A 57,671-nucleotide genomic window follows, 5' to 3' on the forward strand; every position below is an offset into this window, starting at 1 on the left:
AAGGAGACATTCAAAATGCCAAAATTTAATCGTATGCATTTAGTTGTATTGGATTCAGTAGGGATCGGAGCAGCTCCAGATGCTAATAACTTTGTCAATGCCGGTGTACCTGATGGCGCATCTGACACACTTGGACACATCTCAAAAGCAGTTGGTTTGAATGTACCAAACATGGCAAAGCTAGGTCTTGGAAATATTCCGCGTGAACAACCCTTAAAGACTGTTCCAGCTGAGAGCAATCCAACTGGTTACGCAACGAAGTTAGAAGAAGTCTCTCTTGGAAAAGATACCATGACAGGTCACTGGGAAATCATGGGTCTTAATATTACAGAACCCTTTGATACTTTCTGGAATGGATTCCCAGAAGAAATTATTACAAAGATTGAAGAATTCTCAGGTCGTAAGGTCATCCGCGAAGCTAACAAACCTTATTCTGGTACAGCGGTCATCGATGACTTCGGACCACGCCAAATGGAAACCGGCGAGTTGATCATCTATACATCAGCTGACCCAGTTCTTCAAATTGCAGCCCACGAAGACATCATTCCTTTGGATGAACTCTACCGTATCTGTGAATACGCTCGTTCTATTACGTTGGAACGTCCAGCCCTTCTTGGACGGATCATTGCTCGTCCTTATGTTGGGGAACCAGGAAACTTCACTCGTACAGCCAACCGTCGTGACTTGGCCGTTTCACCATTTGCGCCAACTGTTTTGGACAAATTGAACGAAGCTGGTATCGATACTTACTCAGTTGGTAAGATCAGCGATATCTTCAACGGCGCTGGTATCAACCATGATATGGGCCACAACAAATCAAACAGCCACGGTATTGACAACTTGATCAAGGCTATGAAATCAGAAGACTTTAAACATGGCTTCTCGTTCACTAACTTGGTAGACTTCGATGCCCTTTATGGACACCGTCGTGATCCACACGGTTACCGTGATTGCTTGCATGAGTTTGACGAGCGCTTGCCAGAAATCATCGCTGCCATGAAAGAAGATGATCTCTTGATGATCACAGCTGATCATGGAAATGACCCAACTTATGCTGGTACAGACCATACGCGTGAATACATCCCATTCTTGGCTTACAGCCCATCCTTCAAAGGTAGTGGCTTGATCCCAGTTGGACACTTTGCGGATATCTCAGCGACAGTGGCGGACAACTTCGGTGTGGAGAAAGCCATGATCGGTGAAAGCTTCTTAGATAAATTGGTCTAAGATGACGCGTTTTGCCTTACTCGTAAGAGGAATCAATGTTGGCGGCAAGCATAAGGTGGTCATGGCGGATCTGCGTCAGCAATTGACCGAGCTGGGCCTCAGCCAGGTGGAAACTTACATCAACAGTGGCAATATCTTCTTTACGACGGATCTTCCGCGGACTCAATTAGTGGAGGGTCTGTCGACCTTCTTTGAGAACCATTATCCCTTTATTGAGCGTTTTTCTCTGCTGAGTCGAGAAGACTATGAAGCAGAATGTGCGAACTTACCGGAATGGTGGACAGAAGAGATGGCTCGTAAGGATGTCCTGTTTTACACCGAGGGTTTGGGTAGGGAATCCGTAGAAGAGAAGCTGCTGGCTTTAGATTTGGGAGAAGAAGTGCTCCACTTTGGCAAGGTAGCGGTTTTCTGGGGGAAATTCTCGGAAGAAAGCTATGCTAAAACGGCCTACCACAAACATCTGATGAAGATGCCTTTCTATCGCCAGATGACTATTCGCAACGCCAACACCTTTGACAAAATCGGTGCATTACTTAAGAAATAATAGGAGGAACATAATGACATTATTAGCAAAAATCAATGAAACAGCAGCATTTTTGAAGGGCAAAGGAATCGAAGCTCCTGAGTTTGGTTTGATCCTTGGATCAGGTCTTGGAGAATTGGCTGAAGAAATCGAAAATGCCGTCGTAGTAGACTACTCCGAAATTCCAAACTGGGGTCAATCAACAGTAGTCGGACATGCTGGTAAATTGGTTTATGGTGATCTAGCTGGACGTAAAGTCTTGGCCCTTCAAGGACGTTTCCACTTCTACGAAGGAAACCCACTAGAAGTGGTGACTTTCCCAGTTCGTGTCATGAAAGTTTTGGGATGTGAAGGGGTTCTTGTAACCAACGCTGCTGGAGGTATCGGCTTCGGTCCTGGTACCTTGATGGCTATTACTGACCACATCAATATGACAGGTCAAAACCCATTGATCGGTGAAAACTTGGATGACTTTGGTCCACGTTTCCCTGATATGTCCAAAGCTTACACTCCAGAATACCGCGAGACTGCTCATCGAGTAGCGGACAAATTGGGAATTAAACTGGATGATGGGGTTTATATTGGTGTGACAGGTCCTACCTATGAAACTCCAGCTGAAATCCGTGCATATAAGACTCTTGGAGCAGACGCTGTCGGTATGTCAACTGTTCCTGAAGTCATCGTTGCTGCTCACTCTGGTTTGAAAGTTCTTGGTATTTCATGCATTACTAACTTTGCGGCTGGTTTCCAAGAAGAGCTCAACCACGAAGAAGTAGTGGAAGTGACAGAACGTGTCAAAGGCGACTTCAAAGGATTGCTAAAAGCGATTCTTGCTGAATTGTAAGAACCTTGGAAAGAATTGTGAGATCTCTTCAAACAATTCCTTATAAACGAAGACTAGTCCTAGCAGCTTGTCTGCTAGGGCTTGTTTCGGGTTTAGCGGGTATCTTTCTTCATTACCTTTTAGAGTTAGTGGAAGGATTGGCTTTTGGTCGTTCAGAGCACCAGTCTAGCTTCTTGACGGATGGAGTGACGTCTTCACGGATTTGGCTCAGCCTGTTTCTTGTTGGTGCCAGCTCAGCCTTGGTCTGGTATCTCCTACAGCGAAAGGGAAACATTCTTTCTATCAAGGGCCAGATGAAGGAGGAACCTTCACGTACTCGCCTTCATTTCTTGAAGCAGATGCTCCATTCCACCTGGCAAATCATTGCCGTAGGAGCTGGTGCACCAGTAGGAAAAGAAGGAGCCCCCCGGGAGATTGGGGCCTTGTTGGCGACTCCGCTTGGACGAGCACTAGACTTATCGTTTAAGGACCGCATGTTTCTGATTGCTTGTGGGGCTGGCGCCGGCTTGGCAGCGGTCTACCAAGTACCACTAACCAGTGTCTTTTTTATCTTTGAAACCTTGGGGCTGGCATTTTCGATAAAACGCTTTGTCTTGGCCGGGATTACTACTTATGTGGCTGCTTATACAGCAGGCTGGGTCATCTCAGATCGGGCCCTCTACCAAGTGTCTGAAATAACTTGGTCACCTACTGTCTTATGGCAGATGCTTATTGGAATAGTCATCCTTACTCCAGTCGCCTGGCTCTTTTCCCGTTTCACAAAGAAGGCATCCATTTATCGAATTAAGGACAAACGAATGCTCATCACTTTGCCATTAGCATTTGTTTTCCTAGCTGGTCTAGCAAGCTTTCAGCCCCACCTGCTTGGAAATGGGCGGATGATGGCTCAGGAGATTCTCAATGGGGCCACATGGCAGACGATTCTACTCCTATTTACCCTAAAAGCTCTAGTCGTTCTGCTTACCTTTTGGGCAGGTGCCTATGGAGGGACTCTGACGCCTTCCTTTGCACTGGGAATGGCAGGAGCAGCCCTCATCTCTTTGGTACTTGGTATTGGAAATACTCCAGCTTTCTTTCTCCTAGGTTCGGTTTGCTTTTTGACAGTGACCTTAAAAGCTCCCTTATCTGCAACTGGCTTGGTCCTTGGGTTTACGGGACAAGGTTTAACAGCTCTACCCTATCTCTTGCTGACAGCTTTTCTAACTGTTGGTTTCTCCAAAGGATTGGATCATCTCATGGGGAAAAAAATCAAGGAGTCTCCAGTAGATAAGATTCAGTAGTTTTTATGTAGGGGATTTAACCTATAAGCTAGATGAAACCTATCTTCTTATGGTATAATTTAACTAAGCATATAAGGAACCAGGGTTGTTGGGGCTGGAATAAACCCCACTTTTGATGCCTGGCCTCTATGATGAATTCGGAAAGCTAGAGTTTGTGTTGCGATTTGAACATGAGCAGAAAGCTTTCTAAAAAATACACACAGAAAGGTAGAGCATGTGTTCTGATTTGAACACGAGCGGAAAGCTTTTCAAAACAAAAAATGAAAGGAAGGGTAGTTCGGGTTTGAATTGAACCTGGGCTAGAGGCTGTGTAAAAAAGATAAATCCTTCTAGATGCGTAGCATCTTTGTCGGATTTCCTATTTTTACTTTGCCTCTTTAACGCCCTTGGTATCTTAATTATGTCTATCCATATTGCTGCTAAGCAAGGTGAAATTGCTGATAAAATTCTCCTTCCTGGAGATCCTCTTCGTGCGAAATTTATTGCTGAGAATTTCCTTGAGGATGCTGTATGCTTCAACGAAGTTCGGAACATGTTTGGTTACACGGGTACTTACAAGGGTCATCGTGTGTCTGTCATGGGTACTGGAATGGGGATGCCATCCATCTCTATCTATGCGCGTGAGTTGATCGTGGACTACGGCGTGAAGAAATTGATCCGTGTGGGGACAGCTGGTTCTTTGAATGGCGATGTCCACGTCCGTGAATTGGTCTTGGCGCAAGCTGCCGCAACCAACTCAAACATCATCCGCAACGACTGGCCTCAATACGATTTCCCACAAATTGCCAGCTTTGATTTGCTAGATAAGGCCTACCACATTGCTAAAGACCTTGGCATGACCACTCACGTTGGTAATGTCTTGTCTTCTGATGTCTTCTATTCAAACTACTTTGAAAAGAACTTAGAGCTTGGTAAATGGGGCGTGAAAGCTGTGGAAATGGAAGCAGCGGCTCTTTACTATCTTGCTGCCCAACACCATGTGGATGCCCTCGCCATCATGACCATTTCTGATAGTTTGGTTAATCCAGATGAGGATACGACTGCAGAAGAACGTCAAAATACTTTCACAGACATGATGAAAGTTGGTCTAGAAACCTTGATCGCAGACTAATGGCAGAATACCTTCATGATGAGTGGCTCTACGATCTTCAGACCTACCAGTATAGTCGGGCCCTTCGCTCTGCTAAGAAGCAGAAGAGCGTGCCAGAGCTGGTCTTGACCTTATTGCAGTTAATGGCCGAGCGTCGAGAGCTCAATATCCAACCAATCATGAACCAAAAGTTGAGAACCGAGTTGCTAGATGCAACTGGTTTTCAGCTTTTTTGGCATGAGGACCCAGAAGAGGAACAGTTGGCTAACTACCTGTATGATTTAGAGGCCAAGCTCCGCAATGAGCAGATCATCGACTTTATTCGTGCGGTGAGTCCTGCCATTTACCGGATCTTTATGCGCTTGATTAAGTTGCAGATCCCTGATATTGCTGACTACATTCACAACTCCAAAGAGTCCAGCTATGACCATTGGAAGTTTGACAAGATCCGAACCTCTGACAATCCAGACTTGCAACAATTCCATAGTGAAAGTGCGGTCAATTCGTCCAGTTTGACGGAGTTGATCTTACTTTTGGATTTACCAGACTCCACCAAGGATGCGGCCAAGCAACTGCGGGAGTTGGAAAAATCTGTTCGCAATCCTCTGGCCCACTTGATCAAACCCTTTGATGAAGAGGAACTCCACCGGACGACAGGTTTCTCCTCCCAGCATTTTATGGAACTCTTGGTGAGTTTGGCTCAGGAGACGGGGATTGTTTACCAGCGAGAACCCTTTTACTTCGACCAGGCCAATGCTGTTATCGAGGCACTCTTGTAAGGAGGAAGACATGGATAAACTGGAAGAATTGCAAGAAATCATTGATCAGAGTCAACGGATCGTCTTTTTCGGTGGGGCAGGCGTCTCAACAGAGTCCAATATCCCTGATTTCCGGAGCTCTGATGGTGTCTATAGTGTCACCTTGGGGCGCCATTTTTCGGCTGAGCAACTGGTCTCTCATACCATGTTTGAGTGCTATCCAGAGGACTTTTTCGACTTCTATAAGAAATACTTGCTCTACCCAGATGCCAAACCTAATGCAGCCCATCGCTATCTGGCTTGGCTGGAAGAGACCGGTAAGCTCAAGGCAGTGGTGACGCAAAATATTGATAGTCTCCATGAAATGGCAGGGTCTAAAAAAGTCTTGAAACTCCATGGTAGTGCCGACCGTAATTACTGTACCGGTTGCCAGCGCTTTTATGATTTAGAGTCCTTTCTAGCTTTGGAAGGGCCTGTTCCACACTGTCTCGATTGTGGTAAGGTGGTCAAGCCAGATGTAACCCTCTACGAGGAACCTCTCGATATGGATGTCTTTAGCCAAGCAGCCAAAGCCATCCAAGAGGCTGATCTACTGATTATCGGTGGTACCTCCCTCGTCGTCTACCCAGCAGCCAGCCTGATCCAGTATTTCCAAGGGGAGAAGCTGGTCGTCATCAATAAGACCAGTATCCCACAGGACAAGCAAGTAGACCTGGTCATCGAAGGGAAGATTGGCCAAGTGTTTTCGAAATTAAGACAATAAAAGAACACCTGAGTGAAGTGGAAATCCACTGATTTCAGGTGTTTTTTTGATTGAATGTGCTTTCATTAGAAAGTCTATAATAATGATGGTGATTATGATATAATGAAATTAATTTCGTAGGAGGTGAGGAGTTGAAAAAGGTAAAAAAAGTGAAGCGTAAAATTCCACGTGCTATCAAAATTTTAGTTTGTTTTGCTATTGGACTTTATATTTTGCTTCGATATTATATTGCTCCTGGTTTATTTGATAGCAAAAATCAATACATCAAAGTATATAATTATCAAACTAGTTCGATAAAAGATAGACAGTCAACCATAAAGGAAATAAATCTAGAATTTATTTATTTGAAAGAGGCTGAAGTTCCTAAGGGACTAACTTGGTCAGAAATGACTTGGACAAATGCAAATCGCTATTATAAAAGTGATGTCATTTTGAATGCTAAATTGGATGATGGGACAAGTGTTTGGATTCCGCTAAAAAGATTTTATGAAACTGGTCCAGCTTTTAGCGATAAATTTTACATTGATGATAAACTTTTTCTAGACATGACCCAAAGATTTCCAGGCTTAAATAAGGCGTATATGTCTGGTTATAGGCTCGTCTTTCTCTCTGGGATGCTATACACTGGTGATACATTATACCAAATTCCAAGAGCATCTGATGTAACTCGGTTTGACCTCAAAAATCCTAGAACAGGTAAGTTACAGACCTATTATGAGTATGGAAATCCTCCAGGAAAAACAATATTTCCGATTTATTTAAAAGTTGATAGAAGAGATCAGGACAGATTGCAAGAATTTTATGATGATTATAACACCAGTAGTCTTGGTTATTGGAATAGGGGCGATAAAAAACCTAGAATAGAGCTAAGTCATGATTATACTTTTCTATATGACAAATGGTATTATTCCGATTCTTTAACCAATCTTCCTGTGAGTGTCAAACTGACGGGTTCAAAATTTAAAATCTCTGTTACCAGGACTCAATTACTGGATTATGATTATGATAATGGTAAAGTAAAAGTGAGAAAGGCGACTAAGTTATATTCAGAAGAAAATAAAGATGAATATATCAAAGAAGTTCTAGGCGATCTTGATACTTTTGTAAAATCCAATGATGACGCGTTAACAAAAAGATATAAAAATAAAAAATAAGCTATCATTTTATGAAATTTATTTCCTAGGAGGTGAGGAGTGAAAAAGAAATTACTGTTCATTATTGTGATGTTAGGACTCATTCTCCTTGCTCTTTCTCAATATCTGAAGAAGGATGTTGATCCTGGCTTGTTTGATAAGGATTATCAATATATCAAAGTCTATAACTACAAGGCAGAGAAGATAAAGCCCAAGAAGGCAAAAGTTAAAGAAATCAATCTCGAGTTTATATACGAAGACAATGCAGAAGTTCCTGAGGGGCTAGACTGGAAGGAAGATCTTCGCTCTGATCTTGGCCCTTATGACGGTGGAGATATGATTTTACACGCTGTCTTGGACGATGGTTCAAAGATCAGGATCCCGCTTCAGGAGGCGCTTCGTTTCGGTCCAACTTTCAGTCGTGATTTGGAATACAATGATAATTTGGAGAAGGAAATGGTTCCTAGATTCCCGAATATTAGCTCAGAGTACAATCGCAATCTTAGTTTTGCTTATTTTTCTGGAATGATGTATGTGGGAGACACGCTTTATCAAGCTCCAGAAACGGAAGCTGTCACGCGCTTTGATCTAAAGAATCCTACAACCGGCCACATGCAAACCTACTACGAGTACGGAAATTTGCCGGAGAAAACCGATAGTCCGGTGTTTGTGAAAATTAGCAAAGACGTGACGGAAGCAGATTTGCAACCTTTTTATGATGATTATCATAAAAGTTGGAAGGGGTACTGGAACAGGGGAGTCGACCCTATTGCCAAAGAGTTGACTCATACCTATCAATATAAATTTTATTACTATAAATGGTACTATTCAGATTCCCTATCGAATCTGCCGCTGAAAATAGATCTGACAGGCTCTGAATTTAAAACAACCGTCATCCGTACACAGCTGATCAGGACCGATCGAGAAGACTTGATGAGGGTACGGACAGCCACAAAAACTTATACAGAGAAAAACAAAGAGGAATATGTGCAGGAAGTCCTCAATAAGCTGATAGATTTCAGCACGATTAATGATTTAGCAAGGCATGAAAAGCAACATAAGTAAGATTCAGGTGAAATCTATTTTGCTAGGAGAATGAATTTTTGGAGTTAGTATGAAGAAGGTAAAACATAAAAAGAATAAGATTGAGAGAAAATTTATTCATCTGGCTTTAGTTGGTTTGTTTATTGGCTATATCGGTCTTCGTTATTACATCAAGCCTGAGTGGTTTGATTCAGAACATATCTACCATAGAATAAAAAATTATAAGCTGAAAGAACTCAAAAAACAAAAAAAGATCATTCAGTCTATCAATATTGAATTTTTCTATCGGAAGGATATTTCAATCCCATGGGAAGCCAACTGGGTTGAGTCAACAAGAAAGGATTTTGATAAATACTTAACGCCCATCATGCATGTGACTTTTACCGATGATACCAAGGCAGATATACCAATTGATACTTCTTATGAAGGGCCAGCATTTAGTGATAATCTATTGGATGATAAATTGTATAATCAACTGCGGTATCGATTTCCTAAATTTGAAAGTGACGATGACACAAGCTTATTAGACTATGTTTTACTGATCTATTCAAATGACACACTTTACCAGGATACGGATCTAAAAGAGATAGTCAGTTTTCAGTTTAAAGATCCCATCATTCAGACCGATCAAACTTATTATAAATATGTCACAGAAACACAAAAAAGTATTTTTCCAGTTTACTTTATGCAACAGAAGGATGAGTATGCAACCTCAAATATGATAGAATTTTTGGAGGACGCCGAGAAAAGAGAAAATAGAAATTATGTCGATACCTGGCCAAACTATGGAAATGTTACATTGGATGCTCATATTTCAAGTTACGGTAGACGATACTATTATTCGGATGAATTCTCAAATTTACCATTAAATTTACTGCCAACAGGGAACCAGTTAAACATGACAATCACGTACAGCCTAGTTGTCTCTAAAGAAGATGATGGTGAGTACAAGCTCAAGTCCACTTCAAAAACTTACACCGAATCGAATAAAGATGAATATATTACTGAAATTTTAATACCAAATCAAAACAAGAGAGTGGGACAGAAATCGGTAATTCGTTAGAATTCGATTTCGTCGTCCCACCTCCGCACAGTTGAGTAGGGCTGTAAAAGCTGATGAAATCAGCGTAGTAGAGCCCACTCAACCACTGCGTCTTGCTCAACAATCCAAAAATAATTGAGAGGCTAGGACTTTTGTCCCAGCCTCTTGTTTTTACAGTAGGATGTTTAAGATAGGATCCGCAAAGTCATCGTCAAACAGATTGATGTTAGAAAAATTATAACTCTTCTCGATGGCTTTTGGGGCGATTCTTCCGATATTGAAAGTTTTTTTATTTTCCTTTATCGTGGCTATTTTGGGCGTTTGTTTGATCAAATCCGGTAGTTCGCTAATGATTCGTTTGTATAATTGGCGAAAATCGTGACCAACCTCTTGTTTTAATTGGCTCTCCCGCTCATTAATCCTGCGATTGAGATCCTCTATATCGGGTTCAGACCAGTTAGAAGTAACCGTAAAAGAATACCCTGTAGAAGTAGCTGTATCCATATGTACTTTATAACCAGATGAATGGGTTATAAAAGTATCTGTGTAAGCTTGTTGAATAGCTTCTAGTTCTTTTTTAGTAGGGGTGTAATAGACTTCAATAGACTTAGTCATTTCCTTTGACTTATCACTTATACTATCTTTTATATTCGTATCGTATTCACCCTTTATTTTCTTCTCTACAATTTGATAAACATCTTCTAAATTGAATGGTTTATCAGCAGTGGAAAAAGTCTCTTGAAGAACAGCTTTATCTGTATCATTTTTCTTTTGAATGTGATAAACCAATTTATAGTTGGCATGAGGTTTTCCGTAAAACCATAAGACGGTTTTGCCTTGAGAAGAAATTTCTTTTCTCTCAATCTCTACTTCCTTGTTCTGTTCATCTACAAGCCTTATTTTTTCGGTAGAGTAGTTTTCAAGATTCTTTTCTGAAATAGTCACGAAATACATCTCGTTTGATTTTTGAAAATTTGAAGTGTTTTGGTCCGTATCAAACACTCCATTGTCAACAGTTTCAACGCTGATGGAAGGACTTAAAAAGTAAATCAGTAACAACATCGAAATAAGAATGGAGAAAATCCATATCAGTCTTTTTTTAATCTTTTTGCTCATACATACTCCGGTTACAGTGTGAGTTTTTAAAAAATAGCGGTTGTTAAAAGCATCGTTTCAATGATATCAGTCAAACATAGTGCCTCTATTTTAACATAGGTGATCAATATTATCTAGATTCGTCATGGGAAGCAGATGTAAGGAAAAGTCTTATTTTTGAAAAAAGAAATGGTTGCTTTTCGATTTAAGGAATTTTTGTTTCTGAATTTACTCTACATTTTGAAAATTGTTACTGATTATGGTTTAATGAAAAGAGATACTGTTTTAATGAAATAGATTTTCCTTGGAGGTGAGTATGAAGAAGGTGAAGATTAAGAGGAAATATGTCCTTCTTACTTTAGTTAGTCTGTTTATTTGCTATATCGGTCTGCGCTATTACATCAAGCCAGAGTGGTTTGATTCAAAACATATCTATCATAAGGTATATGATTATAAGGTCAGTGACGTCAAACCTCAAAAAAAGGTCATCCAAGATATCAACATCGAATTTATCTATGATAAAGATGTTGAGAAACCTTCTGATGGTCAGTGGGAAGAGTCCACAAGAACAGATGTAAGATTATATGATAATGATTCTGTATTACATGTAACCTTTACTGATAAAAGTAAGGCAACTATTCCTATCTTTACCTCTAGAAGCGGCCCGGCTTTTAGTAAGGAAAGTATAGATTCACGACTATTAAAAAAACTATCTTATCGCTTTCCTGAATTGCAAGTGAATGAGAAAAGAAGTACGATTGAACTTGGCTCTGTCTTGATGCTCTATCAAGGCGATACCTTGTTTCAAATTCCTGAAGCAAGTACAGAGATTCAGTTTCAATTGAAGAATCCGAAGACAGGGAAATTGCAAACCTATTATCAGTATGGCGGTGCACCAGATTTTAATTATTTCCGCCCGGTATTTTTTCTACAGTATCAATCAAACTCAACAGCAGAGAATCAAGCATTCTTTGATGATTATGATCCTTCAAAAGAATTAAATTATTGGGATACACGCTATGATTTGGGTTCCAATACGCTAGATGTGAAGCAAGATTATTCTTTCTATAATTTATTTTATTCAAATCAATTCTCCAATCTTCCAGTCGGTATTAGTACAACCGGTGATACCTTTAAAACAACGATTACTGAAACATATGTTATAGAGGATGTTGATGGAGGAGATAAGGCGGTCAAAGTTGTATCAAGGTCAAAAACCTATACAGACAAGATGACCTATACCACTGAAGTTCTTGATAAAAAACTAAACAACTCCAGGTAGCCAATTGAGCTATCTGGAGTTGTTGTGCGTTTAAGGATATATTTCTTCAATTGTATTAAGAATATCTTCCAACCCAATGATCCTTAGTCTATCAGAAGTCTTGTCTAATGATGGAGAATCACGATTAAAGCTTAAGGAAGCTGTCTGCTCTTCTGTTTCTTTCCGAGGTGTCTCCTTGATCATTTCTGGCAGTTCTGAAACAACTGTTTTGAATACTTTTTTTGGATCATTCTTGAATTCTTTTTTTAGTTGGTCTTCACGATCATTTATTTTTTTGTTCAGCTCGTCCATATCTGGCGGTGACCATTTATAACGGATAAGAAAACGGAAATCAGAAGCATCAGCTTCATAGAATTCCAGAGTATAGGTCATGGATGAGTCCCAATAGGCATCAGCAATGGCCTTTTTCTCCTCATCAGTTGGAGTATAATAAGGGGAAATATTGGTCCAGTTAGAATTTAGTTTACTGTATATTTCTGTTTGGATGTTGTTTTTCAGATAGTTAGCAAGTAGATTCTCTCCTTCTTTTCGAACTTCCTTAAATTTAGTTCTATTTGAAGGTGTGGTGAAAGAGGATTCTGCTTTGGTATCTGAAAAACGATCTTCATAACTGAGTTTGTACTTGGTATTTGGTTTTCCCGCGAACCAGAGGGTGTTCTCTCCTTCTGAGTCGTTTTCAAATGTCAAAATACTTTGTTCCTTGTTATCTTGATCCAGGATTTTGACATCATCTAAAGATACGCGGTTGATGCCTTCGATACTAAATGTTAATGAATACCTATTTTCGGCTTCTTTATCTTCCTTTAATGGATACTCAGAATCAAAATAGCCATTAAAATCGGAACTCAAGGTAACTTGAGGGGGGATTTCGAATAGAGTCGGTATAGGATGAACATTAAAAAAAGCAATCAAACCAATAACAAGAGCTATACTGATAACAATAAGGGTTTTCTTTACCTTCATAGTCCCTCCTTATTTATCAAATTGGACTTCCTCAAGTAAGTATTCGATAAATTTTTCACCCATCTTAGAGAGGCTAGCTTTCTCGTGTTGGATGTAGACCAGCTCGATTGGGTCATCAATATCTAGTGGGATGGAAACGATATTGTCTCCGTTGAGGTTGCTGTTAAGGATACCGGTCGCAATGGTGTAGCCGTCCAGACCAATCAAGAGATTGAAGAGGGTGGCACGGTCACTGACAACGATGGACTTCTTGTGATGCTCTTGGGAGAGGATCTCTTCTGAGAAGTAGAAGGAGTTGTGGGTCCCTTGGTCGTAGCTGAGATAAGGGAAGTCTTCTAGATCTTCTAATTTCACCACCTCTTTGTTAGCTAGAGGGTTAGTCTTGCTGACGAAGATATGAGGTTGGGCAGTGAAGAGATGGGTTGCCTTGAGGTGGCTGTCATCCAGCATTTTGGAAAGGACATCCCGGTTATAGCCATTAAGGAAGAGGACACCGATCTCACTACGGAAGTTCTTGACGTCATCGATGATTTCCCAGGTTCTGGTCTCCCGTAGGAAGAGCTCGTATTTCTCCATATCGCTTTTCTTGAGGAGAGAGACGAAGGCTTCGACCACGAAGGCATAGTGCTGAGAGGATACGCTAAAGAGTTCTCGATTGGCCACTGGATTTTTATAGCGTTCTTCTAAGAGTTGGGTCTGCTCCACGACTTGACGGGCATAAGAAAGGAACTCCATCCCATCCTTGGTCAAAGTGATTCCTTTGGGATTACGGATGAAGATATCAATTCCCATTTCTTTTTCCAAGTCTCGCACAGCATTGGACAAACTTGGCTGGGTGATGAAGAGTTGCTTGGACGCCTCATTCATAGAGCCTGTTTCGACGATTTTGATAATGTAATGTAATTGTTGGATTCTCATGCTTATATTTTAACATACTTTTGACAGAAAATCCCAGCTAGTATCAGTCTCTAGAAGGATTTTTCCCTATAAAACAGGTTTAGAATTGAAGGATTGATTGTAGCTTGATAGAATGATGACAAAGAGTGCTTAGGAGGCCTTATGAAAAGAATTGCTCAATGGTACAAAAAATGGAATCAGGAACTGGAGACCAAATTTTTATCCAGTTTAGTAAAGATAAACTTTATGACCAATTTACTGATCTTTCTTGCTTTGTACGTCTTTCTAATTCTAGGGAGCTTGCCAGGAAATATCCAATCTTTGGGTTTCTGGAATGCTATTTTTGGAGTCGCAATATACAGTGTTACAATTCTTGTTCATGCCCTAGTAGTTAGTTATTTTGTTCCCAATATCTTTGTGATTTTGTATGTTATTTCTCGCTGGTCTACGATACAGGCCCAGACCTTGGAAAAGGAACTGGTCGGTGTCTATGAAGAGAAAGAAGAGGAAAAAATTAAACGAAGGGTCAACAATCGCAAGTACTTTGTGATACTTTGGATAGGAGTCTTTGGCTGTATTCTGGAATCCTTCGTCATCTATTTAGTAAAGGATTTGACAAATTATGATTGGACGAAACAGCTCATCAATGAGCAGAAGCATACCATGATTTGGTCGGAGGCTCTCCCGACGATTCTTACTTTGGCACTGATTTCTTTCCTAGCGCTGGTCATCTATTCTTACCGAGATGCCAATTCCTTATCTCCACTTTTAAATATCTTTTGTATAAGTGGGATATTGATGGGATTGGTATTGTTAGCGGTATTTGACATCCAGGTGCAAGTCATCGGTTGTCACACGGTCTTCTTGTTTGTTTATTCCATTAGCCTCCTGAGAACCAGGATGAAGGAGTGGGAGGGTGCTGATCCCATTAGGGCCTATGACAATCCAATTCTCCAGCGCTTTCACCTGATCCTCCACCAATCCAAACACTGGCCTTGGTTGGCAGTCGTCTTTGCCCTCCCCTTGTTAGCGGTATTGGTCATGGTCCTCATGCTCTTTGGTCAACGTCCTGATAGCTTGGTCAAGGCCTGGGCCAATACGGCAGATTGGACCTTCTCGGAAAAGATCTCTCCTCAGAATCTCATCATGGATGAGCACTATCTCTGTACAGTAGCGGCTGGTGGCCATAAAAAGGTGGTCAAGCCCCAACGGATGGGTGTTCGGCACGGTCATCCTGTTGTGGTGAATCGCCAGCTCTGTATTGCTAATGCCTTTGAGCAGGTCTTAGAAGAAAAGACGCCACGTTTCCATCGTTTCCTACGTCGTAATTATGACCGCTATGGCTACCCCTTTGCTAATCACATCAAGAAGAAATGGGCCATGGATGTCATTTACTATCTGATGAAGCCCCTGGAATGGCTCTTCTTGTTGGTTCTCTACTTGGTTGATCGCAAGCCAGAAAATCGCATCGCTCTACAGTATATCCCACCGGTACCAGAAGGGTTTTCTCCTGAGACAGATGGGAAATGAGCGGAGCCATCGAGCTTCTACTTGACAAGGGACAAGTAGAGCGATATAATGAGACAAATTTAACCTTTAAGGGGTCCAGAGAGGCCTGCAAGGAAAGACAGAAAAAAGATCAGCAGACCGAGTCTAGCTGATCATTTGTAGGACCTTGCTTTTGCGAGGTCTTTTTTGCTGGAAGAAAGAAGAGGAAACCAATGGTCAGTGATAGCTGTAAAAAACGGTTTGGAAAAATCATGATGGAAGACATGGAGTTAATCGCTCGAGAAGAGATTGCGCCACGGATTTTTTCAATGGTCTTGAAGGGGGAAATGGTGGAGCAGATGCTACCGGGGCAGTTTCTCCATATCCGTGTACCGGATGACTCTAAGCTCCTCCGTCGTCCTATTTCTATCTCTGAGTTAGATCCAGACAGCCAGACCTGTCGCCTCATCTATCGGGTAGAAGGGGGAGGGACCGCCATCTTTTCTCAATTGCCTGTCGGTAGCTTCCTCAGTGTCATGGGCCCTCAAGGAAATGGCTTTGACCTAAAAGGTCTTGGTCAAGGGGCGCGTGCCTTGATCATTGGTGGCGGGATTGGTGTTCCTCCTTTGGTCCAAGTGGCTAAACAGCTACATGAGCAAGGAGTAGAAGTCCATTCTGTCCTTGGCTTTGCCAATAAAGAAGCTGTGATCCTGGAAGAAGAATTGAAGCAGTACGGCCAAGTCACCATTACAACAGACGATGGTTCTTATGGTACCAAGGGTTATGTGTCAACAATCATTGATCAGATGGACCAGGAGTTTGACGCTATCTATTCTTGTGGGGCACCTGGCATGCTCAAATATGTCAATACGAAATTCCATGATCATCCTCGCGCCTATATTTCTATGGAATCGCGTATGGCCTGTGGGATGGGTGCCTGCTATGCATGTGTGGTGCATCTGGAAAATGAGAGCCAAGCAGCCAACAAGCGCGTGTGTGAAGACGGTCCAGTCTTTGAAACTGGTACGATTGTGATGTAGGGAGGAAAGTATGACAAGTAATCGATTAGCTGTATCCTTACCAGGATTAGACTTGAAAAACCCCATCATTCCGGCTTCCGGCTGTTTTGGCTTTGGTCAGGAATATGCCAAATACTATGATTTAGACTTATTAGGATCCATTATGATCAAGGCGACAACCGCTGAGGCTCGCTTCGGAAATCCGACACCACGTGTTGCTGAGACGCCTGCAGGCATGCTCAATGCCATTGGTCTCCAAAATCCAGGCGTAGACGTGGTCCTAGCAGAGAAACTCCCTTGGTTGGCCCAGCATTATCCAGATCTACCGATTATCGCCAATGTAGCTGGCTTCTCTAATGAAGAGTATGCCACGGTATCTGGCAAGATCTCACAAGCGCCAAATGTCAAGGCCATCGAGCTCAATATCTCTTGTCCAAACGTAGACCATGGCAACAATGGCCTCTTAATCGGGCAGGTTCCTGAATTAGCCTATGCAGCCGTGAAATCAGCTGTAGAAGCCTCCTCCGTTCCTGTCTACGTTAAGTTAACCCCTAGTGTGGCCGATATTAATCAAGTCGCCAAGGCTGCAGAAGATGCGGGAGCGAGTGGCTTGACCATGATCAATACGCTGGTCGGGATGCGCTTTGACCTCAAGACTGGCAAGCCCATCATTGCTAATGGCACCGGAGGTATGTCAGGACCAGCTATCTTCCCGGTAGCCTTGAAACTCATCCGCCAAGTAGCCCAATCTACCAAATTGCCGATTATTGGAATGGGTGGCGTTGATTCGGCAGAAGCAGCTATTGAGATGTTTATTGCGGGTGCCTCTGCGATTGGAGTTGGAACTGCTAACTTTACAGATCCATATGCTTGTCCGACCATTATCCAAGACTTACCAAAGGTCATGGATCAGTATGGAATAACTAGCTTGGAAGATTTGCGTCAGCATGTCCGAGAAAATCTATTATAAGGATTATCGAGAAAATAAAAAATGCCTGCTGGCTACAACCCCAACAGGCTACTGAGTAAGCTACAACTAAAACAACCCTTACTCAGCATACAAAAATTTTACAGGAAAATCGGATTTTCGTCAAGAATTTGACATGTTTGTGAATCTTCCCTAATCGAAAGATGAAAAAAACAGATTGAATCCGAACGTTTCATGATTATTTCTTGACTTTTCTTTCATATCGTACTACAATGTAGAAAAACCTTTAAAGTGGTCCAGAGAGGCTCCTAAGGTCTAGACGATGAATCAGGGTAGATACTACCTAATTTTCGTGTAACCTTGCCTCGGGCAAGGTTTTTTTGTGGAAAAAATGTCAGCCATAAAAAGGAGAAACCCATGCGTGAAGAACGTCCCATCATCGCCCTTGACTTTCCAGCTTTTGAAGATGTCAAAAACTTTTTAGAACATTTCCCAGAAGATGAAAAACTTTTTGTAAAAATCGGAATGGAATTTTTCTATGCAGTCGGCCCAGAAATTGTTCACTATCTGAAAGGTCGTGGCCACAGCATTTTCTTGGACCTAAAATTGCACGACATCCCAAATACGGTTAAGTCAGCCATGTCTGTCCTAGGCACATTTGGAGTGGATATGGTGACAGTTCATGCGGCCGGTGGTGTAGAGATGATGCGCGAAGCCAAAAAGGCACTTGGACCAGGAGCTAAGTTGGTGGCGGTGACTCAGTTGACTTCTACCAGCGAGGAAGACATGCGTGATTGCCAAAACATCCAAACTACTGTCCAAGAATCAGTTGTTAATTATGCCCGTAAGGCGCAAGAAGCTGGCTTGGACGGCGTTGTCTGCTCAGCCCATGAAGTAGATTTGATCAAGAAAGCTACATCAGAAGAGTTTGTCTGCGTCACCCCAGGGATCCGTCCTGCAGGAGCAGAAATTGGCGACCAAAAACGGGTCATGACCCCACAAGAAGCCCATGCCATCGGTTCAGACTACATCGTGGTTGGACGTCCGATTATCCAAGCAGAAAATCCATGGGACGCTTATCATGAGATTAAGAGACAATGGAATGCGTAAGAGCTACTAAAAGTGAAACTTTTGTAGCTCTACGGGAAGTCCTATGGGACCTTCCCTAACGCATTCACTAGATTAGCTAAGAGAAAAAAATCGTTTCTCTTAGCTAATCGTCGGAATAAACAGAGCCCGATAGCGTCTTCCCTAAACTATTCACTAGTATGAATGAAAGAAATAAAATTGTTTCTTTCATTCATACGTCGGAACACTAATTGCTACTAAAAGTGAAACTTTTGTAGCTCTACGGGAAGTCCTATGGGACCTTCCCTAACGCATTCACTAGATTAGCTAAGAGAAAATTATCGTTTCTCTTCTGAGATCGTCGGAATAATAATTGCAAGTAAAAGTAAAACTTTTTTAGTTCTACGGGAAGTCCTATGGGACCTTCCTTAACGCATTCACTAGATTAGCTAAGAGAAAAAAATCGTTTTTCTTAGCTAATCGTCGGAATAATTAAGTCCGATGGGCCTTCGCTAAACTATTCACTAACCTGTACAGTCATTTAAAAATCAATTGTTGATTTAATTCGTATTTGATTAAAATCGTAAAAAGGAGTTATCATGTCATTAGCTAAAGATATTGCCAGCCATCTTCTAAAAATTGAAGCCGTTTATTTGAAACCGGAAGAGCCTTTTACTTGGGCGTCTGGGATTAAGTCACCTATTTATACGGATAACCGCGTGACTCTCGCTTATCCTGAAACTCGTACCTTGATTGAGAATGGCTTCGTGGACAAAATCAAGGAAGCTTTCCCAGAAGTAGAAGTGATTGCAGGTACAGCAACTGCGGGGATTCCTCATGGTGCTATTATTGCGGACAAGATGAATTTGCCATTTGCCTACATCCGTAGCAAACCAAAAGACCACGGTGCTGGAAACCAAATCGAAGGCCGTGTACCACAAGGTCAAAAGATGGTCGTAGTGGAAGATTTGATTTCTACTGGTGGGTCTGTCTTAGATGCTGTCGCAGCTGCGAAGCGCGAAGGAGCAGATGTCCTTGGTGTGGTGGCTATCTTCACCTACCAATTGGAGAAAGCCGATAAGAAATTTGCGGAAGCTGGCGTTCAACTTGAAACCTTGTCAAACTACACTGAATTGATTCATTTAGCTGAAGAACAGGGTTACATTACTTCTGAAGGTTTGGAACTGTTACGCCGTTTCAAAGAAAACCAAGAAACCTGGCAAGACTAAAGAAATAATTGAGGAGGGCCAAAGCTTGGCTCTCCTTTTGTTTTTGTGATGAAAGGAAATTTCATGAAGCTTGAAAGACGGACTCGTCTAAGTTTAGAAGAAAAAAATCAGTGTGAACAGCTTGTAAGAGCCTGTCACCAAGTCGATCAAACCTATCGCTTGCCCTACTTGGATAATCTCTACAATGCTGATCCTACGATGCCAGCTTTTATCCTTGCATTGGTGGAGGGGCAGCTGGTTGGATTTTTGTCCATCTATGCGGATGAACCTAAGGAAGCAGAGATACAGCTCTTTGTGACACCTTCTTTTCGTAGACAAGGGATTGCTCGTTCCTTATGGGAAGACTTTATGGACTTGGCCAAGGACTATCAGCTAGACGATAGACTGTATGTATCAGAACTTCGCTTTTTGGACCAGCACCCAGAGTTACTTAACCATTTTCATTTAGTGGAGGCAGAGGAGGAAGACCACGAACTGTGGTTGGATGCACCTTGTCAGGTCATCGATCACGAGAGGAGAGAAGGACTGATGGTGTTGGAAGCTGAGGAGTCCATGCTCCAAGAGATCGCGCATTTTCAATCTAAGGCTTTTGAGACAGATCTTGACTATGCCCTCAAGTATGCGACCGAGTCTCTTGATGGACAGGATACCCGTCTCTTTGTCTTGCGTGACCAAGAGCAAGTGCTTGCATCTGTCACAGTTGATCTATCTCAGGGTACGACCTATTTCTTTGGATTAGCTGTTGACCCGGATCATCTTCGCAAAGGGTACGCACGATATCTCTTACGAAGTGTGATGAATCAGATGGCTACAGAAGTGGAGCAGCAATTTCAGATTGTCGTTGAAAAAGAGAATCAAGCAGCCCTGAGTCTATATCTAGGGCTTGGTTTTACCATCCAAACTGAAGTCCTCTATTTGATGGAGAGCCGATAGAATCCAGCGAAATCACTATTTTTTTGCTATAATGGAGCTATGTTAGTAAAAAGTAAAAATGTCTTATTTGGATTGCTCCATCTGGTCATGTTGCTCCTGATGGTGCACTGGTTTGTCATTAGTGTCGTCTACCTCAAAGATATTTCGGGATGGGGCCTTGTAGTTGGGGGACTTATCTTTCTCCTAGCTTATGTTGGTCGCTCTTATCTCAAAAGAGCCTTTGCCTGGTTGATGAAACACAAGACTGGATTGATGGTTGGAGCGATTCTGGTTCAGATTGTTTTTATGCTGTCTGCGGAACTCTTTATCCGTCGAGATGCTGCGGTGGTCTATACGGGAGCCTTTGGCCTTCTAAAAGAGTCCTCTATCTCTAGCTACCTGAGCCGGAATCCCAATAATCTTCCCTTGTTCTTGTACGAACGCTTTTTCTACCAAATCTTTTGTGGGGCAGGCCTCTGGGTCATGCAGATTCTCAACATAGTATTTGTGAATGCAGGAGCTATCTTCTTGTATCGTTTAGGGCTGAAACATTATGACCAAAAAGTAGCAGACTGGGTGTATACGCTCTATGTGGTCTTAATCTGTTATTCGCCTTATTTTTACTCCATGTACACGGACATTCCGCCTCTTCCTCTCATCGCCTTGCAATTAGGGCTAGCCTTGGATCTCTTAAAAGGGGGCGACAGTGGTGCACAATGGAAGACATCATTGTGGCTTGGCCTCTTATCAGGGCTTACTATGCTGATCCGTCCGACGACTATTATTGTCGTGATGGCCTTTTGGATGGTCCTCTTCTTTAAAGGGCAGTGGAAGGTCTTTGGAAAAGTCTTTTCTTTAACCCTTTTATCAACTGGTCTGGTCTTTGGAGCTCTGAATACAGCTGTCAAACACCAAACGGCTGTCCCTATTTTAAAAGGGGAAGGTCTGGCTAAAGGACCGCTCCTGTTTATTAACTTGGGCTTGACGGATATTGGGCACAACCAAGCAGATATGAAAGAAGGGCTCTTGAAATATGTCGACGAAGATAAGCGAGACGAGTACAATAATGGGATGTTTAAGAACGAATATATCATTAAAGAAATCAAACGGCGCTTGAAGGAATATGGTCCGATTGGACTCCTGGGACATCTTTATACCAAGCAATCCTTAACGGTGGCAGAAGGGACACTTGGTTGGCTCTATCGGGATGTTGAATACGAAAAGACTCCGGTCATTAATCCGCTTTACGAGCCTTATACCAAGGATTTACCAGTTGCCAAATGGATTCGTACCTACTTCTTAAGTACAGATCGTCCTCAGTATCGTTATTATGAGTTCGTCAAACAGTTGGTTTGGATTGTGATGGCAGCTGGCCTGGTCCTTGTCTATCTCAAGAAGAAGAACGATGACGAATTCCGCTTCCTATCGCTTGCTGTTTTTGGTGGTCTTCTCTTTTTGACCATCTTTGAAGGTGGCAAGACTCGTTATCTGATCCAATTTCTACCACAAATTCTCTTGTTAGCCTCTATTGGTTTGGCTGCTGGTCCAAGGAAATCTCAAGAGAACGGTTAATTATTTTATGCTGTAAGGAGAAGCGATGGAACATTCAAGATGGCACCAATTGCTTAAGGAGCAGCTTCCAGAGGGCTACTTTAAGCAAATCAATCAATTTTTAGATCAGGTCTATGCATCAGGGACCGTTTATCCGCCTCGTGAAAAGGTATTTCAGGCCTTAAAGACAACGAATCTGGAAGAAGTTAAGGTCGTGATTCTGGGGCAGGATCCCTATCACGGTCCTGGTCAAGCACAGGGGCTAAGCTTTTCTGTACCGGATGACATCCCAGCACCTCCATCCTTGCAAAACATTTTAAAGGAGTTGGTGGAAGATGTGGGGCTTAAGCCTTCCCATGACTTGACGCCTTGGGCAGAGCAAGGGGTTCTCTTACTCAATGCCTGTCTGACAGTGCCTGCTGGGCAAGCCAATGGGCATGCTGGCCTGATTTGGGAAGAGTTTACGGATGCAGTTATTCGCCTAGTCAGTCAAGAGGAGGAGCATGTCGTCTTTATTCTGTGGGGAGCCTATGCTCGGAAGAAGAAGTCTTTGATTGATGCAAGCAAACACTTGATTATAGAAAGCGCCCATCCCAGTCCCTTATCGGCCTATCGCGGTTTCTTTGGCTCCCGTCCTTTTTCAAGGACCAACGCTTATTTAACGGAGATGGGTCGCGAGCCGATTGATTGGTTGCGAAGTTAGGAAAATAGAAAGAAGAAATAATGCCACAGTTAGCTACAATTTGCTATATCGATAATGGAGAAGCATTTTTGATGCTTCATCGCAATAAAAAGCCCAATGATGTCCATGAAGGCAAATGGATCGGTGTTGGTGGAAAATTGGAACGCGGGGAGACTCCTCAAGAGTGTGCTGCTAGAGAAATCCTTGAAGAAACGGGTCTAGTTGCTAAGCCAGTTCTAAAAGGAATTATCACCTTCCCTGAATTTACTCCCGATCTAGACTGGTACACCTATGTCTTCAAGGTGACTGAGTTTGAAGGGGAACTCATCGAGTGTAACGAGGGGACACTGGAGTGGGTGCCTTATGATCAAGTCTTAAGTAAGCCAACTTGGGAGGGGGACCACACCTTTGTCGAGTGGCTCTTGGAGGATAAACCCTTCTTTTCAGCTATGTTCCGCTATGATGGGGATCGCTTGCTAGAGACCCATGTTGATTTCTATGAATAAAGGAGTAGAAGATGTTAGTCATTAAAAATGGTCGGGTAATGGATCCAAAAACTGGTTTGGACCAAGTATGTGATCTCTTAGTAGATCAGGGGAAAATTGTGGAAATAGGTCCATCTCTTTCTTATGAGGGAGCCCAAGTTATCGATGCGAGTGGCAAAGTGGTAGCGCCAGGTTTGGTGGACATTCACGTTCACTTCCGGGAACCAGGTCAGACCCACAAGGAAGATATTCACACTGGAGCTCTGGCAGCTGCTGCAGGTGGTTTTACCACAGTCGTCATGATGGCCAATACCACTCCAACCATCTCGGATGTCGAGACCTTAAAAGAAGTCTTGGATTCTGCTGCTAAGGAAGCCATCCATGTCAAGACCGTTGCGACGGTTACCAAGAACTTTGATGGCCAACATCTCACCGACTTTGAAGGTTTGTTACAAGCTGGAGCTGTTGGTTTCTCAGATGATGGGATCCCGTTGCAAAGTACCAAGGTAGTCCGTCAGGCCTTGGAAGAAGCCAAACGTCTGGGGACCTTCATTAGTCTCCACGAAGAAGATCCAGAGTTGAACGGCATTCTGGGACTCAATGAGCACATTGCCCGGGAGCATTTCAAGGTTTGCGGAGCCACTGGTGTGGCAGAATACTCGATGGCGGCGCGTGATGCTATGATTGCTCACGCGACAGGTGGCCACCTCCACATCCAACACCTCTCTAAAGCTGAGAGTGTCAAGGTGGTCGAGTTTGCCCAAGCGATTGGCGCTCCTGTTACAGCAGAAGTAGCTCCTCAGCATTTCTCTAAGACTGAAGACCTCTTGCTGTCTAAGGGAAGCAATGCCAAGATGAATCCGCCTCTTCGTCGGGAAGAGGATCGTCGTGCAGTCATCGAAGGAATGAAGTCAGGAGTGATTTCTGTGATTGCAACAGACCACGCGCCTCATCATGCGGATGAAAAGAACGTAGCCGATATCACCAAGGCTCCTTCCGGCATGACAGGATTAGAGACCTCTCTATCGCTTGGTTTGACCTATTTGGTCCATGCAGGAGAGCTCAGCTTGATGGAACTCTTAGAAAAAATGACCTATAATCCTGCTAAATTATATAACTTTGAAGCGGGTTATTTGGAAGTCGGTGGACCAGCAGATATTGTGATCTTTGATCCGGATGCTGACCGTTTAGTGTCTGATCATTTTGCTTCTAAGGCAGCTAATTCGCCGTTTGTTGGTGAATCCCTCAAGGGACAGGTGGCCTATACTATCTGCCAGGGCAAGATTGTCTACCAAGCCTAAACCTGACTTAAAAATAAGAAAGTCAAATTGAAAGCTGGACGAATGAGGAGTATATGAATAGTAGAAAAATACTAGAGATGATCTTGTATTGTTTGGTCACTTTTCTGGTCTGCTTTTTTCTGGTCAATTGGCTCCTTCCTTCGGCAGAACCAGTGATGACCAAACCGTCAGCAAGTGCCAAAAAGAAGGTAGTCACCTATGTAGCGATTGGGGATTCCTTGACTAAAGGCGTAGGAGATAGCACCAATCAAGGAGGGTTTGTTCCTCTGCTCGCTCAGAGTTTGACCAATGAAACAGGTTTTGAATTCAAAGCGATCAACTATGGTGTCTCTGGCAACACGAGCGGTCAAATTTTGTCACGCATGCAGGAGAAAAAGGAGATTGGAAAAGACCTGAAGCAGGCTCAGTTACTGACCATTACTGTCGGGGGCAATGATCTGCGAAAGGCCATTCTTGAGGATACCAGTAACTTAGATCTGGACCGTTTTGAAAAAGCATCGAAGACCTATGAGAAAAATCTAAAACAGATCATCGAATTGGCCCGCAAGGACAACCCGAATCTGCCCGTTTACGTGGTAGGGATCTATAATCCCTTATATCTCAACTTCCCCGATCTAACGGAATTGCAGACCCTTGTCGATCAGTGGAACCAAAGAACGGAGGAGACCCTCTCTGCCTATCAAGGCGTCTACTTTGTTCCGATCAATGACCTCCTCTATAAGGGTATTGATGGCAAGAGTGGGGTGACAGAATCCGAATTAGGAAAAGAAACTGTGACCAATGATGCCTTGTATGATGAGGATAGTTTCCATCCCAATAATACTGGTTATGAGATCATGAAAGAAGCCGTACTGGAGAAAATACATGCAACTGAGAAAAAATGGTTCGAGTGAGAAGAAGGTTAAACCAGCAACCACAGGACCTCATTTTAAGGAGAGACGAGAAAAAACGCCGATTAACATCTGGAAATGGCTCTTTCTAGGCTTGGTCAGTTTCTTGCTGGCAACAAGTCTAGTCGTATGGACTCGTTTCTCAACGGTACGAGAGGATGTCCGGCAACTACAGACTCCTAGCCAAGGAGGAGATGTCAAGATCGGCAGTATGACCACAACTAGGGCTCAACTAAATGAAACCATCAAGGTCATGCTTAAAAGTTATCATTTGAGTGATTATCAACTGTATGCAGACAACCAACAGATGTTACTAGAGGGGAAGATGGACTTTTTAGGAAAGGAGTACCCGCTCTATATCTATTTCCAGCCAAGTAAGCTAGAGGATGGGAGTATCCTCCTGACCCTCAAGGATTTTTCAGTTGGGACCTTGAAACTTCCTAAGAAGACCGTGATGCAGGTGCTGTCTACAAATAAGGATCTACCTGACTTTGTAAAAATTGATAGCAAAGAAGCGACGATCAAGATCGAGCTTGCTAAGATTAAAAATGATATGGATTTCTATGTCAAGGCCAATACCATTGATCTATACAATGATCAAATCATCTTTGATCTCTACAGGAAAAAATAAGAAGATCAGGCGAAAGTAAGAAAGCGACTTTCGCCTTTATTTTGTTTCTATTCAAAAAATTCAGAATATTGTAGAAAATTCTTGACATTCAATTTTCCCTATGCTAAAATACTAAACAAGACATCAATCAAAGGAGAAAGTCAAACATGAAAACAGCTAAGTTTATTCAATTTGCTTTGTTGTTGAGGTACTCGGGCTAGTGCAAAAGCATTAGTCCTGTTTGGCTTACCAAGCGGGAGTAACAAAACATCTCGCTTAGGTAACTGGCGAGATGTTTTTATTTTATTCACTATGTTTAGAAATGAGGAGACCCTATGCGTAAAGTTGAATTTTTAGATACCAGTCTTCGGGACGGTGAACAGACTCCAGGAGTCAATTTCTCCATTAAAGAAAAGATTGCCATTGCCAAGCAATTGGAAAAATGGGGCATTTCTGCTATTGAAGCAGGTTTTCCTGCAGCTAGTCCGGATTCCTTCACTGCTGTGCAAGAGATTGCGAAGGTCTTGACCAAGACTGCTGTGACAGGTTTGGCTCGCTCCGTTAAATCCGATATCGATGCTTGCTATGAAGCCTTGAAAGACGCCAAGTATCCGCAAGTTCACGTCTTTATCGCAACGAGTCCCATTCACCGGGAGTTTAAACTCAACAAGACCAAGGAAGAAATTCTTGAAGCCATCAAAGAGCATGTTTCTTATGCGCGTTCTAAGTTTGAAGTTGTTGAATTCTCACCCGAAGATGCGACACGGACGGAATTGGATTTCCTCTTGCAAGTTGTCCAAACTGCAGTCGATGCAGGGGCTAGCTACATCAATATTCCTGATACAGTCGGTTTCACGACACCAGCAGAGTACGGAGCTATTTTCAAATACTTGATCGACCATGTCAAGACAGATCGTGAGATTATCTATTCCCCTCATTGTCATGATGATCTAGGAATGGCGGTAGCTAATAGCCTCGCCGCTGTCAAAAATGGAGCTGGTCGTGTAGAAGGAACTATCAATGGGATCGGGGAGCGGGCTGGCAATGCGGCACTTGAAGAAGTAGCGGTCGCCCTTAATATTCGCGAAGACTATTTCCAAGTGGTGAGTCCGATTGTCCTTAATGAAACCATCAACACCTCTGAGTTGGTCTCTCGTTACTCTGGGATTCCAATTCCTAAAAACAAGGCAGTGGTTGGCGGCAATGCCTTCTCACACGAGTCTGGGATTCACCAAGATGGCGTCCTTAAAAATCCGCTTACCTATGAGATCATCACGCCTGAGTTGGTGGGGGTCAAGAGCAATAGCCTTCCACTTGGTAAATTGTCAGGGCGCCATGCCTTTGTCGAAAAATTGCATGAGTTGGGACTGGAATTCACAGAAGAAGATATCCAGCCGTTGTTTGCTAAGTTTAAATCTCTGGCAGACAAGAAACACGAGATTACCGATGCTGATATCCGTGCCCTAGTCGCTGGAACAGCAGTGGAAAATCCAGAAGGGTTCCACTTTGATGATCTTCGCCTCACAACCAATGAAGATGAAAGCATCACTGCAACAGTCAGTCTGAAAAATGAAGATGGTGAGATTCTTGAATACCTTGCCAAAGGTCAAGGTTCAGTGGAAGCAATCTTTAACGCTATTGATCAATTCTTCCACCAAGAAGTTCGTCTGACTTCCTACACCATTGATGCGGTGACAGATGGAATTGATGCCCAAGCGCGTGTGCTGGTCACTGTTGAAAACGAAGCGACGGATACCATCTTTAATGCTTCTGGTTTAGACTTTGACGTATTGAAAGCGTCAGCGATTGCCTATATCAATGCCAATACCTTGGTGCAAAAAGAGAATGCTGGAGAGATCGGTCACATTGTATCCTATCGTGATCTACCAGATGCCTAAAGGAGAACACTATGACAAAGAAGATTGTCGCCCTAGCTGGAGACGGGATTGGACCAGAGATCATGGAGGCTGGCCTGTCCGTACTGAAAGCAGTGGCAGAAAAAACAAATTTTGACTATTCGGTCCAAGCTCATCCATTTGGGGGAGCAGGGATTGATGCGGCTGGTCATCCTCTGCCAGCTTCTACTCTAGAAGCTGCAAAGGAAGCGGATGCCATTCTCTTAGCGGCTATCGGAAGCCCTCAGTATGACCAAGCACCGATTCGTCCGGAGCAAGGCTTGTTAGCTCTTCGTAAGGAGCTTAACCTTTATGCCAACATTCGTCCGGTCAAAATCTACGATGCCCTCAAGCACCTCTCTCCATTGAAGGAGGAGCGCATCCATGGTGTAGACTTCGTAGTGGTCCGCGAGCTCACCGGCGGGATCTACTTTGGAGAGCATATCTTAGAAGAAAATCAAGCACGGGATATCAACGACTACTCAGTTGAAGAAGTAGAGCGAATCGTGCGGAAGGCTTTTGAGATTGCGCGTGGCCGTCGCAAGAAAGTCACCAGCATTGATAAGCAAAATGTTCTCGCAACCTCTAAGCTTTGGAGAAGAGTAGCTGATCGAGTGGCTCAAGACTTCCCGGATGTGACCTTGGAGCACCAGTTAGTAGACTCAGCAGCCATGCTCATGATTACCAATCCTTCTCGCTTTGATGTCATCGTGACGGAAAACCTCTTTGGTGATATCCTTTCAGACGAGTCTAGTGTCTTGTCTGGCACTCTTGGGGTTATGCCATCGGCTAGCCATTCAGAGTCGGGTCCGAGCATGTATGAGCCAATCCATGGATCGGCTCCAGATATTGCAGGTCAAGGCGTGGCGAATCCAGTCTCGATGATCCTCTCTGTTGCCATGATGATGCGAGAAAGTTTTGATCGAGAAGAAGATGCTAACCGCATTGAAAAAGCAGTCGAAGCGACTCTTGCTGCAGGGATCTTTACGAGAGACCTAGGAGGCAGTGCTTCGACAAAAGAAATGACAGAAGAGATTATAAAACGCTTATGAGTGTAAAAGGAATGATTACTGGCTTGATCCTTCTATGGAATCTCTTCGTAGGGATTCTCTACGGAGTTGATAAGGATAAGGCCAAAAGAAATGCCTTGCGGATACCAGAAAAGACCTTGCTCTTTTATGCTTTTGCAGTTGGAGGGCTAGGAGCCTGGATAGGAGGGCTACTCTTTCATCACAAGACACAGAAGTGGTATTTTAAGGTCACCTGGCTCTTAGGAACCCTTCTCACACTTTACACACTCTACGCTTTATGGAGGTAAGGATGGCAGGAAAATCAATTTTTGATAAAATCTGGGAACGGCATGTAGTGACCGGTGAGGAAGGCCAGCCCCAACTCATGTATGTGGACCAACACTATATCCACGAGGTGACCAGTCCCCAGGCTTTTCAAGGGCTTAGAGACACTGGTAGAAAGGTTCGGAGACCAGATTTAACCTTTGGAACCTTTGATCACAATGTCCCAACTGTTAATATTTATGATATTCGGGATGTGATTTCTAAGGCTCAGATTGATAAATTAGCTGAAAATGTCAAGGACTTTGGGATCGATCATGCAGGTCATGGTTCAGAAAAACAGGGAATCGTTCACATGGTTGGTCCTGAAACAGGACGGACCCAGCCTGGAAAGTTCATTGTCTGTGGAGATAGCCATACGGCGACCCATGGGGCTTTCGGTGCCATTGCCTTTGGGATTGGGACTAGTGAGGTGGAGCATGTCTTTGCGACTCAGACCATCTGGCAGGTCAAACCGAAGAAACTCTTGGTCGAGTTTACTGGAAAGCCACAGAAGGGGATTTATGCCAAGGACTATATTTTGGCCTTGATTGCTCGTTATGGCGTAGCCTGTGGTGTTGGTCATGTGGTCGAATATAGAGGGGAAGCAATCGATAGCCTCACCATGGAAGAGCGGATGACCATCTGCAATATGTCCATTGAATTCGGCTCTAAGATGGGGATTATGAATCCAGATGAGACGACTTTTGACTATCTCCGTGGACGTGAATGTGTGCCAAAAGATTTTGAAGCTGCAGTATCCGATTGGCAGTCCCTGGTCAGTGACAACGATGCGACATATGATAGAGTCATCACCATCGATGTATCCCAGTTGGCACCCATGGTGACTTGGGGGACCAATCCTTCTATGGGAGTGGACTTCGAGACTCCTTTTCCAGAGATTCGCGACATGAATGATGAACGGGCTTATCATTATATGGATCTAGAACCTGGCCAAAAACCAGCAGACATTGAATTAGGCTATATCTTTATCGGTTCTTGTACCAATGCGCGTCTCAGCGATTTGGAGTTGGCAGCCAAGTTTGTGAAAGGCAAAAAAATTGCGCCAAACTTAACTGCTATTGTGGTACCTGGCTCTCGTCCGGTTAAGCAAGCTGCCGAAAAATTAGGCTTAGACAAGATCTTCATGGATGCGGGCTTTGAATGGCGTGATCCAGGATGCTCCATGTGTCTAGGAATGAACCCAGACAAGGTTCCAGATGGCGTCCACTGTGCCTCTACTAGCAACCGGAACTTTGAAGACCGCCAAGGATTTGGGGCTAAGACCCATCTCTGTAGTCCAGCAATGGCCGCTGCAGCAGCAATCGCCGGTCGCTTTGTCGATGTGCGCCAAATGCCAGAAGTTGAGTAAAAGGAGGAATCATGGAGAAATTTACCATTTATACGGGAACTACGGTTCCTTTGATGAACGATAATATCGATACCGACCAAATCCTCCCCAAGCAATTTTTAAAGCTGATTGATAAAAAAGGCTTTGGTAAATACCTCATGTACGCTTGGCGCTACTTGGATGATCAATACACCGAGGATCCAGAATTTATCTTTAACAAACCAGAATACAGCAAGGCAACCATCTTGATTACTGGCGACAATTTTGGGGCTGGTTCTTCTCGGGAGCACGCAGCCTGGGCTTTAGCTGATTATGGCTTTAAAGTCGTTATCGCCGGCTCTTTTGGAGATATCCATTACAATAATGAACTCAATAATGGGATGCTACCAATAGTCCAGCCTTTAGAGGTTCGTCAAAAGCTGGCAAGCTTGAAGCCGACAGATGAGGTAACGGTGGATTTGGAAGAGCAGAAGATCATCTCGCCTGTTGGAGAATTTAGCTTTGAGATCGATGGGGATTGGAAGAACAAATTACTCAACGGTCTAGATGATATTGGGATTACCCTCCAATACGAGGACTTGATTGCTGCTTATGAGAAGAATCGGCCCGCCTATTGGCAATAAAAATTGTATAGTTAATTAAGAATTTTCAGAAAATATATTGAAGCTTTTTTGGAATTTTGATAGAATAGAAAAAAAGAAATAGAAGAGGACGAAATTTATGACAAAACACATTCAATGGGACGGAACACTTTCACAAGAAGGATTTGACATTCTTAAAGGCGAGGGTGGTTGTATCGTCTGCCCTACCAAAGTCGGCTACATCATCATGACCAGCGACAAGGCTGGCTTGGAACGCAAGTTTGAAGCCAAAGAACGTAACCGCAACAAACCAGGTGTCGTTCTTTGCGGAAGTATGGATGAACTTCGTGCCCTTGCGCAATTGAATCCTGAAATCGAAGCCTTCTACCAAAAACATTGGGATGAAGATATCTTGCTTGGTTGTATCCTTCCTTGGCGTGAAGATGCCTATGCCAAATTACAAGCCTTCGGCGATGGACGTGAAGAACTCATGACAGATGTTCGTGGAACCAGCTGTTTTGTCATCAAATTCGGTAAAGCTGGTGAGCAAATCGCCAAAGAAATGTGGGAAAAAGAAGGCAAAATGGTTTATGCCTCTTCAGCTAACCCATCTGGTAAAGGAAATCGTGGGAAAGTCGAGGGAATCGGAGAGCGAATCGAAGGTGCCGTGGATTTGGTCATCGAAGCCGATGATTATGTAGCCTCTATCCAACCAGACAAGACTATTGAAACTCGCTATGAACAAGGAGTGATGGTTTCTATGGTTGATGCAGAAGGAAAACTCATCCCAGAACAAGGAGCAGGTAGCCGTTCTGTCAATACTTGCCCAGTCGTGATCCGTAAGGGATTGGATATCGACAAGATCATGATGCACTTATCTGATCATTTCAACTCTTGGAACTACCGCCAAGGGGAGTACTATTAAAAGATAGAAAAAAGGTCGTTACAGTTCGTAACGACCTTTTACTTGTCTATTTTATCGAATAGCTGATTTCCAACTTTAATAAGTCACGACATTAATCTCGCCCTTGTCGTACTCAGCGATAAAAATGTCATCAACAGTTTCAAATCCTTTTTTATTGAGTTCGGCTATAAGCCATTCTTCAGTTTTACCAATGGTCTCTAAGATCTCTACTTGGACCACACCATCTGTAATGATTGGGTATTTGGGATTTTCATCTCCCATTCGAACGATTATGAGTTGGCCATTTTGTTCGATGACGGCTCTTTTGACTTCTTTCAATTGGAAGACCCCTTGAGAGCGCAACTTAAGAGCGACGTCAGAAGCAGAAAGGCCTTTTGAGCGACAAGCTTCTGGATCTAATTTTCCGTTTTTTATGATAATAGTTGGTTTTCCATCAATCAGATGTTTGATGAAGTAAACATTGGTATTAAGCCATTTGAGTGACAGAATCAAAATCGTCCAGATGATGAGGATGACGAAATATTGAAGGATGGTAATCGAGCTATTGTAGATGACCCCGCCGATAATACCCCCGAGAACAAAGTTCTGTATTTGGTCTACTGCAGAACTTGGAGCTAAATTTCCTTTTCCTGTTACGTTAATAACAAAAACAAGAGAAAGAAGCCCCAAGGCCAATTTAATTGCAATTGTAGCAAAAAAGCTTATCATTTTTCAACCTCCACCAGTTCTACATCTGTTTTATATAAGTCCATTTTTTCAAGTAAATAGCTATCTGGGTCTGTTCCGCTAATCGCACGATAGAATTGCTTGTCTACCTTGATAATAGCTCCGTCGGTCGTATCCGAAGTATTGACATAGACATCTTCTTTATCTACACCTAATTCTTTTGAAACAACTTCGATAAAGTGTAGGGAAGAGCGGAATTGATTGTCATTAGACTGATTGTTTTGAAAATTTGAAATGCCAATCAAAACAACGGCTACTAAGATTAAGACAGAAATAATAGACAATTCACGGAACTTACTTCCACGTTTATCCTTATATGCCTTAAAGACAAAAAAAGCAGTTACCAACACTAAGAGAATGGACATGATCACCATGACCCAATTTTGCTGGCTAATCTGACTCAGTACATAGTCGTAGGAATATAATTTCATAAAAACCCCTCAATTATTTTGTATTCAAGCTATTATAAACTATTTCAATCCTTACTTCAATGATTTAAAGTGACATTCTCATTGTTTAAAGGTATGGATTGTACCTTAAGGTGGAAGAATAGAAGTAGGAGTTTTCTATCTAATCGAAATTTGGTACACTAGAGCTATGAAGATAGAAGATACTATAAAAAAAGCAATCATTTTAGGAGCTACAGGAGGGATTGGCCGGCAGCTAGCGAAAGAACTGGCAAGAAGTCTGGAGCATCTGGTCTTAGTGGGTCGCGATGCTGACAAACTCTCCCAAGTTCAAAAGGAACTAACTGGGAGCAAGGCGCAACTGTCAATCCTAACGTTAGATATGCTAGATCAAGTAGCCCTAGAAGCTTTTGTAGAGAACCTAGATGCAGATCTTCTTGTCAATTGTGCGGGACTAGCCTATTTTTCCATAGGATGTGACCTTGAATCAGCTAGTGAGCAAGACCTCTGGCAAGTCAACTACCATGCTCCAGTCCAACTAATCAAGCAGGTGGTGAAGAAGAATCAGAAGATCCACTTGGTCCAGCTGTCATCTCTGGCTGCTCTTTTTCCTCATCCCTATTTAGCAGCCTACAGTGCCAGTAAGGCTGCCTTGCAGACCTACACTCTTGCTCTCCAGGAGGAACTGAAGCAATCAGATTCACCGATTCAGCTAGGTCTCTATATTCTTGGACCAGTCCAAACAGCTATTCTTCCTCCCAAACTAGTAGAAGCATTGGGTGGCGGTCGCTTGCAGATGAAGCCTGAGAAAGTCGCTCAGCAGTTGATTCGATTCATAGAAAGAGATACTTCCTATGCTGTTATCGGCCTTCGCTATCGCTTGCTCGTTTTGCTAGGTCGTCTGCTTCCCCAAAGATGGATCATTCGTCTCCTTGCACGGTATTTACGAAAGGGACTTACTAGATGAAATTTTTATTTATATTTTTAGGCGTTGCTTATCTTCTCTTATTTCTCATCCGTTGGTTACTGTCCTTCATTTATTATAAAAAAGGCCAGTCTCATATTGCAGACTTCCCAGAAGAGCTTTTTACAGTGGTCCAACCCATCCTCTCTGGGGATCCTCGTTTAGCGAATGATTTGCTGGCCAATCTCCAGCAAACAGAAGCAGTGGAATTCTACTGGTTGATCGACCAGTCTGATACAGAAGCCCAGCGAGTAGCAGATCAGATTTGCCAAGAGGCTTCCTTTGCCCAACGCATTCGAGTCTTTCTCATTGAAGACGTCCCTCAAGGGATTAATCCCAAGAGTTACAAGATTGAGCAGGTTGTAGAGGAGCTGACCCGATCTTATCTGATTGTTTTGGACGATGATAGTGTGATTGATTTTTCTAAAATGGGGGAGCTGACCACCTATCTAGGTCAAGAGGTCATTCTGACAGGTATTCCCTATAACCAAGAAAGAAGTAATTTCTGGTCCAAGCTGGTTGCAGCATTCGTTAATGGCAATTCTTTTATTACCTATTTTACCATGGCAGAAGTTGAGGCAAACCACTCCATCAACGGGATGTTTTATATCCTACCGGTAGAACTTGCAAAAGATCAGGGGCTCTTCACAGCGATTAAGGACTATCTATGTGATGATTTAGCTGTGGCCGATTTTTTAAGGAGTAAAGGAGTATCCATTATCCAAACGCGGGTTACCTGTAATGTTCGAACCACTATAAAAAACGCTAAGCAATACCTGCTCCAGATGAAGCGGTGGCTTCTCTTTAGCTCTATCTATCTCAAAGAACACATGGACTGGAAGCTGTTTAGCCTCATAGGTTTACCGAGTTTTCTACCTCTTCCAGGTTTGATCTTAAGTCTGTTTTTAGGTTGGCCTTATCTTCTTCTAGCCTTAAGCTTACTGGTATTTAAGGCAGTTTGGATGCTCCTCTATCGACAAAGCATTCTAACCAATCGCTTATACTTGGATGAAGTCACCTACGAAGTGCTGAATGATCTCCTGCTTCCTTGGCTGTTTGTCTATGTTCTAATGACACCTCCTGTGATTCATTGGCGGGGGCGGAAGATTCGAGTGACGGATGGAAAGATTCGTTATGAGTAAGATGAATTCCTATCTGGACCGTTTGTCTGCCTTGTCACCTAATCAGACCATGCTAGACTCTGATCGCTTGGTTCTCTTTCTTAGTGGGAGCAGTGATATTACTTGTGCCGGGCTGACAGCTGGGCAACTAGACCTCCTCCATGCAATTTGTCCATCTGGCTATTCAGTGGTAGCCAGTAATTTTCCCTTCAATCAAGATTTTGAACATATAAAGTCTCCACAAGTATCCCTCTTGTCAGCTTCTGCATCCAATATCATCTACTATTGGCATACGATTTTGAACCTTCGTTTCCAAAAGTTGTTACAGGAGCACTTGTCTCCCTTGTTGGAAGCGCAGGAAGTAGTTCTTGTTTGTAAGAGTTCAGGTGTCAATATGCTGACCCAGTGGTTCAGAAGTTTAGGGAATCAGGTCACCCTTCCAAGATTGCGTGTGATAGCGCTTGGCCCGGTTTCCCATCTTCTCTTAAATCAAAAAGAACTAGAGCTACTGGTCATCAAAGGAAAGAAAGATCCTTATTCACGTATTCTGGATCGCCACTCAGCGGATATTCAAGTGGATACGGATCATTATAGCTATGAGTACAGAGAAGATGTGAAAGGAAACATCTATGACTGGATTAGAAAAAGTGATAAAAATCGATGTGATTAGCGTCCCCTTTAGTGGCCATTTGTTTCCAACCTTGACCCTGGTGAAACCCTTGCTGGAGGATCCGCGTTTTCAGATCCGTGTTATTACAGGTTTTCAGAAAAAGGCATTGGTTGAGCAGATTGGTTTTGACTGCCTTGCCTTGTTTCCTGATCGTCCGACAGTGATGGAAGATATAGCCAATACATCAAAGCAAGCAAATCTATTGATCATGTACCAACAATTAATGGCCAATAGCAGACTGGTCCCTGAAGTTTTCGACGAAATAAATCGAATTTGGGACTCTGAGGGAAGCCCTGACTTGGTTATTGCAGATTTTGTAGCAGCTCCTGCTGGAGTTTTAGCAGATCGTTTGGGCATTCCCTGGATTACGACCATTCCAAGTCCAGTAGCGATTGAAAGTCGCACGACAACACCTGCTTATCTAGGTGGCTGGAAACCGCACCAGGGAACCTTCTACAAGTGGAGAGATGCTCTGGGTAGGCGAGTCATCCGTCTGGCAAAGAAAGTTGGACTTGCGCTGGTTAAGAAGAATCTCGATACCCTAGAGGATTTCAAATTGTACCGTGAAGATGGGACAGAAGCCATCTATTCTCCCTATTCAATCTTAGCTCTGGGCATGAGAGAGTTGGAGTTTCGAGACGATTTTCCATCCCAGCTCAAATGGATTGGTTATCGCTGTTTATCTTTTGATCGGCTTCCTCAAGAGCAGAGGCTGTATTTCACTAGCTCTAAAAAGCGGGTCCTCGTCACTTGTGGCACTCATTTAAAATGGGAAAAAGAGCGGATGGTGGAGTTGGCAAAGCTTTTGAGCCAAGAACATCCTGACTATGTCTTTTACGTAACCTTAGGCGACCCTAGTGGGTTGGAGAATCCACCCAGGATGTTTTCGGAAAATCTTCTGGTCTTTGATTACCTCCCTTATTCAGATGTTCTGGATCAAATGGACTTTGCCATTCATCATGCAGGTGCAGGGATTTTGATGGGGTGTATCGAAGAGGGCATTCCAAGTCTGATTTTGCCCCAGGACTATGACCAGTTTGACAATGCGGTTCGGGCTGAGTTATTCCAAATAGGATTGGTCTCTCGTAAAAAGACAGATTCCGAAGTTTTGCGCTTATTTAATGAATTGGTTTCTCGGGAAGATTGGTCGCACCTAAAGATCCTTGCTCAACAAAGCAAAGCCTACCAGCCAACAAAGATTCTTTATCAAGAAATAGAGAGACTCTTGAAATTGAGGTTATAGAAGAAGTGGAGGGGGAGGCTCCTGTTTGCTTTCTTCCAAAGACCTTCTATTATTGAATATAAAAAAACTAGAGATTTGACTCTAGTCTTTTTGTTTTTGATGAGTGATGTTTTTACCCCAGGTGATGATGTTTTCATTCTTGTTGAGGATGCGTTTGATATTGTCCTTGTGACGGATGATAATCAAGGTGGCTAAAGCGAGGACAATAAGGGTGAAAATCAGGTCATAGCTTGGGAGGATCCAGCCAGTCAATGGAAGGATGAGCACTCCTAAACTAGCCAAAATCGCAACCGTTACACTTGAAAAAGAAATCATGCTGGTTAAATAGAGGCAAACAAAGAAATAGATGGCTAAGAGGATGAGGAAAACAGGAGAGAAACCAATGAGAACCCCAGCACTGGTTGCGACTGCCTTGCCTCCTTTAAAGCCTGCAAAAATAGGGAAGGTGTGGCCAAGGACGGCGAGAAGACCAAAGACCATTGGTGAAATCCCTGTAACCCCAAAAATAGTCGGCAATAAAACAGCAAAGGTTCCTTTGAGGAAATCAACCGCAAAGACGACCAGACCAGCCTTCGTCCCTAGGATACGGAAGGTATTGGTGGTCCCTGTATTTCCAGAACCGTGTTCACGTAGATTGATGTTAAAGAAGGCTTTTCCTATCCACAAACCAGAAGGGATAGAACCTAATAAGTATGCTAATACGAGTAAAAGAATTGTTTTCATCATAGTTTCATTATATCAAAAATGCTTTGAATGAAAAAGAAAATATCTAGCTGATTTGTCACATCGGATAGTTGGTTTGAATCAATCGCACTTAAATAGCCTAGTTAAAGGGGGAGAAGAAAGAAAAATTTTGCAAAATTTACTAAAAAACTGTAATATAGAAAAGATGAACAAACAGGAGGTTCCTTGTGTCGAAAAAGGAAATCAACATTAATAATTACAATGACGATGCCATTCAGGTACTAGAAGGGTTGGATGCGGTCCGTAAACGTCCAGGGATGTATATCGGATCGACAGATGGAAATGGGCTTCACCATTTGGTCTGGGAAATTGTCGACAATGCGGTCGATGAAGCCCTATCTGGTTTCGGTTCTCAAATTGACGTTACCATCAACAAAGATGGTTCCTTATCTGTAGCTGACCAAGGTCGAGGGATGCCGACAGGGATGCATGCTATGGGCAAACCAACCGTTGAGGTCATCTTTACCGTCCTCCATGCGGGAGGGAAGTTTGGTCAAGGGGGCTATAAGACTTCTGGAGGTCTTCACGGAGTGGGATCTTCGGTCGTAAACGCCCTTTCTAGCTGGCTAGAGGTTGAGATTACCCGTGATGGAGCGGTCTACAAGCAACGTTTTGAAGATGGTGGGAAGCCTGTTACCACTCTTGAAAAGATCGGGTCGGCTCCTAAGTCTAAGACGGGAACCAAGGTTACCTTCATGCCGGATCCAACCATCTTCTCAACAACTGATTTCAAGTTTAATACCATTGCTGAGCGGATCAAAGAATCAGCCTTCTTGCTTAAGGACGTGACACTGACGCTGACAGACCTTCGTAAGGAAGAAGACAACTACGTCGCCTTCCATTACGAGAATGGTGTTCAGGATTTCGTTGAGTACTTGAACGAAGATAAGGAAACCTTGACGCCCGTTCTCTACTTTAATGGGGAATCAGAAGGCTTCCAAGTAGAAGTTGCTCTCCAATACAATGATGGCTACTCTGACAACATCTTGTCCTTCGTTAATAATGTCCGCACTAAAGATGGGGGAACCCACGAGACAGGACTGAAGACAGCTATTACCAAGGCCATGAACGACTATGCAAGAAAGACAGGACTTCTCAAAGAAAAAGACAAGAATCTGGAAGGATCCGACTACCGGGAAGGTCTTTCCGCTGTTCTTTCGATCTTGGTGCCAGAAGCTCATTTGCAGTTTGAAGGGCAGACCAAGGACAAACTAGGAAGTCCACTTGCTCGACCCGTTGTTGACGGGATTGTCGCTGACAAGTTGACCTTCTTCCTCATGGAAAATGGGGAGTTGGCTTCCAATCTGATCCGCAAGGCCATTAAGGCCCGGGATGCGCGTGAAGCCGCTCGGAAGGCGCGGGATGAGAGTCGAAATGGCAAGAAGAACAAGAAGGACAAGGGACTCTTATCTGGTAAATTGACGCCAGCCCAGTCCAAGAATCCTGCCAAGAACGAACTCTATCTAGTCGAAGGAGACTCAGCCGGTGGATCGGCTAAGCAAGGTCGGGACCGCAAGTTTCAGGCCATCCTTCCGCTTCGAGGGAAGGTTCTTAATACCGAAAAGGCCAATATGAGTGACATCCTCAAAAACGAGGAAATCAACACCATGATCTACACCATCGGTGCTGGAGTCGGGGCTGACTTTACGATCGAAGATGCCAACTATGACAAGATTATCATCATGACCGATGCGGATACGGATGGTGCCCATATTCAGACCCTTCTCCTAACTTTCTTCTATCGCTATATGCGTCCCTTGGTCGAAGCAGGACGTGTCTATATCGCTATGCCTCCTCTTTACAAGATGTCTAAAGGGAAAGGCAAGAAAGAAGAAGTGGCTTATGCCTGGACAGACAATGAATTGGAAGACCTACGCCGAACTTTTGGCCGTGGAGCAACCCTTCAACGGTACAAAGGGTTGGGGGAGATGAATGCGGACCAACTTTGGGAAACCACCATGAACCCAGAAACCCGCACCTTGATCCGTGTCACCATTGATGACTTGGCGCGTGCAGAACGCCGTGTCTCCGTCCTAATGGGCGATAAGGCTGCTCCGCGCCGCCAATGGATTGAAGATAACGTTAAATTTACCTTGGAAGAAACGACCGCGTTTTAAGGAGTGCGAGTGATGGATAAGGTTGATTTGGCTTATTTTGGTTATATTTTCTTAGTCTCTTTACCTTCTGCGTTTCTTGCATTTTACATGAATCGCCGAAGAATTAGACTGTTAGGCTTGTATGCGCCGGTAGTCTTTACTCTCTGCATGCTAAAGGTACTAGAATCTAATTTTAGTGACCCAGAATATGGTTCTTTAGAGGCGTTTATTCTCATGATTTTATATGGCTTTCCCTTGATAATAGGAGCCTTAGTCTACACACTGATTCGTCTGTGCTTTGTTTATAAGAAAAATCTGCGGAAGGGACTTTTGATTTTCCTATCCTATCTTATAGGTCCTCTTCTGGGCTTGTATGTGGTGATGCTATTTCAGCTCCATCAGTTTATATTCGTAGTCATTATTTTGATGATTCTGGTTTCCTATCTGCCACCTCTTTATCTCTATCATTTTGAGCAAGATCAGTAGGACGCAACTAGAAGGTGAAAAAATATGGATTATTTAATTTCTACATTCAATCATTTTTACCAATTGTATATTGTCTTATTTCTATCCATCTTCATCGCCTTCTGGCTAAATTGGAAAAAGAAAAAATTTTATGGCTTGTATTATCCAATCTGTTTGACAGTCATGACTTATTGTGTGGTTCAGTTTGATTCTTTCGACATTGTTGAGAGAGCGCTTCCCTTCATGCTGGTAGCTTTTGCTGTTCAACTGATGGTCATAGCTCTTGGTGTTCCCTTGGTTGTGATTGCCTTGCTTTATCATGTCATCCGATTATTTTCCGTTTTTCCTAAATATGGATGGAAAATCATCCTGATCATCCTCTCTTATCTAGCGAGTGCTGTCCTTTTTTATCAGGTTATGGCTAGTATGTCGGAAGAATTCTTGCGGCATAGAAGCGTGATGATCGGGTTAATGTTCCTATCTCTTGCTCTCTCTTATCTGCCGGCTATATATTTGATCATTAGCCAGAATCGTAGGAAGGTATGAAATGAATGATATCTTATTACCTATAGCTTTCTCTACTTTCCCATTCTTACCGGTTCTATTAGTCGCTACCTTTATTTATATTGCTATTAAAAAAAATAGGTCAAAGGTCCGTTTTTTAGGGTATTTTTTCCCTCTTGCAGAGATTTTTACCATGAATGCAATCAGTGATTATCCCTCTAAGAAATTTGAAGGGCATATGTCAATTATCATAGTATTGGTGACGTTTTACTTGCCTTTGTTATATGCATCCCTAGTTTATAGTGGCATACGTCTCTATTCTGTTTATAACCACCAATTATTGAAAGCCTCTCTGATTTTAGGAATCTATCTCCTTGCTAGCATCTTTATGCATTTGATGATTTTTAAAGTTCAAGGTCAATTTATGAAGGTGGTCATCAACATCCATTTTGCGAAACTTATGATTGCGATTCTATCGTTTCTTCCATCTGTTTATCTATATTTTGATAAAAACCAACAATTCCAAGGATCTATAAGTGATGAAGGAGTAGAAGATGAGAACTGAGACAATAATGATGGATCTGATCTTGCAAATAGCTGATACTCTAGAAGTAGAAGCAATTGCTTTATCCGGATCCCGAACGAATCCTTTGGCACCCAAAGATGAGTTTCAAGATTACGATGTGGTCTATATAGTTGAGAATCTGGAGGACTTGATATCTGATTTATCTTGGCTAGACCAGTTCGGCAAACGCATCATTGAGCAAAATGTTATTCTAGGACACCGTCATCTTTATCTTATGCTCTTTGAAGATGGCAATCGCATTGATTTAACCCTCTGCCCCAAGGAGTATATCCAAGAGTGGGTGGACAGCGAAGCAAATTTTGAAGTTATAAAAGACGACAAAGGTTTGTTTGAAGCCTATCAGCCTAATTCCAAGCGCTATTGGACCGCTCCGCCTACTGAAGAGGAATTTGCAGCATCCTGCAATGAATTTTGGTGGGTATCGGCTTATGTCGTAAAGGCCATTCGAAGAAATCAGCTCATCTATGCGACGGATCACCTCTATGGCATTTGCCAGCAAGAACTCCTCAAGGTCTTTGCTTGGCAGGTGACAAGTGATAGGGGAGCAGTTGATATCGGAAAGAACTACAAATACCTCTTTCACTATCTCCCAGCTGAGAAAGAGAAGGAGTTCTCAGCTCTGCTAAATCTATCTAGTATAGAGAAGGTCAGCCAGTCCTTGTTTGCTACCATGAATGTTTTTGATCGAGAAGCTCAAAGCCTGGCCAAAAAGATGGGATTTGCCTACGATCAGGAAGAGGCTGAGAAGATGATAGCTTATGCTGAAGAGAAACTGTCAAATCATTGATTCAATAATCTATTTTAAACACTTTAAAATACAGAAAGGATAGTTTAGTTACTTGTAGTAACTGAATTCCTTTTTCTAAAAAAATCTACTCTACATTCTTTGAAAGGAGTTGAACACGCCCTAAATACTGTGTGAAAAAGATAAATTCTCTTGTGAGCATGGCTCACTGCAAGAATTTCCTATTTTCACTTTGTATTTTACGGGCTTTGTATCCTATATGAGTAATATCCAAAATATGTCCTTGGAGGACATCATGGGAGAGCGCTTTGGTCGCTACTCCAAATACATTATTCAAGAACGGGCTCTTCCTGATATTCGGGATGGCTTGAAACCTGTTCAACGGCGGATTCTTTATTCTATGAATAAGGACGGCAATACCCATGACAAGGGCTACCGCAAGTCTGCCAAGTCTGTCGGGAATATCATGGGGAATTTCCACCCTCACGGGGATTCTTCTATCTATGATGCCATGGTCCGCATGTCTCAAGACTGGAAGAACCGCGAGATCCTTGTTGAAATGCACGGAAACAATGGTTCCATGGACGGTGATCCGCCAGCGGCCATGCGTTATACGGAAGCTCGTTTGTCTGAAATTGCTGGCTATCTTTTGCAAGATATCGAAAAGAACACAGTGCCATTTGCCTGGAACTTTGACGATACAGAAAAAGAGCCAACTGTTTTGCCAGCAGCTTTTCCAAACCTTTTGGTTAATGGAGCTACAGGGATTTCAGCTGGTTACGCGACTGATATTCCGCCACATAATCTCGCTGAAGTCATCGATGCTGTGGTCTACATGATCGACCATCCATCTGCCAAGGTAGACAAACTCATGGAGTTTTTACCTGGACCTGATTTCCCAACGGGTGCCATTATCCAAGGACGGGATGAGATCAAGAAAGCCTATGAAACCGGTAAAGGGCGGGTGGTTGTCCGCTCTAAAACTGAGATTGAGCAGCTCAAAGGTGGTAAGCAGCAAATCGTGGTTACCGAGATCCCTTATGAGATCAATAAAGCAGTCTTGGTGAAGAAGATCGACGATGTCCGTGTCAACAACAAGGTGGCCGGTATTGCCGAAGTTCGGGATGAGTCTGACCGAGATGGTCTTCGCATTGCCATTGAGTTGAAAAAAGATGCCAATGCAGACTTGATCTTAAACTACTTATTTAAGTACACAGATTTGCAGGTTAACTACAACTTCAATATGGTGGCAATTGACAACTATACCCCTCGTCAAGTGGGGATCGTACCGATCCTCTCTAGCTACATTGCTCACCGTCGGGATATCATTGTCGCTCGCTCGCGCTTTGATAAGGAAAAGGCAGAACGTCGCCTCCACATTGTAGAGGGCTTGATCCGCGTCATTTCCATTCTCGATGAGGTCATTGCCTTGATCCGCGCTTCTGATAATAAGGCAGATGCTAAGGAAAACCTCAAGGTCAGCTACGATTTCACGGAAGAACAAGCAGAAGCTATTGTCACCTTGCAATTGTACCGCTTGACCAATACGGATATCGTGACTTTGGAAGAAGAGCATGCCAGTCTCAAGGAGCAAATCGCGACCTTGGCGGCCATTATTGGGGATGAACGAACCATGTTCAATCTCATGAAGAAAGAGTTGCGTGAAGTCAAGAAGCTCTTTGGTAATCCTCGTCGTAGTGAGTTGCAAGACACTGCTAAAACGATTGAGATTGATACAGCTAGTCTCATTGTTGAAGAGGAAACCTTCGTCAGCGTGACCCGTGCGGGTTACATCAAACGGACCTCTCCTCGTTCCTTCAATGCGTCGACAGTGGAGGAAGTCGGTAAGCGGGACGACGATGAGTTGATTTTCGTAGAGCCTGCTAAGACCACCCAGCATCTTTTACTCTTTACCAACTTGGGAAATGCCATATATCGACCTGTTCATGAATTGGCAGATACCAAGTGGAAGGACATTGGCGAGCACCTCAGTCAGACCTTGACCAATTTCGAGCAGGAAGAAGAAATCCTCTTTGCGGAGATTGTGGATCAGTTTGAGGGAGTAACCTACTTTGCGGCAACTCAACAAGGACAAATCAAGCGCTTTGAACGCAAGGAATTAAGCCCATGGCGGACTTATCGTTCTAAATCAACTAAGTACGCTAAATTGAAGGACCAAGAGGACCGTATCGTAGCGGTTGCACCAGTTGTCCTCGAAGACATTATGATCATTACTAAAAATGGTTACGGGTTGCGGTTCAATATTGAAGAGGTGCCAGTAGTTGGTGCCAAAGCAGCAGGTGTTAAAGCCATTAACCTCAAAGACGGGGATCAAGTGGTAGCCGTCTTTAAGTCAACGACTCCAAGCATGTACATTCTGACTCAACGAGGCAGTCTCAAACGGATGTTCCAGGATGATATTCCTGTGACCAGCCGTGCCAAACGTGGATTGCAAGTCTTACGTGAACTGAAGTCTAAACCACACCGCGTCTTCAAGGCAGGTCCAGTCTTCACCGACCAGGGCGATTTTGACCTCTTTACTAGCCAGGAAGAAGTGCAAGAACAAGATCAAATTCTTCAGATCACTTCCACAACAGGTCAGGTGACAGAAGTGGATGTTACCCAACTCAGCTTGTCAGAACGAACTAGCAACGGTTCTTTTGTCAACGATCAAATTTCTGATCAAGAAGTCTTTACTGCTAGAATTAAATAAATACAAAATTAGCCAGTTTATGGCTAATTTTTTTGCTCGATAAATTTTCTGAAAATTGCAAACTTCACTTGAAATTCTCATGAAATGGTGTAAAATAGAGTACATGAATAAAGTCATCCTTTGTGGTGGCTCTTGCTATTTAGCAAGTCTTGAATGGAAGAAGGAAAACAGACATGACAGTATCACTTGATTGGGAAAATCTTGGATTTTCTTATATGAAATTACCTTACCGCTACATCGCCTATTATCGTAATGGGGCCTGGGAAAAAGGAGAACTATCCGAAGATGCCACTCTTCATATTTCGGAATCTTCTCCGAGTTTGCACTACGGACAGCAAGCTTTTGAGGGTCTGAAAGCCTACCGGACAAAAGATGGCAGCATTCAATTGTTCCGTCCAGACGAAAACGCCAAACGCCTTCAACGGACTGCAGATCGTCTTTTGATGCCACAAGTTCCAACGGATATGTTTGTGGAAGCTTGTAAGGCAGTAGTTCGTGCCAATGAAGAATATGTCCCACCATATGGAACAGGTGGAACCCTCTATCTTCGTCCATTGTTGATTGGAGTCGGAGATATCATTGGGGTGAAGCCAGCAGAGGAATACATCTTTACGATCTTTGCTATGCCAGTCGGAAACTATTTCAAGGGTGGCTTGGTTCCAACCAACTTCTTGATCCAAGACGACTATGACCGGGCAGCTCCTCATGGGACAGGTGCGGCGAAAGTCGGTGGAAATTATGCCGCTAGCCTCTTACCTGGTAAATTAGCTAAGTCTCGGAACTTCTCAGACGTGATTTACTTAGATCCTGCAACCCACACCAAGATTGAAGAAGTCGGATCTGCTAACTTCTTTGGGATCACAGCTGATAATGAGTTTGTGACACCACTTAGCCCATCTATTCTGCCATCCATTACCAAGTATTCCTTGCTCTATCTTGCAGAGCACCGTCTTGGTTTGACACCAATCGAAGGGGATGTTCCAATTGATAACCTAGATCGCTTTGTCGAAGCAGGGGCATGTGGAACAGCTGCAGTTATTTCACCAATCGGGGGAGTTCAGCACGGAGATAACTTCCATGTCTTCTATTCAGAAACGGAAGTAGGACCGGTTACCCGCAAGCTTTATGATGAATTAACTGGCATCCAGTTTGGTGATATTGAAGCACCAGAAGGATGGATCTTCAAAGTTAACGATTAAAGGAATGATCAGAGGGAGAAGAACTCCCTCTTTTTTCTTTGGAAGAGCTACTAATAAAATAATTTAATCATGAAACATTTTCGGCTTGCAAGCATGTGAAAAATTTTGTAAAATAAAGGGGTTGAAATGAGGTAGAAGAATGAGTAAAAAAGATAAAAAAATCGAAATTCAAATTTCTGATAGCAAGGTAGTTGTAGGAAAAGATACCTTTGATGGCTACCAATTAGTGATTGGGAAGAAGGCTATTGCTGAGATTGCTGATATGGGATCTCAGTTCGCTCTTGTAAAAAATGGAGCCGTAGAAAGTCTTTATAAATCACTAGAAAAAGCAGTGGAAAGTGCCATCGAAAATTATAATTTGAACAAATAAGGGGTTGCATTTTCATGAAATCAATGGTATAATTGTGTCTGTTGATTTGCTTGGAGAGATAGCGAAGAGGCTAAACGCGGCGGACTGTAAATCCGCTCCTTCGGGTTCGGGGGTTCGAATCCCTCTCTCTCCATTTCACTTTTGGGGTATAGCCAAGCGGTAAGGCAAGGGACTTTGACTCCCTCATGCGTTGGTTCGAATCCAGCTACCCCAGTTCTAGGTAATATCAGATAAGGTGGTAAAATATCTACTCAGGTATTTTATTTCTTTATATGAAGAAGTCGTTGTAGATCATTTTGATTTCGTTGCGAGTGCTTGCTTAGGAAAAATAATTATAAGTATGTCAAGTTTAGAAAACTTGATTGTTGGAGGATTTTTTAGATGAATGAATTTGAAGATTTGCTAAACAGTGTTAGCCAAGTTGAGCCAGGTGATGTTGTTACTGCTGAAGTTTTGACAGTTGACGCTACACAAGCTAACGTTGCAATCTCTGGAACTGGTGTCGAAGGTGTCTTGACTCTTCGCGAATTGACAAACGATCGTGATGCTGACATCAATGACTTGGTTAAACCAGGTGAAACACTTGAATTGCTTGTTCTTCGTCAAGTAGTTGGTAAAGATACTGATACAGTAACTTACCTTGTATCTAAAAAACGTTTGGAAGCTCGCAAAGCATGGGACAAATTGGTCGGACGTGAAGAAGAAGTTGTTACTGTTAAAGGAACTCGCGCTGTTAAGGGCGGACTTTCAGTAGAATTTGAAGGACTTCGTGGATTTATTCCAGCTTCAATGCTTGATACTCGTTTTGTACGTAACACTGAACGTTTCGTAGGTCAAGAATTTGATGCTAAAATCAAAGAAGTTGACGCAAAAGAAAACCGCTTCATCCTTTCTCGTCGTGAAGTTGTTGAAGCTGCATCAGCTGCAGCTCGCGCTGAAGTATTCGGTAAATTGAACGTTGGTGACGTTGTAACTGGTAAAGTTGCTCGTATCACTAGCTTCGGTGCTTTCATCGACCTTGGTGGTGTTGATGGATTGGTTCACTTGACTGAATTGTCACACGAACGCAACGTTTCACCTAAATCAGTTGTAACTGTTGGTGAAGAAATCGAAGTGAAAGTCCTTGACTTGAACGAAGAAGAAGGTCGCGTATCACTTTCATTGAAAGCTACAACACCTGGACCGTGGGATGGCGTAGAACAAAAATTGGCTGCTGGTGATGTCATCGAAGGTACTGTTAAACGTTTGACTGACTTCGGTGCATTCGTTGAAGTATTGCCAGGTATCGATGGACTTGTACACATCTCACAAATTTCACACAAACGTGTTGAAAATCCAAAAGATGTTCTTAAAGTTGGACAAGAAATAACTGTTAAAGTTCTTGAAGTAAATGCTGCTGATGAACGTGTATCACTTTCTATCAAAGCTCTTGAAGAACGTCCAGCTCAAGAAGAAGGCGAAAAACAAGAAAAACGTCAACAACGTCCACGTCGTCCAAAACAAGAAAAACGTGACTTTGAACTTCCAGAAACTCAAACTGGATTCTCAATGGCTGACTTGTTTGGTGATATTGAATTGTAATCAACATAAAAAGCTTGCTTAGGCAAGCTTTTTTTACTTGTAAAATGATCGATTTTTTGATATACTATCATAGTTGCCACCCTTAGTGTAATGGATATCACGTAAGATTCCGGTTCTTGAGATGGGAGTTCGATTCTCTCAGGGTGGATGACGATAGGAGAGCCTTGAGGCTCTCTTTTTTTATTTTTGGATAGAAGATAGCAGTGAGTTTTTAAGAGCAGGATTGGGCTCTCAGGGCTCTCTAGGATTTCATAATAATGGGATCAAGAAAACACCATGTCCTAAGACATGGTGTTTAACGTTTTGTTTAGTTTTTAGAAGCTGCTTGGAATTCTGGGTTCTTCCATGCTTCATCGATAATTGCTTGCAATTCTTTCGCAGATGCTTGCATTTTTTGTGTTTCAGCGTCATTCAATGGGATGTTTACTGGACGAACGATACCGTGTGCACCAACGATCGCTGGTTGACCGATAAAGACGTTCTCAACTCCGTATTGTCCTTCTTGGAAGACTGAAAGTGGAAGTACAGCATTTTCATCATCAAGGATAGCACGAGTGATACGAGCAAGGGCAACGGCGATACCGTAGTAAGTAGCACCTTTCTTGTTGATGATTGAGTAAGCAGCATCACGTACAGAGATGAAGAGATCTACAAGGTCAGCTTCGTTCAAGTCACGGTTTGCTTGCAACCATTGTTCCAATTTCACACCGGCAACGTTAGCATGTGACCAAACAGCGAACTCTGAGTCTCCGTGTTCACCCATGATGTAGGCGTGAACCGAACGAGCATCAACGCCGATTTTTTCAGCAAGTGCTTGACGGAAACGAGCTGAGTCAAGTGAAGTACCTGAACCGATAACACGTTCTTTAGGGAAACCTGAGAATTTCCAAGTTGAGTAAGTCAAAACGTCAACTGGGTTAGCAGCAACAAGGAAGATACCGTCGAAACCTGAAGCAACGACTTGCTCAACGATAGATTTGTTGATGGCAAGGTTTTTACCAACGAGGTCAAGACGAGTTTCGCCTGGTTTTTGAGGAGCGCCTGCTGTAATAACAACTAAGTCCGCATCCGCACAGTCTTCGTACTTAGCAGCATAAATCTTCTTAGGTGAAGTGAAGGCAAGGGCATGGCTAAGGTCTTCTGCATCACCAACCGCTTTTTCAAATAATTGAGGGATTTCGATGATACCAAGTTCTTGTGCGATTCCTTGAGTAACAAGTGCAAAAGCGTAAGATGAACCTACCGCACCATCACCAACAAGGATAACTTTTTTATGTTGTTTAGTTAAAGTCATTTTCTAAACGTCTCCTTCATTTTTTTTGGGCTTTCCCCATTCGGTTTTATTCTACCACTTTTACTATTCTTTGTCACGGTTTTACGCCTAATTTTAACGATGTAAACGTTTTTACTCTTGTGTTCCGAAGGAGAAAAAAAGTCCTAAATGTGTTATAATAGTATGGTGAATTAATTAAAGAGAGGCATTGTTTTAATGCAGGATAATAACTTAGTTGATGTTAACTTAACATCGGAAATGAAGACCAGTTTCATCGATTACGCTATGAGTGTTATCGTGTCTCGGGCTCTTCCTGACGTGCGAGATGGTTTAAAGCCAGTTCATCGTCGGATCCTTTATGGTATGAATGAACTTGGGGTTACACCAGATAAACCACATAAGAAATCTGCCCGTATTACTGGGGATGTTATGGGTAAATACCATCCACACGGTGACTCCTCTATTTATGAGGCTATGGTTCGGATGGCTCAATGGTGGAGCTATCGTTACATGCTTGTAGATGGGCATGGGAACTTTGGTTCAATGGATGGTGATGGAGCCGCGGCCCAGCGGTATACAGAAGCTCGTATGAGCAAGATTGCTCTTGAAATGCTTCGGGATATCAACAAGAATACAGTTGATTTCACAGATAACTATGACGCCAGTGAACGCGAACCAAACGTTCTTCCAGCTCGCTTCCCTAACTTGTTAGTCAATGGAGCGACAGGGATTGCGGTAGGGATGGCGACAAATATTCCTCCACACAACCTTGGTGAGTCTATTGATGCTGTCAAACTAATGATGGACAATCCTGATGTGACCACACGTGAACTAATGGAGGTGCTTCCTGGACCAGATTTCCCTACCGGAGCCTTGGTCATGGGCAAATCGGGTATTCATAAGGCCTATGAAACAGGAAAAGGCTCGATTGTCTTGCGGTCTCGGACGGAAATTGAAGAGACCAAGACAGGCCGTGAACGCATTGTCGTGACAGAATTTCCTTATATGGTCAACAAAACCAAAGTGCATGAGCATATCGTTCGTTTGGTTCAAGAAAAACGAATCGATGGGATTACAGCAGTTCGGGATGAGTCTAACCGGGAAGGGGTTCGTTTCGTCATTGAAGTCCGTCGCGATGCGTCAGCCAATGTTATCTTAAACAACCTCTTCAAGATGACCCAAATGCAAACCAACTTTGGTTTCAACATGTTGGCTATCCAAAATGGTGTCCCTAAGATTCTCTCTCTTCGTGAGATTTTAGGATCTTATATTGAGCACCAAAAAGAAGTGGTAACTCGTCGGACCATCTTTGATAAAGAGAAGGCAGAAGCACGTGCCCATATCTTGGAAGGTCTCTTAATCGCTCTTGATCACATCGATGAAGTGATTAAAATCATCCGTAATAGCCAGACAGATGCAGAAGCACAAGCAGAATTGATGAGTAAGTTCAAGCTTTCTGAGCGTCAAAGCCAAGCTATCTTGGATATGCGTCTTCGTCGTTTGACTGGTTTGGAACGTGACAAGATTCAAAGCGAATACGATGATCTCGTTGCCTTGATTGCTGATCTTGCTGATATTTTAGCCAAGCCAGAGCGTGTAGTTGCGATTATCAAGGAAGAATTGGACGAGGTCAAACGGAAGTTTGGAGATCCACGTCGGACAGAATTGATGGTAGGAGAAGTTCTATCACTAGAAGACGAAGACTTGATCGAAGAAAGCAATGTCTTGATTACTCTCTCTAACAAGGGTTACATTAAGCGATTGGATCAAGATGAATTTACTGCTCAAAAACGTGGGGGACGTGGTGTTCAAGGTACAGGGGTCAAAGATGATGACTTTGTCCGTGAATTGGTTTCTACCAGCACCCATGATCGTTTGCTCTTCTTTACCAATAAGGGACGGGTCTATCGTCTGAAAGGTTATGAAATCCCTGAATACGGCCGTACAGCTAAGGGGCTTCCGATTGTCAACTTGCTTAAGTTAGATGACGGAGAATCCATTCAGACCATTATTAACGTCGCTCAGGATCGTAGTGAAGACGCCTATCTCTTCTTTACAACCCGTTCAGGTTTAGTGAAACGGACCAGTGTAGCTGAGTTTGCCAATATTCGTCAAAATGGCTTGAAAGCTCTTAACCTTAAAGATGAGGATGAGCTGATCAACGTCTTCCTCACTGACGGAAATACGGACGTGATCATCGGGACTAAATTTGGTTATTCTGTCCGCTTCAAAGAGTCTGTCGTACGGAATATGGGGCGCTCGGCAACTGGGGTTCGAGGTGTCAACCTTCGCCCAGGCGACCAAGTGGTCGGTGCAAGCGTGATTACAGATCAAGATGAAGTATTGATCATCACTGAAAAGGGATACGGTAAACGCACGCGTGCTGATGAGTATCCAACAAAAGGACGTGGTGGTAAAGGGATTAAAACTGCTAATGTGGCTGATAAGAATGGTCCTCTGGCCGGTCTCATGACTGTCAAAGGAGATGAGGATTTGATGATTATCACCAATACAGGTGTCATGATTCGTACTAGCGTCGCTAATATTTCTCAAACTGGACGTTCGACCATGGGTGTGAAAGTGATGCGTCTGGATCAAGATGCCCAAATCGTAACCTTTACAACGGTTCAAGCTGACGAAAAAGATGAGTCAGAGACTGAGACTGAAAGTGAAGGGTAGGATAAATAATGGCTTCAAGAAGAAAAAAGAAGAAAACAAGCTTACGCAATCGCTTGATTAATATCTTTGCTACCTTACTGATCCTTTTGTCTATTGCCTTGATCTTTAATGCTCCGATTCGGAACATGATCATGGTGTGGCATACCAATCAGTACCAGGTCAGCAAGGTATCGAAAAAGACCATCGATAAGAATAAAGATGCCAAGACTAGCTTTGATTTTAAAGAAGTCAAATCGCTTTCTACAGAATCTGTTATCAATGCCCAGTGGCAGGCGCAGAAGTTGCCTGTTATTGGGGGGATAGCAATCCCTGAGTTGAAGATGAACCTTCCGATTTTTAAAGGCTTAGATAATGTGGGACTCTATTATGGGGCTGGTACCATGAAAGAGGACCAGGTTATGGGGGAAAGGAATTACTCCTTGGCTAGTCACCATGTCTTTGGTTTGACAGGGGCAAATGAAATGCTCTTTTCTCCATTAGAACATGCCAAAGCTGGAATGAAAATCTATATCACTGATAAGGAAAAGGTGTATACTTATGTCATCAATTCTGTTGAGACAGTTACACCAGATCGGGTCGATGTCATTGCAGATCGTGAAGGGGTTAATGAAATCACCTTGGTGACCTGTGAGGATGCTGCAGCAACTTATCGTACGATTGTAAAAGGGACTTTGGAAACTTCAGTAGATTACTCAAAAGCACCAAAAGATATACTGGAAGCTTTCACAAAATCTTATAATCAAATGCAATTATAATCAACTTAAAAAGAGGTCCTTGACCTCTTTTTTTTCTGTTAATTTTCTGCCAACTTGTAAGAGGATAGTCATAAAATGTTACCTGACTGACATATTTTTGCATGCTTTCTATTTTATAATAGAAGAGTGATAGAAAGAAGCTTGGAGGAACTGAATGCGCACAGAAGATATCTATACTTTGTTAAGAAACTTCTATGGCTTACTGGTCAATGATTTCCCTAAAACAGCGCTCATTACCAAGGGGATCTACGAAGTTGAACAGGTCTTCGAAACCATTGAAAACATTCCTGATGATCAAGAACACTTAGTTCGATACGAAATTCGTCAATTTCTTGCTTCTTTGGAACAAGTGCAAGAATGCTATAGAATTAACTTCTCAAATGAAGAAACTCGAATTCTTGAAAACTTAAGAGAAGTAGTTTGTCCAATTTAATTTATACAGAATCGTCCTTTTTCCTCCTCAATTGCGAATTATTAATTGAGGAGGTTTTTTATGTATCATATTGTATTTCAAGAAACTGGTCTCTTACCTAGAGAACGTTTGCTAACAGAAGGACCTGATAAGCTCAGTCATCAAGAATTGCTGTCCATCTTATTACGGACGGGGAACAAAAATAAACCAGTCTACGAGATCGCTCAAGACCTGTTGGGATCACTAAAGAGTTTAAAAGAACTAGCTAGTATGAGTTTTCAGGAGTTACAGGAAATTCCAGGAATTGGGAAAGTAAAGGCCATAGAGCTGATAGCTGCTATTGAACTAGGGAAACGAATACAGACTTCTGAAGTGATTGAAACAGAACAAATCATGAGTAGTCAAAAGTTGGCAAAAATGATGCAGCAAAAAATAGGCCATGAGAAACAGGAACATTTACTGGCCTTATATCTGAATACTCAAAATCAAATTATCCATCAGCAAGTGATTTTTATTGGAACAGTCAATCGTAGCATTGCAGAACCAAGAGAAATCTTGCACTATGCCATCAAGCATATGGCGACATCCTTAATCTTGGTTCACAACCACCCGTCCGGGATCATTCATCCTAGCAAGAATGATGATGGTGTCACCCAACAAATGATTGAAGCCTGCAATTGTCTAGGAATTGTTTTCCTGGACCATCTGATTGTCTCAACTGATGATTATTATAGCTACCGGGAAGAAACAGATTTATTGGTATAGAAAAAGAGAGTGGGACAGAAATCGGTAATTCGTTAGAATTCGATTTTGTCGTCCCACCTCCGCACAGTTGAGTAGGGCTGTAAAAGCTGATAAAATCAGCGTGGTAGAGCCCACTCAACCACTGCGTCTTGCTCAACAATCCAAAGACAATTGAGAGGCTAGGACTTTTGTCCCAGCCTCTTTGCTTATCATGTATTCTTACGCATAAAGTAGAGAAGGGTTTGTAGTTCACTGGTTAGGTCGACATATTGGACTACCACATCTTTTGGAACTGTTAAGTGTACGGGAGAAAAGCTAAGGATTCCCTTGATACCAGCTTCAACCAGTAAATCTGCAACTTCTTGAGATTTTACACTTGGAACGGTTAAAATGGCTGTTTGAATCTCTTGTCCCTCAAGTTTTTCTTTTAGTGTGGAGATGCCGTAAATCGGAATACCATCTTTACTTTTAGTGCCGACTAACTTATGATCATCCGTATCGAATGCCATGACAATTTTCATTTTGTTTCGCTCATGGAAGCGATAGTGAAGAAGGGCACTCCCCATATTTCCAATCCCGACAATAGCAACATTGGTGATGGAGTTATCATTCAAGAGATCAGCAAAGAAGTTCATTAACTTTTTGACATCATAACCAAAACCACGTCGTCCAAGCTCTCCAAAGTAGGAGAAGTCTCGACGAACAGTTGCGGAATCAATCCCGATGGCTTCAGCGATCTGTTTTGAATTTGCTCGCTCAATTTTCTCTGCATTAAAGCGTTTAAAAATGCGGTAATACAAGGAGAGTCGTTTAGCAGTAGCACGAGGAATTGGATTAGTCTTATCTTGTTTCACAATATCACAACCTTTCAAATCTATTTTATAAAAAGTTTGTGAATAAAGCAACTATCTTCTACTAAAAAAACACCAAAACGGTGTTTTTCTTTCTTAATTGGAATTTCTTAAACTCTGATCAAACTGAATCAGATAGCGATAGAAGTCACCGATTTTTCCAGTGAAAGGTAAGGTTTGCCCCTTGTAGGTCACAGAAACAACCTGATAGGAATCTGGAATGGTCACACAACCTGAGAAGGCTAATAGACAGTGATCGATGTTGTCGTAGCTAACCTGACGTTCCTTCTGATATGCATCCAAATAGGTGAGGACTACAGGACTATTGGTCATTACTTTTCAATCCTTTCAAAGATTTCACGTTCAACTAAACTGTCCATGAGGAAGTAGAATTTTTGTTGGATAATCTTGTTTTCTGGGTTTTTAAAAATATTTACCAAACGAAGGCCTGACTTGTCAGTAATGTTAATTTTAAATCCTGTTAAATCCTTATTGATGATAATTTTTAACTTAAAGCCATCTCCACTATTTGGAATAGCTTCTAACAAACGATTTAATTCGTAGTTTCCAACCTTTGTTTGTGCAAAGGTATTGTCGCGTAGGGTATATTTTTTAATATTTGGATGGATTGCGTATGTGTAATCGCAGTTTGGTAATGAGACAGATGTTTCAAATGCCATGTAATTCTCCTAAAATTTTGTGAATAGTTGTTATAAAAGTATCGACTTCAGCAGTCGTATTGAATTCGGATAAACTAATGCGAATAGATTCCTTCAAGCGAGGTGAATCTTCGCCATAATAAGCTGCAAGGACATGACTTGGCTGAACAGTCCCCGCAGTACAAGCCGAGCCAGTTGATACTGAAATTCCCGCCATATCTAAACGAAGCAGTAAGATATCATTGATGATACCTGGGAAGCCGATGTTTAAGACATGAGGAAGTTTGGAGTCTGTGCTATTCAGATAGAAATCTAAATCTTCTAGGCCTGTTAGGATACGTTCAGATAAGCTCTGAATGTACTGATAATTTGCGTCTAACTGCTCAGTTGCTTCTTTGAGGGCTTGAGCCATTCCAGCAATTGAAATCAAGTTCTCTGTACTAGCTCGACGTTTGTCTTCTTGGTCACCACCGTGTAAGAGATTGAAGAAGTCAGGCTTTTTAGCATAGAGAAGACCAACTCCCTTAGGCCCGTGAAATTTATGGGCCGATGCGGTTAGAAAATCAACTCCTAGCTCTTCAGGGGCTACAGCAAGTTTACCAACGGCTTGAACAGCATCGACATGAAAAGCAGCAGGATGGTCTTTTAAAAGGTCTGAAATGTCCTTGATAGGCAAGAGATCACCCGTTTCGTTGTTGGCATACATGGTGGATACTAAAACTGTATCGGGACGAAGTGCAGCTCGAATATCTTCAGGTCGAATCTTTTGATCGACCGGTTGAATGATGGTTACTTCAAATCCATATTCTTGGACCAAGTACTCAATCGGTTCCAGGACGGCATGGTGCTCAATAGCCGTGGTAATAATATGCTTCCCTTGCTGTCTATGTTTGAGACAGTAGCCCTTTATAACAGTGTTATTGCTTTCGGTCCCGCCAGAAGTGAAGATAATCTGTTGACTAGAGGTCTTTAAACAAGTTGCAACGCATTCCCTAGCGTCTCTAAGAATCTTTTTCGCTTGGCGACCGTGGGAGTGGAGACTAGAGGGATTTCCGAAACTGGTTTCCATCGTTTCTGTCATCACCTTGATTACTCCTGGGCTTAGGGGAGTGGTTGCCGCATTGTCAAAATAAATCACGCCATCACCTTATTTCTTGTGGTATGCAAATAGTGGACTAACTGGTTTACGCTCTTGGATACGTACAAGGGCATCTCCAATCAATTCACTTGCAGTAATGTATTTTACATTTTTTGGTTTTTGCTCTTTGGTTGCTACAGAGTCTGTAACCAAAATCTCTTTAATCGGTGCTTGATTCAGTAGGTCTGCGGCTCCCTTAACGAAAAGTCCGTGACTAGAAACGGCATAAATCTCAGTGGCGCCGTCGCGTTGAACAATTTTTGCAGCCTCAGAGAAGGTTTTTCCTGTATTTAGAATATCATCGATCAGGATTGCTTTTTTACCTTTAACATCCCCTATGATGTAGCCCTCGTCACGGCTGGAATCGTCTTGGGCGTAGTCGATGATAGCAATTGGGGCATCTAGATATTCAGCAAGATTGCGTGCGCGTTTCACTCCAGAATTTTTAGGGCTGACAACCACTACATCTGAACCGGTTAAACCTTGTTTGATATAGTGATCCGCAAATAGAGGAATCGTGAACAAGTTGTCTACTGGGATATCGAAGAAGCCTTGTACTTGAACCGCATGAAGATCGAGGGTTACAACACGGTCTACCCCTGCCTTGACAAGCATGTTGGCAACTAATTTTGCTGTAATTGGTTCGCGAGGAGCAGCAGTGCGGTCTTGACGAGCATACCCAAAGTATGGAAGGACCACGTTTACGGTATGGGCACTTGCTCGTTGGCAAGCATCTACCATGATTAACAATTCCATTAAGTGATTGTTCACTGGGAAGCTAGTAGATTGGATGATGTAAATATCATATCCACGCACACTTTCTTCGATATTAATTTGGA

Annotated in this window: 58 protein-coding genes and 3 tRNA genes (1 of these 61 cut by a window edge); 49 read left to right on the plus strand and 12 right to left on the minus strand. The window is 42.8% G+C overall.

Annotated features, from left to right (window positions below; genetic code table 11):
• Positions 1-15 precede the first annotated feature (15 nt).
• From AC3E8G_RS03210 to AC3E8G_RS03255, 10 genes are all read left to right on the plus strand, one after another.
• Positions 16-1,227 (plus strand): phosphopentomutase, encoded by a 1,212-nt coding sequence (locus tag AC3E8G_RS03210; protein WP_156676335.1) that lies wholly within the window; start codon positions 16-18, stop codon positions 1,225-1,227.
• Position 1,228: 1 nt separating this feature from the next.
• Entirely contained in the window at positions 1,229-1,771 is a 543-nt protein-coding gene (locus AC3E8G_RS03215) for a DUF1697 domain-containing protein (protein ID WP_490677012.1), read from the plus strand.
• Positions 1,772-1,784: 13 nt separating this feature from the next.
• Complete coding sequence (locus tag AC3E8G_RS03220; protein WP_414279298.1) at positions 1,785-2,594, plus strand: purine-nucleoside phosphorylase; 810 nt, start codon at positions 1,785-1,787, stop codon at positions 2,592-2,594.
• A gap of 17 nt (positions 2,595-2,611) precedes the next feature.
• Positions 2,612-3,874, plus strand: a complete 1,263-nt coding sequence (locus AC3E8G_RS03225; protein ID WP_490677013.1) for a chloride channel protein — start codon at positions 2,612-2,614, stop codon at positions 3,872-3,874.
• Positions 3,875-4,274: 400 nt separating this feature from the next.
• A complete protein-coding gene (deoD, locus tag AC3E8G_RS03230; RefSeq protein ID WP_048716249.1) occupies positions 4,275-4,985 on the plus strand; it encodes a purine-nucleoside phosphorylase in 711 nt (236 codons plus the stop codon).
• The gene (locus AC3E8G_RS03235; protein ID WP_490677014.1) at positions 4,985-5,743 is read left to right on the plus strand and encodes a hypothetical protein; all 759 of its coding nucleotides are present in this window, start codon (positions 4,985-4,987) and stop codon (positions 5,741-5,743) included. The genes deoD and AC3E8G_RS03235 overlap by 1 nt, the downstream gene beginning before the upstream one ends.
• 10 nt (positions 5,744-5,753) lie before the next feature.
• On the plus strand, positions 5,754-6,485 hold the full coding sequence (locus AC3E8G_RS03240) for an NAD-dependent protein deacylase (protein WP_490677015.1): 732 nt from the start codon (positions 5,754-5,756) through the stop codon (positions 6,483-6,485).
• A gap of 131 nt (positions 6,486-6,616) precedes the next feature.
• Positions 6,617-7,639, plus strand: coding sequence for a hypothetical protein (locus tag AC3E8G_RS03245; RefSeq protein WP_490677016.1), 1,023 nt, complete (start codon positions 6,617-6,619; stop codon positions 7,637-7,639).
• 39 nt (positions 7,640-7,678) lie between these two features.
• Entirely contained in the window at positions 7,679-8,683 is a 1,005-nt protein-coding gene (locus tag AC3E8G_RS03250; protein ID WP_490677017.1) for a hypothetical protein, read from the plus strand.
• 49 nt (positions 8,684-8,732) lie between these two features.
• Positions 8,733-9,725 carry a hypothetical protein gene (locus tag AC3E8G_RS03255; RefSeq protein ID WP_490677018.1) on the plus strand — a complete coding sequence of 331 codons (993 nt, stop codon included), beginning with the start codon at positions 8,733-8,735 and terminating at the stop codon, positions 9,723-9,725.
• 150 nt (positions 9,726-9,875) lie between these two features.
• On the opposite strand, the gene AC3E8G_RS03260 is transcribed toward AC3E8G_RS03255, so the two are convergent.
• A complete protein-coding gene (locus AC3E8G_RS03260) occupies positions 9,876-10,820 on the minus strand; it encodes a hypothetical protein (RefSeq protein WP_490677019.1) in 945 nt (314 codons plus the stop codon).
• 295 nt (positions 10,821-11,115) lie between these two features.
• On the opposite strand from AC3E8G_RS03260, the gene AC3E8G_RS03265 reads away from it, so the two are divergent.
• The gene (locus AC3E8G_RS03265; RefSeq protein ID WP_490677020.1) at positions 11,116-12,081 is read left to right on the plus strand and encodes a hypothetical protein; all 966 of its coding nucleotides are present in this window, start codon (positions 11,116-11,118) and stop codon (positions 12,079-12,081) included.
• 30 nt (positions 12,082-12,111) lie between these two features.
• On the opposite strand, the gene AC3E8G_RS03270 is transcribed toward AC3E8G_RS03265, so the two are convergent.
• Together AC3E8G_RS03270 and AC3E8G_RS03275 are read right to left on the minus strand one after the other, a co-directional pair.
• Complete coding sequence (locus tag AC3E8G_RS03270) at positions 12,112-13,044, minus strand: hypothetical protein (protein ID WP_490677021.1); 933 nt, start codon at positions 13,042-13,044, stop codon at positions 12,112-12,114.
• Between the two features lie 9 nt (positions 13,045-13,053).
• The gene (locus tag AC3E8G_RS03275) at positions 13,054-13,962 is read right to left on the minus strand and encodes a LysR family transcriptional regulator (protein ID WP_048689847.1); all 909 of its coding nucleotides are present in this window, start codon (positions 13,960-13,962) and stop codon (positions 13,054-13,056) included.
• A gap of 141 nt (positions 13,963-14,103) precedes the next feature.
• Here AC3E8G_RS03275 and AC3E8G_RS03280 point away from each other — a divergent pair, with 141 nt between their 5' ends.
• The 18 genes from AC3E8G_RS03280 (at position 14,104) to AC3E8G_RS03365 (ending at position 32,187) form a co-directional block, all read left to right on the plus strand.
• Complete coding sequence (locus tag AC3E8G_RS03280) at positions 14,104-15,471, plus strand: DUF6688 domain-containing protein (protein ID WP_490677022.1); 1,368 nt, start codon at positions 14,104-14,106, stop codon at positions 15,469-15,471.
• Between the two features lie 191 nt (positions 15,472-15,662).
• Positions 15,663-16,469 carry a dihydroorotate dehydrogenase electron transfer subunit gene (locus AC3E8G_RS03285; RefSeq protein ID WP_414286008.1) on the plus strand — a complete coding sequence of 269 codons (807 nt, stop codon included), beginning with the start codon at positions 15,663-15,665 and terminating at the stop codon, positions 16,467-16,469.
• A gap of 10 nt (positions 16,470-16,479) precedes the next feature.
• Complete coding sequence (locus AC3E8G_RS03290; protein ID WP_414286007.1) at positions 16,480-17,418, plus strand: dihydroorotate dehydrogenase; 939 nt, start codon at positions 16,480-16,482, stop codon at positions 17,416-17,418.
• 375 nt (positions 17,419-17,793) lie between these two features.
• Entirely contained in the window at positions 17,794-18,486 is a 693-nt protein-coding gene (pyrF, locus tag AC3E8G_RS03295; RefSeq protein WP_006596444.1) for an orotidine-5'-phosphate decarboxylase, read from the plus strand.
• 557 nt (positions 18,487-19,043) lie between these two features.
• Entirely contained in the window at positions 19,044-19,673 is a 630-nt protein-coding gene (gene pyrE / locus AC3E8G_RS03300; protein WP_061563915.1) for an orotate phosphoribosyltransferase, read from the plus strand.
• A 63-nt stretch (positions 19,674-19,736) separates the two neighbouring features.
• Entirely contained in the window at positions 19,737-20,606 is an 870-nt protein-coding gene (locus AC3E8G_RS03305) for a GNAT family N-acetyltransferase (protein WP_414286006.1), read from the plus strand.
• Positions 20,607-20,645: 39 nt separating this feature from the next.
• Positions 20,646-22,157 carry a glycosyltransferase family 39 protein gene (locus AC3E8G_RS03310; RefSeq protein WP_490677023.1) on the plus strand — a complete coding sequence of 504 codons (1,512 nt, stop codon included), beginning with the start codon at positions 20,646-20,648 and terminating at the stop codon, positions 22,155-22,157.
• Positions 22,158-22,182: 25 nt separating this feature from the next.
• A complete protein-coding gene (locus AC3E8G_RS03315) occupies positions 22,183-22,839 on the plus strand; it encodes a uracil-DNA glycosylase (protein WP_414286004.1) in 657 nt (218 codons plus the stop codon).
• Between the two features lie 20 nt (positions 22,840-22,859).
• Positions 22,860-23,324: an NUDIX hydrolase gene (locus tag AC3E8G_RS03320; RefSeq protein WP_006596439.1), complete on the plus strand. Its 465-nt coding sequence runs from the start codon at positions 22,860-22,862 to the stop codon at positions 23,322-23,324.
• 11 nt (positions 23,325-23,335) lie between these two features.
• On the plus strand, positions 23,336-24,604 hold the full coding sequence (locus AC3E8G_RS03325; RefSeq protein WP_414286003.1) for a dihydroorotase: 1,269 nt from the start codon (positions 23,336-23,338) through the stop codon (positions 24,602-24,604).
• A gap of 53 nt (positions 24,605-24,657) precedes the next feature.
• Positions 24,658-25,497 carry an SGNH/GDSL hydrolase family protein gene (locus AC3E8G_RS03330; RefSeq protein ID WP_490677024.1) on the plus strand — a complete coding sequence of 280 codons (840 nt, stop codon included), beginning with the start codon at positions 24,658-24,660 and terminating at the stop codon, positions 25,495-25,497.
• Positions 25,469-26,125 (plus strand): YpmS family protein, encoded by a 657-nt coding sequence (locus tag AC3E8G_RS03335; RefSeq protein ID WP_490677025.1) that lies wholly within the window; start codon positions 25,469-25,471, stop codon positions 26,123-26,125. The genes AC3E8G_RS03330 and AC3E8G_RS03335 overlap by 29 nt, the downstream gene beginning before the upstream one ends.
• Before the next feature lie 314 nt (positions 26,126-26,439).
• A complete protein-coding gene (locus AC3E8G_RS03340; RefSeq protein WP_490677026.1) occupies positions 26,440-28,002 on the plus strand; it encodes a 2-isopropylmalate synthase in 1,563 nt (520 codons plus the stop codon).
• A gap of 11 nt (positions 28,003-28,013) precedes the next feature.
• Positions 28,014-29,051, plus strand: coding sequence for a 3-isopropylmalate dehydrogenase (gene leuB, locus AC3E8G_RS03345; RefSeq protein ID WP_154858223.1), 1,038 nt, complete (start codon positions 28,014-28,016; stop codon positions 29,049-29,051).
• Entirely contained in the window at positions 29,048-29,317 is a 270-nt protein-coding gene (locus tag AC3E8G_RS03350; RefSeq protein WP_490677027.1) for a DUF1294 domain-containing protein, read from the plus strand. Before leuB ends, AC3E8G_RS03350 begins: the two co-directional genes overlap by 4 nt.
• A 2-nt stretch (positions 29,318-29,319) precedes the next feature.
• Positions 29,320-30,702 carry a 3-isopropylmalate dehydratase large subunit gene (gene leuC, locus AC3E8G_RS03355; protein WP_490677028.1) on the plus strand — a complete coding sequence of 461 codons (1,383 nt, stop codon included), beginning with the start codon at positions 29,320-29,322 and terminating at the stop codon, positions 30,700-30,702.
• 11 nt (positions 30,703-30,713) lie between these two features.
• The gene (gene leuD / locus AC3E8G_RS03360; RefSeq protein WP_006596431.1) at positions 30,714-31,304 is read left to right on the plus strand and encodes a 3-isopropylmalate dehydratase small subunit; all 591 of its coding nucleotides are present in this window, start codon (positions 30,714-30,716) and stop codon (positions 31,302-31,304) included.
• Positions 31,305-31,401: 97 nt separating this feature from the next.
• Positions 31,402-32,187 (plus strand): L-threonylcarbamoyladenylate synthase, encoded by a 786-nt coding sequence (locus AC3E8G_RS03365; protein WP_006596430.1) that lies wholly within the window; start codon positions 31,402-31,404, stop codon positions 32,185-32,187.
• 75 nt (positions 32,188-32,262) lie between these two features.
• Here AC3E8G_RS03365 and AC3E8G_RS03370 read toward each other — a convergent pair whose 3' ends face one another.
• Positions 32,263-32,895 carry a DUF421 domain-containing protein gene (locus tag AC3E8G_RS03370; protein WP_490677029.1) on the minus strand — a complete coding sequence of 211 codons (633 nt, stop codon included), beginning with the start codon at positions 32,893-32,895 and terminating at the stop codon, positions 32,263-32,265.
• Positions 32,892-33,344, minus strand: coding sequence for a DUF3290 family protein (locus AC3E8G_RS03375; RefSeq protein WP_490677030.1), 453 nt, complete (start codon positions 33,342-33,344; stop codon positions 32,892-32,894). Before AC3E8G_RS03375 ends, AC3E8G_RS03370 begins: the two co-directional genes overlap by 4 nt.
• Positions 33,345-33,510: 166 nt before the next feature.
• Between AC3E8G_RS03375 and AC3E8G_RS03380 the strand changes: the two genes are divergently transcribed.
• From AC3E8G_RS03380 to AC3E8G_RS03395, 4 genes are read left to right on the plus strand one after another with little or no spacing between them, the layout of a single operon-like run.
• Positions 33,511-34,287, plus strand: coding sequence for an SDR family NAD(P)-dependent oxidoreductase (locus AC3E8G_RS03380; RefSeq protein ID WP_023026772.1), 777 nt, complete (start codon positions 33,511-33,513; stop codon positions 34,285-34,287).
• Complete coding sequence (locus tag AC3E8G_RS03385; RefSeq protein ID WP_485789349.1) at positions 34,284-35,426, plus strand: glycosyltransferase; 1,143 nt, start codon at positions 34,284-34,286, stop codon at positions 35,424-35,426. The genes AC3E8G_RS03380 and AC3E8G_RS03385 overlap by 4 nt, the downstream gene beginning before the upstream one ends.
• The gene (locus tag AC3E8G_RS03390; RefSeq protein ID WP_490677031.1) at positions 35,419-36,075 is read left to right on the plus strand and encodes a hypothetical protein; all 657 of its coding nucleotides are present in this window, start codon (positions 35,419-35,421) and stop codon (positions 36,073-36,075) included. Before AC3E8G_RS03385 ends, AC3E8G_RS03390 begins: the two co-directional genes overlap by 8 nt.
• A complete protein-coding gene (locus tag AC3E8G_RS03395) occupies positions 36,035-37,318 on the plus strand; it encodes a glycosyltransferase (RefSeq protein ID WP_490677032.1) in 1,284 nt (427 codons plus the stop codon). The genes AC3E8G_RS03390 and AC3E8G_RS03395 overlap by 41 nt, the downstream gene beginning before the upstream one ends.
• 81 nt (positions 37,319-37,399) lie before the next feature.
• Here the strand turns inward: AC3E8G_RS03395 and plsY are convergent, their stop codons facing one another.
• Positions 37,400-38,041 carry a glycerol-3-phosphate 1-O-acyltransferase PlsY gene (gene plsY, locus AC3E8G_RS03400; protein WP_490677033.1) on the minus strand — a complete coding sequence of 214 codons (642 nt, stop codon included), beginning with the start codon at positions 38,039-38,041 and terminating at the stop codon, positions 37,400-37,402.
• 188 nt (positions 38,042-38,229) lie between these two features.
• On the opposite strand from plsY, the gene parE reads away from it, so the two are divergent.
• From parE to AC3E8G_RS03460, 12 genes are all read left to right on the plus strand, one after another.
• On the plus strand, positions 38,230-40,179 hold the full coding sequence (gene parE / locus AC3E8G_RS03405) for a DNA topoisomerase IV subunit B (RefSeq protein ID WP_314836837.1): 1,950 nt from the start codon (positions 38,230-38,232) through the stop codon (positions 40,177-40,179).
• 12 nt (positions 40,180-40,191) lie between these two features.
• Entirely contained in the window at positions 40,192-40,644 is a 453-nt protein-coding gene (locus AC3E8G_RS03410; protein WP_414293343.1) for a hypothetical protein, read from the plus strand.
• 24 nt (positions 40,645-40,668) lie between these two features.
• Positions 40,669-41,169 (plus strand): hypothetical protein, encoded by a 501-nt coding sequence (locus AC3E8G_RS03415; protein ID WP_414293345.1) that lies wholly within the window; start codon positions 40,669-40,671, stop codon positions 41,167-41,169.
• Position 41,170: 1 nt separating this feature from the next.
• Entirely contained in the window at positions 41,171-41,692 is a 522-nt protein-coding gene (locus AC3E8G_RS03420) for a hypothetical protein (protein ID WP_490677034.1), read from the plus strand.
• Positions 41,682-42,500: an aminoglycoside 6-adenylyltransferase gene (locus tag AC3E8G_RS03425; RefSeq protein WP_490677035.1), complete on the plus strand. Its 819-nt coding sequence runs from the start codon at positions 41,682-41,684 to the stop codon at positions 42,498-42,500. The genes AC3E8G_RS03420 and AC3E8G_RS03425 overlap by 11 nt, the downstream gene beginning before the upstream one ends.
• Positions 42,501-42,717: 217 nt before the next feature.
• Positions 42,718-45,171: a DNA topoisomerase IV subunit A gene (parC, locus tag AC3E8G_RS03430; protein ID WP_490677036.1), complete on the plus strand. Its 2,454-nt coding sequence runs from the start codon at positions 42,718-42,720 to the stop codon at positions 45,169-45,171.
• Positions 45,172-45,344: 173 nt separating this feature from the next.
• On the plus strand, positions 45,345-46,370 hold the full coding sequence (locus AC3E8G_RS03435; protein WP_195324002.1) for a branched-chain amino acid aminotransferase: 1,026 nt from the start codon (positions 45,345-45,347) through the stop codon (positions 46,368-46,370).
• Between the two features lie 139 nt (positions 46,371-46,509).
• On the plus strand, positions 46,510-46,740 hold the full coding sequence (locus AC3E8G_RS03440; RefSeq protein ID WP_490677037.1) for a DUF2969 domain-containing protein: 231 nt from the start codon (positions 46,510-46,512) through the stop codon (positions 46,738-46,740).
• 52 nt (positions 46,741-46,792) lie between these two features.
• A tRNA-Tyr gene (locus tag AC3E8G_RS03445) sits at positions 46,793-46,873 on the plus strand.
• 9 nt (positions 46,874-46,882) lie between these two features.
• Positions 46,883-46,954, plus strand: a tRNA-Gln gene (locus tag AC3E8G_RS03450).
• Between the two features lie 167 nt (positions 46,955-47,121).
• The gene (gene rpsA / locus AC3E8G_RS03455; protein WP_314368699.1) at positions 47,122-48,321 is read left to right on the plus strand and encodes a 30S ribosomal protein S1; all 1,200 of its coding nucleotides are present in this window, start codon (positions 47,122-47,124) and stop codon (positions 48,319-48,321) included.
• Between the two features lie 76 nt (positions 48,322-48,397).
• Positions 48,398-48,469 (plus strand) — tRNA-Arg (locus AC3E8G_RS03460).
• Positions 48,470-48,628: 159 nt separating this feature from the next.
• On the opposite strand, the gene AC3E8G_RS03465 is transcribed toward AC3E8G_RS03460, so the two are convergent.
• The gene (locus tag AC3E8G_RS03465; RefSeq protein ID WP_195324000.1) at positions 48,629-49,615 is read right to left on the minus strand and encodes an L-lactate dehydrogenase; all 987 of its coding nucleotides are present in this window, start codon (positions 49,613-49,615) and stop codon (positions 48,629-48,631) included.
• 195 nt (positions 49,616-49,810) lie between these two features.
• On the opposite strand from AC3E8G_RS03465, the gene gyrA reads away from it, so the two are divergent.
• The 4 genes from gyrA to radC all read left to right on the plus strand — a co-directional run bounded on the left by gyrA (position 49,811) and on the right by radC (position 54,205).
• Entirely contained in the window at positions 49,811-52,273 is a 2,463-nt protein-coding gene (gene gyrA / locus AC3E8G_RS03470; RefSeq protein ID WP_048715924.1) for a DNA gyrase subunit A, read from the plus strand.
• 8 nt (positions 52,274-52,281) lie between these two features.
• Entirely contained in the window at positions 52,282-53,028 is a 747-nt protein-coding gene (locus AC3E8G_RS03475) for a class A sortase (RefSeq protein WP_342992088.1), read from the plus strand.
• Positions 53,029-53,182: 154 nt separating this feature from the next.
• Entirely contained in the window at positions 53,183-53,461 is a 279-nt protein-coding gene (locus tag AC3E8G_RS03480; RefSeq protein WP_154858190.1) for a porphobilinogen deaminase, read from the plus strand.
• A gap of 60 nt (positions 53,462-53,521) precedes the next feature.
• Positions 53,522-54,205, plus strand: a complete 684-nt coding sequence (gene radC / locus AC3E8G_RS03485; protein WP_490677038.1) for a RadC family protein — start codon at positions 53,522-53,524, stop codon at positions 54,203-54,205.
• A gap of 188 nt (positions 54,206-54,393) precedes the next feature.
• On the opposite strand, the gene AC3E8G_RS03490 is transcribed toward radC, so the two are convergent.
• From AC3E8G_RS03490 to AC3E8G_RS03510, 5 genes are all read right to left on the minus strand, one after another.
• Complete coding sequence (locus AC3E8G_RS03490; RefSeq protein WP_238656354.1) at positions 54,394-55,038, minus strand: redox-sensing transcriptional repressor Rex; 645 nt, start codon at positions 55,036-55,038, stop codon at positions 54,394-54,396.
• A 93-nt stretch (positions 55,039-55,131) separates the two neighbouring features.
• Positions 55,132-55,368, minus strand: a complete 237-nt coding sequence (locus tag AC3E8G_RS03495) for a DUF4649 family protein (protein ID WP_272078569.1) — start codon at positions 55,366-55,368, stop codon at positions 55,132-55,134.
• Positions 55,368-55,715: a DUF1831 domain-containing protein gene (locus AC3E8G_RS03500; RefSeq protein WP_490677039.1), complete on the minus strand. Its 348-nt coding sequence runs from the start codon at positions 55,713-55,715 to the stop codon at positions 55,368-55,370. The genes AC3E8G_RS03495 and AC3E8G_RS03500 overlap by 1 nt, the downstream gene beginning before the upstream one ends.
• Positions 55,705-56,832: a cysteine desulfurase family protein gene (locus tag AC3E8G_RS03505; protein ID WP_490677040.1), complete on the minus strand. Its 1,128-nt coding sequence runs from the start codon at positions 56,830-56,832 to the stop codon at positions 55,705-55,707. The genes AC3E8G_RS03500 and AC3E8G_RS03505 overlap by 11 nt, the downstream gene beginning before the upstream one ends.
• Before the next feature lie 9 nt (positions 56,833-56,841).
• Positions 56,842-57,671, minus strand: partial view of a ribose-phosphate diphosphokinase gene (locus AC3E8G_RS03510; RefSeq protein WP_490677041.1) — the 3' portion only. 127 nt of this gene lie beyond the right edge of the window; the window shows 830 of its 957 coding nt (coding positions 128-957); its start codon lies beyond the right edge, outside the window; its stop codon occupies positions 56,842-56,844.

The organism is Streptococcus sp. SCPM-O-B-15294 (M123) (assembly GCF_058200455.1).

Coding starts and splice junctions, on each gene's coding strand:
- AC3E8G_RS03435 (WP_195324002.1), top strand. CDS start 45,345: ATGACAGTATCACTTGATTGGGAAAATCTTGGATTTTCTTATATGAAA.
- AC3E8G_RS03410 (WP_414293343.1), top strand. CDS start 40,192: ATGGATAAGGTTGATTTGGCTTATTTTGGTTATATTTTCTTAGTCTCT.
- AC3E8G_RS03420 (WP_490677034.1), top strand. CDS start 41,171: ATGAATGATATCTTATTACCTATAGCTTTCTCTACTTTCCCATTCTTA.
- AC3E8G_RS03350 (WP_490677027.1), top strand. CDS start 29,048: ATGAGTGTAAAAGGAATGATTACTGGCTTGATCCTTCTATGGAATCTC.
- leuD (WP_006596431.1), top strand. CDS start 30,714: ATGGAGAAATTTACCATTTATACGGGAACTACGGTTCCTTTGATGAAC.
- deoD (WP_048716249.1), top strand. CDS start 4,275: ATGTCTATCCATATTGCTGCTAAGCAAGGTGAAATTGCTGATAAAATT.
- AC3E8G_RS03335 (WP_490677025.1), top strand. CDS start 25,469: ATGCAACTGAGAAAAAATGGTTCGAGTGAGAAGAAGGTTAAACCAGCA.
- pyrE (WP_061563915.1), top strand. CDS start 19,044: ATGTCATTAGCTAAAGATATTGCCAGCCATCTTCTAAAAATTGAAGCC.
- radC (WP_490677038.1), top strand. CDS start 53,522: ATGTATCATATTGTATTTCAAGAAACTGGTCTCTTACCTAGAGAACGT.
- AC3E8G_RS03315 (WP_414286004.1), top strand. CDS start 22,183: ATGGAACATTCAAGATGGCACCAATTGCTTAAGGAGCAGCTTCCAGAG.
- AC3E8G_RS03425 (WP_490677035.1), top strand. CDS start 41,682: ATGAGAACTGAGACAATAATGATGGATCTGATCTTGCAAATAGCTGAT.
- AC3E8G_RS03495 (WP_272078569.1), bottom strand. CDS start 55,368: ATGACCAATAGTCCTGTAGTCCTCACCTATTTGGATGCATATCAGAAG.
- AC3E8G_RS03370 (WP_490677029.1), bottom strand. CDS start 32,895: ATGATAAGCTTTTTTGCTACAATTGCAATTAAATTGGCCTTGGGGCTT.
- AC3E8G_RS03465 (WP_195324000.1), bottom strand. CDS start 49,615: ATGACTTTAACTAAACAACATAAAAAAGTTATCCTTGTTGGTGATGGT.
- AC3E8G_RS03305 (WP_414286006.1), top strand. CDS start 19,737: ATGAAGCTTGAAAGACGGACTCGTCTAAGTTTAGAAGAAAAAAATCAG.
- AC3E8G_RS03440 (WP_490677037.1), top strand. CDS start 46,510: ATGAGTAAAAAAGATAAAAAAATCGAAATTCAAATTTCTGATAGCAAG.
- AC3E8G_RS03415 (WP_414293345.1), top strand. CDS start 40,669: ATGGATTATTTAATTTCTACATTCAATCATTTTTACCAATTGTATATT.
- AC3E8G_RS03380 (WP_023026772.1), top strand. CDS start 33,511: ATGAAGATAGAAGATACTATAAAAAAAGCAATCATTTTAGGAGCTACA.
- pyrF (WP_006596444.1), top strand. CDS start 17,794: ATGCGTGAAGAACGTCCCATCATCGCCCTTGACTTTCCAGCTTTTGAA.
- leuB (WP_154858223.1), top strand. CDS start 28,014: ATGACAAAGAAGATTGTCGCCCTAGCTGGAGACGGGATTGGACCAGAG.
- AC3E8G_RS03255 (WP_490677018.1), top strand. CDS start 8,733: ATGAAGAAGGTAAAACATAAAAAGAATAAGATTGAGAGAAAATTTATT.
- AC3E8G_RS03265 (WP_490677020.1), top strand. CDS start 11,116: ATGAAGAAGGTGAAGATTAAGAGGAAATATGTCCTTCTTACTTTAGTT.
- AC3E8G_RS03270 (WP_490677021.1), bottom strand. CDS start 13,044: ATGAAGGTAAAGAAAACCCTTATTGTTATCAGTATAGCTCTTGTTATT.
- AC3E8G_RS03275 (WP_048689847.1), bottom strand. CDS start 13,962: ATGAGAATCCAACAATTACATTACATTATCAAAATCGTCGAAACAGGC.
- AC3E8G_RS03260 (WP_490677019.1), bottom strand. CDS start 10,820: ATGAGCAAAAAGATTAAAAAAAGACTGATATGGATTTTCTCCATTCTT.
- AC3E8G_RS03365 (WP_006596430.1), top strand. CDS start 31,402: ATGACAAAACACATTCAATGGGACGGAACACTTTCACAAGAAGGATTT.
- AC3E8G_RS03240 (WP_490677015.1), top strand. CDS start 5,754: ATGGATAAACTGGAAGAATTGCAAGAAATCATTGATCAGAGTCAACGG.
- AC3E8G_RS03310 (WP_490677023.1), top strand. CDS start 20,646: ATGTTAGTAAAAAGTAAAAATGTCTTATTTGGATTGCTCCATCTGGTC.
- AC3E8G_RS03390 (WP_490677031.1), top strand. CDS start 35,419: ATGAGTAAGATGAATTCCTATCTGGACCGTTTGTCTGCCTTGTCACCT.
- AC3E8G_RS03285 (WP_414286008.1), top strand. CDS start 15,663: ATGGTCAGTGATAGCTGTAAAAAACGGTTTGGAAAAATCATGATGGAA.
- rpsA (WP_314368699.1), top strand. CDS start 47,122: ATGAATGAATTTGAAGATTTGCTAAACAGTGTTAGCCAAGTTGAGCCA.
- AC3E8G_RS03325 (WP_414286003.1), top strand. CDS start 23,336: ATGTTAGTCATTAAAAATGGTCGGGTAATGGATCCAAAAACTGGTTTG.
- AC3E8G_RS03220 (WP_414279298.1), top strand. CDS start 1,785: ATGACATTATTAGCAAAAATCAATGAAACAGCAGCATTTTTGAAGGGC.
- AC3E8G_RS03330 (WP_490677024.1), top strand. CDS start 24,658: ATGAATAGTAGAAAAATACTAGAGATGATCTTGTATTGTTTGGTCACT.
- AC3E8G_RS03475 (WP_342992088.1), top strand. CDS start 52,282: ATGGCTTCAAGAAGAAAAAAGAAGAAAACAAGCTTACGCAATCGCTTG.
- AC3E8G_RS03290 (WP_414286007.1), top strand. CDS start 16,480: ATGACAAGTAATCGATTAGCTGTATCCTTACCAGGATTAGACTTGAAA.
- gyrA (WP_048715924.1), top strand. CDS start 49,811: ATGCAGGATAATAACTTAGTTGATGTTAACTTAACATCGGAAATGAAG.
- AC3E8G_RS03340 (WP_490677026.1), top strand. CDS start 26,440: ATGCGTAAAGTTGAATTTTTAGATACCAGTCTTCGGGACGGTGAACAG.
- AC3E8G_RS03480 (WP_154858190.1), top strand. CDS start 53,183: ATGCGCACAGAAGATATCTATACTTTGTTAAGAAACTTCTATGGCTTA.
- AC3E8G_RS03280 (WP_490677022.1), top strand. CDS start 14,104: ATGAAAAGAATTGCTCAATGGTACAAAAAATGGAATCAGGAACTGGAG.
- AC3E8G_RS03385 (WP_485789349.1), top strand. CDS start 34,284: ATGAAATTTTTATTTATATTTTTAGGCGTTGCTTATCTTCTCTTATTT.
- parC (WP_490677036.1), top strand. CDS start 42,718: ATGAGTAATATCCAAAATATGTCCTTGGAGGACATCATGGGAGAGCGC.
- AC3E8G_RS03395 (WP_490677032.1), top strand. CDS start 36,035: ATGACTGGATTAGAAAAAGTGATAAAAATCGATGTGATTAGCGTCCCC.
- AC3E8G_RS03500 (WP_490677039.1), bottom strand. CDS start 55,715: ATGGCATTTGAAACATCTGTCTCATTACCAAACTGCGATTACACATAC.
- AC3E8G_RS03215 (WP_490677012.1), top strand. CDS start 1,229: ATGACGCGTTTTGCCTTACTCGTAAGAGGAATCAATGTTGGCGGCAAG.
- AC3E8G_RS03210 (WP_156676335.1), top strand. CDS start 16: ATGCCAAAATTTAATCGTATGCATTTAGTTGTATTGGATTCAGTAGGG.
- AC3E8G_RS03235 (WP_490677014.1), top strand. CDS start 4,985: ATGGCAGAATACCTTCATGATGAGTGGCTCTACGATCTTCAGACCTAC.
- AC3E8G_RS03375 (WP_490677030.1), bottom strand. CDS start 33,344: ATGAAATTATATTCCTACGACTATGTACTGAGTCAGATTAGCCAGCAA.
- plsY (WP_490677033.1), bottom strand. CDS start 38,041: ATGAAAACAATTCTTTTACTCGTATTAGCATACTTATTAGGTTCTATC.
- leuC (WP_490677028.1), top strand. CDS start 29,320: ATGGCAGGAAAATCAATTTTTGATAAAATCTGGGAACGGCATGTAGTG.
- AC3E8G_RS03320 (WP_006596439.1), top strand. CDS start 22,860: ATGCCACAGTTAGCTACAATTTGCTATATCGATAATGGAGAAGCATTT.